The organism is Denitromonas ohlonensis, from assembly GCF_007625205.1.
Classification (GTDB): domain Bacteria; phylum Pseudomonadota; class Gammaproteobacteria; order Burkholderiales; family Rhodocyclaceae; genus Nitrogeniibacter; species Nitrogeniibacter ohlonensis.
This window is the reverse complement of record NZ_VMNI01000005.1, coordinates 1-57,671: the sequence shown is the minus strand read 5'-3', so window position 1 is coordinate 57,671 and position 57,671 is coordinate 1. Positions and strand designations below refer to the sequence as shown.

General features: G+C 64.6%; 46 protein-coding genes and 1 tRNA gene (1 of these 47 running past the window's edge). 21 read left to right on the top strand and 26 right to left on the bottom strand.

Annotated elements, in window-relative coordinates:
* Positions 1-215, bottom strand: partial view of a methyl-accepting chemotaxis protein gene (locus FHP89_RS04995; RefSeq protein ID WP_144179484.1) — the 5' portion only. It extends 1,411 nt beyond the left edge of the window; the window shows 215 of its 1,626 coding nt (coding positions 1-215); the start codon lies at positions 213-215; its stop codon lies beyond the left edge, outside the window.
* On the opposite strand from FHP89_RS04995, the gene FHP89_RS20905 reads away from it, so the two are divergent.
* Positions 157-297 carry a hypothetical protein gene (locus FHP89_RS20905; RefSeq protein ID WP_186300401.1) on the top strand — a complete coding sequence of 47 codons (141 nt, stop codon included), beginning with the start codon at positions 157-159 and terminating at the stop codon, positions 295-297. The two genes, FHP89_RS04995 and FHP89_RS20905, sit on opposite strands and share 59 nt — an antisense overlap.
* 74 nt (positions 298-371) lie before the next feature.
* On the opposite strand, the gene FHP89_RS04990 is transcribed toward FHP89_RS20905, so the two are convergent.
* Positions 372-3,356: an EAL domain-containing protein gene (locus FHP89_RS04990; RefSeq protein ID WP_222105316.1), complete on the bottom strand. Its 2,985-nt coding sequence runs from the start codon at positions 3,354-3,356 to the stop codon at positions 372-374.
* A 389-nt stretch (positions 3,357-3,745) separates the two neighbouring features.
* On the opposite strand from FHP89_RS04990, the gene FHP89_RS04980 reads away from it, so the two are divergent.
* Complete coding sequence (locus FHP89_RS04980) at positions 3,746-3,937, top strand: YgaP family membrane protein (protein WP_144179481.1); 192 nt, start codon at positions 3,746-3,748, stop codon at positions 3,935-3,937.
* A 50-nt stretch (positions 3,938-3,987) separates the two neighbouring features.
* On the opposite strand, the gene rsmA is transcribed toward FHP89_RS04980, so the two are convergent.
* From rsmA to FHP89_RS04960, 4 genes are read right to left on the bottom strand one after another with little or no spacing between them, the layout of a single operon-like run.
* On the bottom strand, positions 3,988-4,767 hold the full coding sequence (gene rsmA, locus FHP89_RS04975; protein ID WP_144179480.1) for a 16S rRNA (adenine(1518)-N(6)/adenine(1519)-N(6))-dimethyltransferase RsmA: 780 nt from the start codon (positions 4,765-4,767) through the stop codon (positions 3,988-3,990).
* Positions 4,764-5,756 carry a 4-hydroxythreonine-4-phosphate dehydrogenase PdxA gene (gene pdxA, locus FHP89_RS04970; protein WP_144179479.1) on the bottom strand — a complete coding sequence of 331 codons (993 nt, stop codon included), beginning with the start codon at positions 5,754-5,756 and terminating at the stop codon, positions 4,764-4,766. The genes rsmA and pdxA overlap by 4 nt, the downstream gene beginning before the upstream one ends.
* Before the next feature lie 10 nt (positions 5,757-5,766).
* Positions 5,767-7,080: a peptidylprolyl isomerase gene (locus tag FHP89_RS04965; protein WP_144179478.1), complete on the bottom strand. Its 1,314-nt coding sequence runs from the start codon at positions 7,078-7,080 to the stop codon at positions 5,767-5,769.
* Between the two features lie 34 nt (positions 7,081-7,114).
* Positions 7,115-9,532: an LPS-assembly protein LptD gene (locus tag FHP89_RS04960; RefSeq protein ID WP_260851477.1), complete on the bottom strand. Its 2,418-nt coding sequence runs from the start codon at positions 9,530-9,532 to the stop codon at positions 7,115-7,117.
* Between the two features lie 109 nt (positions 9,533-9,641).
* Between FHP89_RS04960 and FHP89_RS04955 the strand changes: the two genes are divergently transcribed.
* From FHP89_RS04955 to hemF, 9 genes are all read left to right on the top strand, one after another.
* Positions 9,642-10,640, top strand: a complete 999-nt coding sequence (locus FHP89_RS04955; protein WP_144179477.1) for an aminoglycoside phosphotransferase family protein — start codon at positions 9,642-9,644, stop codon at positions 10,638-10,640.
* Positions 10,641-10,657: 17 nt separating this feature from the next.
* Positions 10,658-11,347, top strand: coding sequence for an N-acetylmuramate alpha-1-phosphate uridylyltransferase MurU (murU, locus tag FHP89_RS04950; RefSeq protein WP_144179584.1), 690 nt, complete (start codon positions 10,658-10,660; stop codon positions 11,345-11,347).
* A gap of 25 nt (positions 11,348-11,372) precedes the next feature.
* Complete coding sequence (locus tag FHP89_RS04945) at positions 11,373-12,695, top strand: aminopeptidase P N-terminal domain-containing protein (protein ID WP_144179476.1); 1,323 nt, start codon at positions 11,373-11,375, stop codon at positions 12,693-12,695.
* Complete coding sequence (locus FHP89_RS04940; RefSeq protein WP_144179475.1) at positions 12,692-13,831, top strand: FAD-dependent monooxygenase; 1,140 nt, start codon at positions 12,692-12,694, stop codon at positions 13,829-13,831. Before FHP89_RS04945 ends, FHP89_RS04940 begins: the two co-directional genes overlap by 4 nt.
* Positions 13,832-14,643: 812 nt before the next feature.
* On the top strand, positions 14,644-15,666 hold the full coding sequence (gene dusB / locus FHP89_RS04935; RefSeq protein ID WP_144179474.1) for a tRNA dihydrouridine synthase DusB: 1,023 nt from the start codon (positions 14,644-14,646) through the stop codon (positions 15,664-15,666).
* The gene (locus FHP89_RS04930) at positions 15,663-15,899 is read left to right on the top strand and encodes a helix-turn-helix domain-containing protein (RefSeq protein WP_144179473.1); all 237 of its coding nucleotides are present in this window, start codon (positions 15,663-15,665) and stop codon (positions 15,897-15,899) included. Before dusB ends, FHP89_RS04930 begins: the two co-directional genes overlap by 4 nt.
* 30 nt (positions 15,900-15,929) lie before the next feature.
* Positions 15,930-17,510: a bifunctional phosphoribosylaminoimidazolecarboxamide formyltransferase/IMP cyclohydrolase gene (gene purH, locus FHP89_RS04925; RefSeq protein WP_144179472.1), complete on the top strand. Its 1,581-nt coding sequence runs from the start codon at positions 15,930-15,932 to the stop codon at positions 17,508-17,510.
* Between the two features lie 58 nt (positions 17,511-17,568).
* The gene (gene purD / locus FHP89_RS04920) at positions 17,569-18,837 is read left to right on the top strand and encodes a phosphoribosylamine--glycine ligase (protein ID WP_144179471.1); all 1,269 of its coding nucleotides are present in this window, start codon (positions 17,569-17,571) and stop codon (positions 18,835-18,837) included.
* Complete coding sequence (gene hemF, locus FHP89_RS04915; protein WP_144179470.1) at positions 18,834-19,733, top strand: oxygen-dependent coproporphyrinogen oxidase; 900 nt, start codon at positions 18,834-18,836, stop codon at positions 19,731-19,733. Before purD ends, hemF begins: the two co-directional genes overlap by 4 nt.
* 53 nt (positions 19,734-19,786) lie before the next feature.
* Here hemF and FHP89_RS04910 read toward each other — a convergent pair whose 3' ends face one another.
* Genes FHP89_RS04910 through hemC form a run of 4 tightly spaced genes read right to left on the bottom strand, consistent with a single transcriptional unit; the run spans position 19,787 to position 24,036 of the window.
* Positions 19,787-21,001 carry a heme biosynthesis HemY N-terminal domain-containing protein gene (locus FHP89_RS04910; RefSeq protein ID WP_144179469.1) on the bottom strand — a complete coding sequence of 405 codons (1,215 nt, stop codon included), beginning with the start codon at positions 20,999-21,001 and terminating at the stop codon, positions 19,787-19,789.
* Positions 21,002-21,006: 5 nt separating this feature from the next.
* Complete coding sequence (locus FHP89_RS04905; RefSeq protein ID WP_144179468.1) at positions 21,007-22,275, bottom strand: uroporphyrinogen-III C-methyltransferase; 1,269 nt, start codon at positions 22,273-22,275, stop codon at positions 21,007-21,009.
* Positions 22,276-22,290: 15 nt separating this feature from the next.
* Positions 22,291-23,082: a uroporphyrinogen-III synthase gene (locus tag FHP89_RS04900; RefSeq protein WP_144179467.1), complete on the bottom strand. Its 792-nt coding sequence runs from the start codon at positions 23,080-23,082 to the stop codon at positions 22,291-22,293.
* Between the two features lie 9 nt (positions 23,083-23,091).
* Positions 23,092-24,036, bottom strand: a complete 945-nt coding sequence (gene hemC / locus FHP89_RS04895) for a hydroxymethylbilane synthase (RefSeq protein ID WP_246116362.1) — start codon at positions 24,034-24,036, stop codon at positions 23,092-23,094.
* A 185-nt stretch (positions 24,037-24,221) separates the two neighbouring features.
* Here hemC and ppc point away from each other — a divergent pair, with 185 nt between their 5' ends.
* Entirely contained in the window at positions 24,222-26,969 is a 2,748-nt protein-coding gene (gene ppc / locus FHP89_RS04890) for a phosphoenolpyruvate carboxylase (RefSeq protein ID WP_144179466.1), read from the top strand.
* Positions 26,970-27,203: 234 nt separating this feature from the next.
* Entirely contained in the window at positions 27,204-27,599 is a 396-nt protein-coding gene (locus tag FHP89_RS04885) for a hypothetical protein (protein WP_144179465.1), read from the top strand.
* 11 nt (positions 27,600-27,610) lie between these two features.
* Here FHP89_RS04885 and FHP89_RS04880 read toward each other — a convergent pair whose 3' ends face one another.
* Together FHP89_RS04880 and FHP89_RS04875 are read right to left on the bottom strand one after the other, a co-directional pair.
* The gene (locus FHP89_RS04880; protein WP_144179464.1) at positions 27,611-28,354 is read right to left on the bottom strand and encodes a LytR/AlgR family response regulator transcription factor; all 744 of its coding nucleotides are present in this window, start codon (positions 28,352-28,354) and stop codon (positions 27,611-27,613) included.
* Positions 28,351-29,391, bottom strand: a complete 1,041-nt coding sequence (locus tag FHP89_RS04875; protein WP_186300386.1) for a sensor histidine kinase — start codon at positions 29,389-29,391, stop codon at positions 28,351-28,353. The genes FHP89_RS04880 and FHP89_RS04875 overlap by 4 nt, the downstream gene beginning before the upstream one ends.
* Positions 29,392-29,485: 94 nt before the next feature.
* Between FHP89_RS04875 and argH the strand changes: the two genes are divergently transcribed.
* The 5 genes from argH (at position 29,486) to FHP89_RS04850 (ending at position 35,444) form a co-directional block, all read left to right on the top strand.
* On the top strand, positions 29,486-30,889 hold the full coding sequence (gene argH / locus FHP89_RS04870; protein ID WP_144179463.1) for an argininosuccinate lyase: 1,404 nt from the start codon (positions 29,486-29,488) through the stop codon (positions 30,887-30,889).
* 13 nt (positions 30,890-30,902) lie between these two features.
* Complete coding sequence (locus FHP89_RS04865; RefSeq protein ID WP_144179462.1) at positions 30,903-32,183, top strand: serine/threonine-protein kinase; 1,281 nt, start codon at positions 30,903-30,905, stop codon at positions 32,181-32,183.
* A gap of 283 nt (positions 32,184-32,466) precedes the next feature.
* On the top strand, positions 32,467-33,168 hold the full coding sequence (locus FHP89_RS04860) for a hypothetical protein (protein ID WP_144179461.1): 702 nt from the start codon (positions 32,467-32,469) through the stop codon (positions 33,166-33,168).
* Positions 33,169-33,485: 317 nt separating this feature from the next.
* A complete protein-coding gene (locus tag FHP89_RS04855) occupies positions 33,486-34,346 on the top strand; it encodes an HprK-related kinase A (protein ID WP_144179460.1) in 861 nt (286 codons plus the stop codon).
* 3 nt (positions 34,347-34,349) lie between these two features.
* Positions 34,350-35,444 (top strand): nucleotidyltransferase domain-containing protein, encoded by a 1,095-nt coding sequence (locus FHP89_RS04850; protein WP_144179459.1) that lies wholly within the window; start codon positions 34,350-34,352, stop codon positions 35,442-35,444.
* Between the two features lie 35 nt (positions 35,445-35,479).
* Here the strand turns inward: FHP89_RS04850 and grxD are convergent, their stop codons facing one another.
* The 10 genes from grxD to FHP89_RS04800 all read right to left on the bottom strand — a co-directional run bounded on the left by grxD (position 35,480) and on the right by FHP89_RS04800 (position 44,441).
* On the bottom strand, positions 35,480-35,794 hold the full coding sequence (gene grxD / locus FHP89_RS04845; protein WP_144179458.1) for a Grx4 family monothiol glutaredoxin: 315 nt from the start codon (positions 35,792-35,794) through the stop codon (positions 35,480-35,482).
* Between the two features lie 39 nt (positions 35,795-35,833).
* Positions 35,834-36,679, bottom strand: coding sequence for a peptide chain release factor N(5)-glutamine methyltransferase (gene prmC, locus FHP89_RS04840; protein ID WP_144179457.1), 846 nt, complete (start codon positions 36,677-36,679; stop codon positions 35,834-35,836).
* On the bottom strand, positions 36,666-37,751 hold the full coding sequence (gene prfA, locus FHP89_RS04835; RefSeq protein WP_144179456.1) for a peptide chain release factor 1: 1,086 nt from the start codon (positions 37,749-37,751) through the stop codon (positions 36,666-36,668). Before prfA ends, prmC begins: the two co-directional genes overlap by 14 nt.
* Before the next feature lie 44 nt (positions 37,752-37,795).
* The gene (hemA, locus tag FHP89_RS04830; RefSeq protein ID WP_144179455.1) at positions 37,796-39,052 is read right to left on the bottom strand and encodes a glutamyl-tRNA reductase; all 1,257 of its coding nucleotides are present in this window, start codon (positions 39,050-39,052) and stop codon (positions 37,796-37,798) included.
* Positions 39,053-39,222: 170 nt separating this feature from the next.
* Positions 39,223-39,298: transfer RNA gene (locus tag FHP89_RS04825), tRNA-Phe, on the bottom strand.
* Positions 39,299-39,376: 78 nt separating this feature from the next.
* On the bottom strand, positions 39,377-40,831 hold the full coding sequence (locus tag FHP89_RS04820) for a sensor histidine kinase (protein WP_144179581.1): 1,455 nt from the start codon (positions 40,829-40,831) through the stop codon (positions 39,377-39,379).
* A gap of 73 nt (positions 40,832-40,904) precedes the next feature.
* A complete protein-coding gene (locus FHP89_RS04815) occupies positions 40,905-41,579 on the bottom strand; it encodes a response regulator transcription factor (RefSeq protein ID WP_144179454.1) in 675 nt (224 codons plus the stop codon).
* 305 nt (positions 41,580-41,884) lie between these two features.
* Positions 41,885-43,531 (bottom strand): chaperonin GroEL, encoded by a 1,647-nt coding sequence (gene groL, locus FHP89_RS04810; RefSeq protein WP_144179453.1) that lies wholly within the window; start codon positions 43,529-43,531, stop codon positions 41,885-41,887.
* A gap of 55 nt (positions 43,532-43,586) precedes the next feature.
* On the bottom strand, positions 43,587-43,877 hold the full coding sequence (gene groES / locus FHP89_RS04805) for a co-chaperone GroES (protein WP_144179452.1): 291 nt from the start codon (positions 43,875-43,877) through the stop codon (positions 43,587-43,589).
* Positions 43,878-44,138: 261 nt separating this feature from the next.
* Complete coding sequence (locus tag FHP89_RS04800) at positions 44,139-44,441, bottom strand: hypothetical protein (protein WP_144179451.1); 303 nt, start codon at positions 44,439-44,441, stop codon at positions 44,139-44,141.
* A 145-nt stretch (positions 44,442-44,586) separates the two neighbouring features.
* Here FHP89_RS04800 and FHP89_RS04795 point away from each other — a divergent pair, with 145 nt between their 5' ends.
* Positions 44,587-45,849 carry a peptidase U32 family protein gene (locus FHP89_RS04795; protein WP_144179450.1) on the top strand — a complete coding sequence of 421 codons (1,263 nt, stop codon included), beginning with the start codon at positions 44,587-44,589 and terminating at the stop codon, positions 45,847-45,849.
* Positions 45,850-45,858: 9 nt separating this feature from the next.
* On the opposite strand, the gene fumC is transcribed toward FHP89_RS04795, so the two are convergent.
* Positions 45,859-47,235 carry a class II fumarate hydratase gene (fumC, locus tag FHP89_RS04790; protein WP_144179449.1) on the bottom strand — a complete coding sequence of 459 codons (1,377 nt, stop codon included), beginning with the start codon at positions 47,233-47,235 and terminating at the stop codon, positions 45,859-45,861.
* Positions 47,236-47,352: 117 nt separating this feature from the next.
* On the bottom strand, positions 47,353-49,137 hold the full coding sequence (locus tag FHP89_RS04785) for a TolC family outer membrane protein (RefSeq protein ID WP_144179448.1): 1,785 nt from the start codon (positions 49,135-49,137) through the stop codon (positions 47,353-47,355).
* A 199-nt stretch (positions 49,138-49,336) separates the two neighbouring features.
* Between FHP89_RS04785 and FHP89_RS04780 the strand changes: the two genes are divergently transcribed.
* Together FHP89_RS04780 and FHP89_RS04775 are read left to right on the top strand one after the other, a co-directional pair.
* Positions 49,337-50,044, top strand: a complete 708-nt coding sequence (locus tag FHP89_RS04780) for a transglutaminase-like cysteine peptidase (protein WP_222105315.1) — start codon at positions 49,337-49,339, stop codon at positions 50,042-50,044.
* Positions 50,045-50,072: 28 nt separating this feature from the next.
* On the top strand, positions 50,073-52,019 hold the full coding sequence (locus FHP89_RS04775) for a bifunctional diguanylate cyclase/phosphodiesterase (RefSeq protein WP_144179447.1): 1,947 nt from the start codon (positions 50,073-50,075) through the stop codon (positions 52,017-52,019).
* Between the two features lie 69 nt (positions 52,020-52,088).
* On the opposite strand, the gene FHP89_RS04770 is transcribed toward FHP89_RS04775, so the two are convergent.
* Together FHP89_RS04770 and FHP89_RS04765 are read right to left on the bottom strand one after the other, a co-directional pair.
* Positions 52,089-52,409: a hypothetical protein gene (locus tag FHP89_RS04770; protein ID WP_144179446.1), complete on the bottom strand. Its 321-nt coding sequence runs from the start codon at positions 52,407-52,409 to the stop codon at positions 52,089-52,091.
* Between the two features lie 48 nt (positions 52,410-52,457).
* On the bottom strand, positions 52,458-57,647 hold the full coding sequence (locus tag FHP89_RS04765; protein WP_222105314.1) for an Ig-like domain-containing protein: 5,190 nt from the start codon (positions 57,645-57,647) through the stop codon (positions 52,458-52,460).
* Between the last annotated feature and the right edge of the window lie 24 nt (positions 57,648-57,671).

Below are 57,671 nucleotides of genomic sequence, written 5' to 3'. Positions count from 1 at the left end.
TCGCGCTGTCCGACCGTACCGGTGATCATCATCCCCGTCAGGCTCGCCATGGTCATGTCGTGGACGGACAGGGCGAAGGCACGCGCCTGGTCGACGGCGGTCTCCCGGTTCACCTGTGTTTCCCAGGCAATCAAGCCGCCGAAAGCAAACATCAGCATGACCCAGATCACGGCGGTCAACCGCAGCCAGATCGGGGTGTCGGACAAACTGCGCATGGCGGCTCCCTCATCGTTGTTATCAACGCAGATCAACGGCACCAACGCGCTGTGCTTTATTGCAAAAGCACAATTTTTTTGATCAAGGCGAGGAACGCCCCTCTGGATGCGCCGCAACAGCTTGGCGCACCGCAACACGCCGGGGTTTTATCCGTCTCAGTTCAGCTCGTCGGTGCGCACACGCGAGACAAAGGCCGCAAATTCATCAGCCGGCAGGCCGGGGCTAACCAGGAAGCCCTGGCAGGCGCTGCAGCCGAGTCCGATCAGAAAATCGAGCTGCCGCTGTGTCTCGACGCCTTCGGCCACCACGCGCAGCTTGAGGTTGCGCGCCATGGCGATGATGGTGGCGACGATCTCGGCATCGCTGGCGTCATCGGGGGTTTCGCGCACAAAGCCGCGATCGATCTTCATTTCATCGATCGGAAAGCGCTTGAGATACGCCAGGGAAGAGTAGCCGGTGCCAAAATCGTCAATCGACAGGCTCACGCCGAGCGCCTTGAGCGCGCGCAGCAAGGCGATGGCCTCTTCACCGTGGTCCATGATCATGCTTTCGGTCAGCTCGAGCTTGAGCCGATCGGCCGGCAAACCGGTGCGCTCAAGCACCTCAGCCACCACCGACACCAGATCGCGCTGTTGCAGCTGACGGCCCGACAGATTGACCGCAATCACCAGATCGGCCACCCCCGCCGCACGCCAGGCTTGCGCTTGGGCGCAGGCGGTTTCGAGCACCCAACGCCCCAGCGGCACAATCAGCCCGGTGTCTTCGGCCAGGGGGATGAAACTGGCGGGCGGAACCAGACTGCCGTCCGGATCCTGCCAACGTACCAGGGCCTCGCAGCCAACAATCTCGCCCGTGGCGGCGATGAACTGGGGCTGATAGTGGACAACGAATTCACCCGCCAGCAAGGCGCGCCGCAAGCGCCCCTCCATGGCCAGACGCTGATCAGCCGCCTCGGTGAGCGCGGCGGTATAGAAGCGAAATGTGTTGCGCCCCTGACTCTTGGCCTGATACATGGCGGCGTCCGCCTGGCGAATCAGCTCGGTGGTGGTGTCGCCATCATTCGGATACAGGCTGATGCCGATGCTGACCCCGACATACACCTCGTGACCGCTTGGCAGACGAATGGGGGCGTCCTGCAGACGGATCAAGCCCTGCGCCACCTCGGCCGCGTCTTCGGGGCGGTGGATGTCTTCAAGCACCACCAGAAACTCATCGCCGCCTAGGCGGGCGAGCGTGTCCGACTCGCGCAAGCGCGAGCGCATGCGCTGGGCGATCGCCACCAGCAATTCGTCACCCACCGGATGACCCAGGCTGTCGTTCACATCCTTGAAGCGGTCCAGATCGATGAACATGACCGCCAGCAGGCCGCCTTCGCGCTGCGCCGTTTCGAGCGCATGGTCCAGGCGGGACTGCACCAGCAAGCGATTGGGCAAATCGGTGAGCGGGTCGTAGTGCGCCAGATGTGCCAGCTGGGCTTCGGAGCGCCGAAGCCGGCTCAGATCGGTCAGCAAGGCCACATACTGCGACGGCAGCCCTGCGGCATCGCGTACGGTGCTGACGGTCAGCAACTCGGGGAAGAGCTCGCCGTTCTTGCGCCGATTCAAGACCTCGCCCTGCCAATGCCCCAGCGCATGAATGCTCGCCCACATGCTCTGGTAGAGCTCCTCACTCTCGTGCCCCGACTGCAAAATCGCCGGCGACTTGCCCAGCACCTCCTCAGCGGCATAACCCGTGATATCGGTAAACGCGGGGTTGACCGCCAGAATCCGGCGGTTCAGATCGGTGATGATGATGCCTTCGCGCGTGCTCTCGAACACCGCTGCGGCTTGCCGGCGGGCCTCCGCCGATCGACGTCGTTCAGAAATGTCCTCGACGACCGAGATGAAATAGTCTGGCACGCCCTCAGCACGCCGCACCAGAGAGACCGTCAGGTTGATCCAGATGACATGGCCGTCGCGATGAAAATAGCGCTTCTCCATGGTGTAGCCGGAGATCTCACCGGCCAGGGTGCGCTGGAGTTGCTGAAGGTCCGCATCAAGGTCGTCGGGATGCGTGATGTCCTGAAAGGTTTTGGTGAGCAACACCTCCGGCGAGTAGCCGACAATCTCACTCAGCCGCCGATTCACCCGAATCCAGCGGCCATCCGGCGCCACATGCGCTATGCCGACCGCCGCCTGATCGAAGGTGGCCCGGAATCGCACTTCGCTCTCGGTCCAGGCGGCTTCGCGTCGTGCCAGCTCATACTGCAATCGGCGATTCATCAGCACCATCGCCAGTGCGCCAAGCAGTGCGAGCGCGCCAGCGCCGAAAATCCACGGAAAGTAACGCTTCAGCAAAGGCGCGTAGTCAATCACCAGCACACGCTCGGCGGACACCGAAATCCACGGCCGGAAGATATCCGCGCGCGCTTGCGCACCGATGCGGCCAAGCACCCTGTCGATCAGATTCGCCAGTACGGCCCAATCACTGCGCACCGCGAAACGCTGGCCGTTGTTGTGCATGTCAAAGGCGGCATTGACCTTGAGATTCGACATGCCGTGCTGTTCGGCGAGATAGGTATTGACGCCCAGCACACCCACATAGGCGTCCACCTCGCCCGCCGACAGTGCGCGCAACCCATCGAGCGGCGTCTCGACGTAGGACGGCTTCAGCGATGAGTAGCGGCTCATCACCTGCTTGCTCGACGAATACTCTCTGACCAGCGCCAGGCGCAGCTCGGCCAGCGCGTTGACCGACTCCAGCTGGGGGGCACTGTGCTGCGTCATGACCACCAGTGGGGTCGGCAGATAGATCTCGGTGAAGGCGGCATAGGCCTCACGCTCGGGCAAGCGCACCATCGTGGCAATTGCATCGATGCGGCGCGCCTTGAGCGCCTCGACCAGTTCCGGCCAGCTCAGATGGACGACCGGTTCAAATCGCACCCCCAGCGCATCGGAAATCCGCGCGGAAAACACCGCCGCGACGCCCGAAAACTCGCCGTTGGCATCCACAAAGGAATACGGCGCGTAGCCGGGGTCGATACCCACCCGAATCACCGGGTGCTCAGCCAGCCAGGCTTTCTCGGCGCGACTGAGTTGCAATGGTGCTGGCGCGTTTTCGGCCTGCGCGTCAGGTACACCGCTGAGCGCGAAGACGCTCAAGGCGAATAACGCGCAGACACTCAGCCGACAAAGGAAGGCGCGAATCCGCATGCATCCTCACGCTGCGCGCAGCGGCGCAGAATCCCGAAAACTCAAGTCAACTATCGACCGCGCACGCCCACACTTGAGCCGCGAAAATGAATGAGGCATGACGACCGCCATGACCAGCGCCGTCACGAACCAGCTCGCCGCGCCCGACGCCCCCGGCAGTCGCGCTGCCGGCCCTGCCATTTCGGTCGCCGACACCGCCCCCGGCCGGGACAGCCCGCCGCTTGCGCTACCCGCCCAAACCTTACCCACGATCACTGTGTAACCAAGGTTACAGACGCGCCACATCGCGGCGCAGTCTAATAGGCCCACTTTCGCAATTCTGGAACAAGGAGCTGGCCATGAAACTGAACGTTGGTGGAATCGACAAAGTCCTGCGCATCGTCGCAGGGATCGGACTCATTGCCTGGGCGCTGATGGGTGGGCCGGTGTGGGCCTGGATTGGCGTTGTGCCGCTGGCCACTGGCGCGCTGGGCTGGTGCCCGGCCTACACGCTGCTGGGCATGAACACCTGCCCGATGAAGAAGAGCTGAACGCAGACCGCTCAAAAGCAACACGCCGGGCTTGCCCGGCGTGTTGCTTTTTATGCCGCCCGCTTCGCGTAGCAGGCGTTGGTGATGGCGACATAGTCCGCCACCGAGAGCCGCTCGGCGCGTTTCCCGGGATCGATGCCCAGTGCACTCAAGCCCGCCTCGTCGATAAAATCGCGCAGCGTATTGCGCAGGGTCTTGCGCCGCTGCCCGAAGGCGGCGGTGACAATCTTGCGCAGCAAGGCGTCGTCCTTGGCCTCCAGCGATTCCGTGGGGCGCGGCACCAGCCGCACGATGCTCGACATCACCTTGGGCGCCGGACGGAACGCGCCCGGCGGCACATCAAACAAGCGCCCCATGCGGAAACGGTACTGCAGCATCACTGACAAACGGCCGTATTCACTCGAGCCCGGATCGGCCACCATGCGCATCACGACCTCTTTTTGCAGCATGAAGGTCATGTCGCGCACTTGGTCCGCAAAGTCCGCCAGATGGAACAGGATGGGCGTCGAGATGTTGTAGGGAAGATTGCCAACGATGCGCAGATCCGGCCCCAGCGCGCCGAAATCGAACTTGAGCGCATCGCCTTCATGGATGGTCAGCGCGTCCGGACTGTAGCGTTCCTTGAGCAGCGCGATCAGGTCGCGGTCGATCTCGACCACCGCCATTTTGCCCAGGCGTTCGAGCAAGGGATCGGTCATGGCCGCCAGGCCGGGGCCGATCTCGACCATGCGCTGCCCGGCTTGCGGGGCGATACTGTCGACGATCTTGCGAATGATGTTGGGGTCGGACAGAAAGTTCTGGCCGAAGCGTTTGCGCGCCTGATGGATCATGACCGGGCGCCCCCGGCGGCCATGTCGAAGGCCAGTTTCACGGCAGCAAACAGGCTGCCGGGGTCGGCACGGCCGGTGCCGGCCAGATCCAGTGCCGTGCCGTGGTCGACCGAGGTACGGATGATCGGCAGCCCGAGCGTGACGTTCACGCCGCCGCCAAAGCTGGCGTGTTTGAGCACCGGCAGTCCTTGATCGTGGTACATCGCGAGCACGGCATCGCCTTGCTCGAGGGTATGAGGAACAAACAGCGTATCGGCGGGCAATGGGCCGATCAATTGCATGCCGGTCGAGCGCAAGCGATCGAGCACCGGCGCGATGACGTCGATTTCTTCGCGCCCCATGTGGCCGCCCTCGCCCGCATGCGGATTGAGCCCGGCCACCAGAATGCGCGGCGATGCGAGCCCGAAGCGGGTTCGCAAATCCTGATCGAGAATCGCCAGCGTTTCGGCCAGGGCCGCCGGCGTGATGGCGCCCGGCACGGCCGACAGCGGCAGATGGGTGGTGACCAACGCGACCCGCAAGCCGCCACCGACCAGCATCATCACCACCCGGCCGGTGGCCGTGGCCTCGGCGAGATATTCGGTATGCCCGGAGAAGGGCACGCCCGCATCGCAGATGATGCCTTTGTGCACCGGCGCGGTGACCATGGCCGCAAACTCGCCACTCACGCAGCCTTCAATCGCCCGGTCGAGCATGCTCAGCACGGGGCGGGCATTGGCCGGGTCGAGCTGCCCGGCGACCGCGGGCACCGACAAGGGCACATCGAGCACTTCGAGTGCGCCGGGCGGCGGCGCGATATCGCGCTGGTAGGGATGGAGCGTCAGCGTCTGGCCCGTTGCACCGAGTCGCTCGGCCAACAGATCGGCATCGGCCAGCACGACCACCCGCCCCGGCCAGGGCTGCGCGGCCAACTGCAGGCACAGCTCCGGCCCGACGCCGGCAGGCTCGCCACTGGTTACCGCCAGCACCGGCGTGGAGGATGCACTCATCAGCGGCAGATCAGTTCAGATCGTCGAGGCGATAGTCGACAAAGGTCGCATCGCGCAACTGGCGAAGCCAGTCTTCGTAGGCTTCGTCGGCCTTGCGCTGACGCAGGGTGTTGCGTGCCACGGCGCGTTTGCGCTCTTCGGACACGTCCTGGGTACGACGCTCTTCGACGCGAATCAGGTGCCAGCCAAAGGGTGACTTCACCGGTGCGCTCAGCTCACCGACGCTCAGGGCATCCATGGCGCGTTCGAACTCGGGCACCGTGTCACCGGGATAGACCCAGCCAATTTCACCGCCTTTGGTGGCCGACAGGTCGGCGCTGTTGGCGCGCGCCAAGGCCGCAAAATCTTCGCCGTTGAGCACCCGCGTGCGCAGGGTTTCCAGGCGCAGGCGCGCATCGGTGTCCGAGATCAGTTCGGTGGGTTTCACCAGAATATGGCTGACCCGGGTCTGCTGCACCGCCACCACATCGGTCGCCTTCGCGCCGCGCACGTCATTTACCTTCACCAGATGAAAGCCGGCGGGGCTGCGCATGACCGGCGACACCTCGCCCGGCTTCAGGCCCTGCAGCGCCTCGATGAACAGCGCAGGCACGCTGCTGGACGGCCGCCAGCCAAGTGCGCCCCCTTGCAAGGCATCAGGCGCATTCGAGAACTCGGCCGCCAGCTTGGCGAAATCTTCCCCCGCCAGCACGCGGGCGCGAATGCCCTCGGCCTTCTGGCCCAGCGCATTGAGCTGCTCCGGGCTCGGTCCCTCCGGGGCGCGCAGCAAGATGTGCGACAGATCGTATTCACGACTGTCGGCCGCATCGGGCGAATTTTTGAGGAAGTTGTCGATCTCGGCGTCGGTCACCACCACGCGGGCGTCGACTTCACGCTCACGCAGACGGGCGATCAGCATCTCCTGACGGATGTTCTCGCGAAACTCTGTCCAGTCGATACCGTCCTTTTCCAGCGCAGCACGAAACTGGGCGGCGCTCAACTTGTTGGAGGACGCGATCCGGTCAATCGCGCCGCCCAGGGCATTGTCGTCAATACGCAGTCCGGTCTCGCCGGCCAGCTGGAGTTGGGCCCGCTCGACCACCAGGCGCTCAAGCACCTGTTTGCGCAAGACGTCGTCGGGCGGCAGCTGCCCACCCTGTCGGCCGAACTGCCGTTTGATCTGCTCAGTGCGCTCCGAGAGGCTCGACTCGGTGATGGCGTCGTTGTTAACCACCGCGACGATGCGATCGACGAGGACCGTGCGGGCCGCACTGGAAACCGCCGGTGAAACCGCCAGCGCAGAGAAGATCAGCGTGGAAAGGAGTCGGGAAAGCGCCGTTTTCATAGATATCCTGTTGCAATAATTGGCTGCCGCAGCATTACTCTCGGCCAAACACCGGATCTGCCATGGGTTGATTGATGGTGCCATAACCGCCCACCGTTCGGCGCAGTAGATCCAGCGGACTGGAGCCAACACTGGCCAGGCCGTTGAGCTCGAGCTGCAGGAAGATCGCCTGGGTCACGTCTTCGGCGTTGGTCGCAAAGCGATGGAGAACCACTCGGAACACCCAACAGTCGGCGTTGTACTCCAGGCCACCGAGCGCCTCGGTCACGCGGTGGTCACGCAGCGATCGATTGTAGCGGGCCACGCCATACCAGCGCCCGCTGATCGGCCACTGCGCCGATATATCGATATCGCGCAGCACATCGCGCGTGTAGCGATAGCCCAGATTGACCACTTTGGCGAAACCGGGCTGGAAGCGCAAATCGGCACTGAAACGCTCGGTCTGGCTGTCTTCCGGGTTGTACTGCCAGGCCGTGTCAAGCGTGGTGATCTCGCCGATGCGCCCGCCCAGTGCAGCCAGGAAGTCCGAGCGTCGGTTGGTGCGCTCGCCGGCGTCCGACGTCGTGTTCAGGGCGACCCGCTGATCTTCAAAGTAGAAACGCTGGCCGACCGCCATCCGCAAGCGCTCGGCACCGGTTTCGGCATCAATGAAGCGCGAGGTGACCGCCGCGGTCAGCTGATTGGCGTTGGCGATGCGGTCACCGCCGCTGAAGATGTTCTCGGAGAAGATCTGTGCGAAGTTGAAGTCAAACAGGCCGGAGTCGAAGTTCGGGATGTCGGACTGGTCGCGATACGGCACATAGGCGTAGTAAAGCCGCGGCTCCATGGTCTGGATCATGTCGCGTCCACCCCAGGTCGCGTCGCGCTCGAACACCACCGAGCTGTCGAGCGAGAAGGTCGGCACGGCGCGAGTGACGCTCTCCTTGCCGACCGTCAGCGGCGTGCTCAGATCGTAGCGCGTGTAGTGCACCCCGAATTTCGGCGTCAGCGTGTAAGCCGACGTGCCCAAGGGCCACTGAATCGTCGGATTCAGCGTGATCCGGTCGCCTTCAGGCTTGCCCGCATCGGGGTGGGCAAAGCGCACGTATTCGGTATTGAGGTTGAACTCACCGCCCCCCCACACCGAACGATCGCCGCCCAGCGCCAGGCGCGGCAGCCGGCGATAGGGCTCGTCGCCCGAGAGGGTCTGGAAGCTCTGCACCATCGCCGAGGCCGACCACCAGTCGCCCGAGCTGTAACTCAAGACCGCCTGGCGCAACAGGCTGGTCTGCGCCGCGACCGCCAATCGAGAGCTGAGGTCTTCGAAATACTCCTTGTCTGACACGCCATTGAGATCCAGCGAGCCGCTGAAGCCATAACCAAAGGTCTGCTGATGACGGATCGAGCCGGCCGCCCGGTTGGACTGGCCGGTCACGCTGTCGCCATTGAGCCATTCGGCTGACATCGTGCCCTGCATGTCATCCGTCAGATAACGGTACTGGCCGCCCAGCTGCAGACCGCGGCGGCTGATGTAGCGCGGCACCAGCGTCGCATCGTAGTTGGGCGCGATGTTCCAGTAGTAGGGCACGGTCAATTCCACGCCGCTCTTGTTGGAGGTGCCAAAAGTGGGCGGCAAAAAGCCCGACTTGCGCTGCGCCACCAGCGGAAACTCGACCCACGGCATGTAGAAGATCGGCGTGTCCTTGAATACCACCGTGCTGTCGCGCGCCACACCGACTTCGCGGTCGTAATCCAGATCCAGCTCGCCGGCCTTGATGTACCAGTCGGGATCCTGTGGCTGACAGGTGCTCCAGGTCGCGTCTTCAAGGCGGTACTGATTCTCGCCCTCGAAACGGATCACGCTGGCCTGACCGCTGCCGGTCACCGGGCGTTCGATACCGCCCTTGCGCGAAATACGGTGGATTTCATAAGACGGCGTCTGCAGCTCGCCCGTCTGCTCGTCCATGCGCATCCGCACTTTCGGGCCGGACAGGCGGTCCTCGCCACGGCGCAACTCGACATTGCCCTCGGCGTCTACTTCGTCCAGCGCCTCGCGATACGTGATGCGGTCAGCCGTCAGCACGGCCCCGTCGCGACGCAGCACCGCGCCGCCCTCGGCCACCAGCTCGACATCCTGCTGGCCAACGATGCGATCGGCATCGATGGTGGTAACGCCCAGCACGGGAGAGGGGTCCGCCGTCTCGGCCGCCCGCGGCGCGGCCGGCCTGCTCATGACGGGCGCCGCCTGTGGCGTACGCGCAGCGCCGCGGTTCTGCGGTGCGCTGGTACGCCGTACCGGCTCGGTCGCCGAAGGTGCGGCGGGCTTGGGCTTGGGTTTGGGCGCCGCCACAGGCGCGCCCATCAGATCGGCGGGGATCACCAATGCCGGCAAGCCGGCAGCGGTCCCGGCGGCCGGCAAAGCGGCCAGCAGCAAGGGGATGGCCCGCAAGGTCCAACGCTTGGCAGTCGGCAATGCGTGTCTCCGTTTGAATAGCGGCGGATCGGCTGCACACCGGCAAACAGCGTTCCGGCTGCGGTCTTTGATAAAATTCGCGATTTTACACGAACATCGGACGGCACCCGTGGAAAGACTCGCGCAACTCAAGCACTGGCTGGGCACCCGATATCCGGGCCGCCAGATCGATCTGGCACCCGCGTCGGCCGACGCCAGCTTCCGCCGTTACTTCCGGGTGCATGTCGAGGGCGAACCCACGTCCTTCATCGCCATGGACGCCCCGCCGGAAAAAGAAGACACCGCGCCCTTCATCCGCATCGCCAAGCTCTTCGGCGACAGCGGCGCGCAGGTGCCGACGGTACTCGACGCCGACACCGAGGCCGGCTTTTTGCTGCTCACCGACCTGGGCGACACCACCTATCTGAGCGCGCTCGACGCCGACAGCGCCCATGCGCTCTACGCCGACGCCCTCGGTGCGCTGATCTGCATCCAGAAGGCCAGCGTGCCCGACGTGCTGCCCAACTACGACCGCGAGCGCCTGCTGGCCGAGATGCAGCTGTTTCCCGACTGGTATCTGGCGCGCCACAAACACATCACGCTCGACGACGCCGAGCGCAAGATGCTCGACACTGTGTTCGAGCGCCTGCTCGACGCGCATCTGGCCGAACCCAAAGTCTTCGTGCACCGCGACTTCCACAGCCGCAACCTGATGGTCACCGAGCACGGCGCCGGCGTGCTCGACTTCCAGGACGCCGTGTACGGCCCGATCACTTACGATCTGGCCTCGCTGTTCAAAGACGCGTACATCGACTGGGACGAAGCCTTCGTGCTCGACATGCTCGCCCGCTACTGGGAAGCCGCGCGACAGATCGGCCTGCCGGTGCACGCCGATTTCGCCGAGTTCCACCGCGACTTCGAATGGATGGGCGTGCAGCGCCACCTCAAGGTGCTCGGCATCTTCGCCCGACTGTGCCACCGCGATGGCAAGGCCGGCTACCTCGACGACATGCCGCGCGTCTCCAGCTACCTGCGCAAGGCCTGCCAGCGCTACAGCGAACTGCGGCCGCTGATCCGCATCCTCAACCGCAGTGATCCGGTCGACGAAACCGTCGGCTACACCTTCTGAGAGACGCCATGCGCGCCATGATCCTGGCCGCCGGGCGCGGCGAACGCATGCGCCCGCTCACCGACACCTGCCCCAAGCCGCTGCTGGCGGCGGGCGGGGTGCCGCTGATCGTCCATCATCTGCGCCGGCTGGCGGCCGCCGGCATCACGCACATCGTCATCAACCACGCGCACCTCGGCCAGATGATCGAAGCCGCACTGGGCGACGGCAGCGCCTTCGGCGTACACATCCAATACTCGCCCGAGCCCACCGCGCTGGAGACCGCCGGCGGTATTCGCCAGGCGCTGTCGCTGCTCGGCGACACCCCCTTTCTGGTGGTCAATGGCGACGTCTTCTGCGACCTCGACTTCGCCGCACTCACCCATCGCGCCGCCCAACCGGGCGCCGATCTCGCCCATCTCATCCTCATCCCGAATCCGCCCCACCATCCCGCGGGCGACTTTCACCTGCAGGGCGATCGCGCCAGTCTGAGCAATGGCGAGCGGCTGACATTTTCTGGCATTGGGCTCTATCATCCCGACATGTTTACGCCCTTGATCTCAGGCCAGCCCGCGCCACTCGGCCCGCTGCTACGCCAGGCCATCGCCGCCGGACGCGTCAGCGCCGAGCGCTTCGACGGCCTGTGGATGGACATCGGCACCCCCGAACGCCTCGCCGAGCTGAACACACAACTCGACCCGAACCATCGGGCAGACTCACCGTCTTAACGACACACCCAACAGGAACGTCGCCTTGAACCCCCTCTTCGCGCCCTTTCATGCCCGCCGCCAGCGCCTGCTCGACACCCTCACCGCCCGCGGTGGTGGCGTCGCCATCATTCCGACGGCGGCCGAAGTCACACGCAATCGCGACACCCACTACCCCTTCCGCCCGGACAGCTACTTCCACTACCTGAGCGGCTTTCCCGAGCCCGAGGCCGTGCTGGTGCTGGTCGCCGGCGACACGCCACGCAGCCTGCTGTTCTGTCGCGACAAAAGCATCGAACGCGAAATCTGGGACGGTTTCCGCTACGGCCCCGACGCCGCCGCCGACGAATTCGGCTTTGACGACGCTTTCCCTGTCGGCGAACTCGACGCGCAACTAACCACCCTGCTGGCCAACCAGCCCGCGGTGTACTTCGCCCTCGGCCACGACACCGCCTGGGACAAACGCCTGGTCGACACCCTCAACCGGGTGCGCGAGCAAGTGCGCACCGGCATCACCGCCCCCGCCAGCGTTCAGGATCTGCACGCCGTACTCGACGAGATGCGCCTGATCAAGGATGCGCACGAGGTGCTGACCATGCGCCGCGCCGCCGCCATCTCCGATGTCGGCCACCGCCGCGCCATGCAGGTCACTCGCCCCGGCCTGCATGAATACGAAGTCGAAGCCGAACTGCTGCACGCGTTCCGCCAAGGCGGCGCCCAATCGCCCGCCTACCCCTCCATCGTCGCCGGCGGCGCCAACGCCTGCGTGCTGCACTATGTCAGCAACGCCGGCTGTCTGGCCGACGGCGACCTGCTGCTGATCGACGCCGGCTGCGAGCTCGACGGCTACGCCTCGGACATCACCCGCACGTTTCCGGTCAATGGCCGCTTCAGCGGGCCGCAGCGCGACGTCTATCAACTCGTGCTCGCCGCCCAGCAAGCCGCCATCGACGCCACCGCGCCCGGCGTGAGCTGGAACATCCCGCATGACGTCGCCGTCGCCGTCCTCGCCCAGGGCATGCTCGACCTCGGCCTGCTCACCGGCACGCTCGACGGCGTGCTCGAAGCCGGCGACTACCGCCGCTTCTACATGCACCGCACCGGTCACTGGCTGGGCCTCGACGTGCACGACGCCGGCGACTACAAGCGCGACGGCGACTGGCGGCCGCTGCGCGAAGGCATGACGCTCACCGTCGAACCCGGCTGCTACATCCGAGCCGCCGACGACGTCCCCGACGCCTTCTGGAACATCGGTATCCGCATCGAAGACGACGCGCTGATCACCGCCGACGGCTGCGACATCCTCACCGCCGCCACGCCAAAAACCATCGACGACATCGAAGCCCTGATGCGGGACGCCCGCCCATGAAAACGCCCGACATCGCCATCATCGGCGCCGGCCCGGTCGGCATGGCGCTGGCGCTCGCGCTGCACGGCGGGCCGCACACCGTCACGCTCATCGACGCCCGCGGCCGCGGCGCCTCGCGCAAAGACCCGCGCGTGCTCGCCCTGGCCCACGGCACCCGGCTCACGCTCGAACGGCTCGGCGTGTGGGATCACCTCCCCACCACCCCCATCCGTCACATCCACATCTCGCAGCAAGGCGGTTTCGGCCGCACCCAACTCAACGAGTCCGACTACGCCCTCGACGGCCTCGGTCATGTCGTGCGTGCCGGCGATCTCGCCGCCGCGCTCGACGACGCCATCACCGCCGCCAACATCCCGGTCATCGACCACAGCGACGCCGACGTCGACCCCGAACTGCACGGCCGCGTGCAGCTGCGCCGCGCCGACGCCACCGACACCCTCGACTGCCAGCTGGTGGTTTGCGCCGAAGGCGGCATGCGCGCCGACGACCCCGCCATCCGCGTGCGCGACTACGGCCAGCACGCCGTCATCTGCATGGCCACGCCCGCCGAGGCCCATGGCAACACCGCCTACGAACGCTTCACCCCCAACGGCCCGGTCGCCCTGCTGCCCTGCGGCACCGACTTCGCCGTCGTGCACACCGCCGCCCCCGAGCAAGCCGAGGCCTGGCTGGCGCTCGACGACACCGCCTACCTCGCCGAGCTGCAGCAAGCCTTCGGTCAGCGCGTCAAACTCATTGGCGTGAGTCCCCGAGAACGCTTTCCGCTCCAGCTTCGCGTCCGCCACACCCCCGTCGCCAAGCGCCAGGTCTGGCTCGGCAACGCCGCACAGACGCTGCACCCCGTCGCCGGCCAAGGTCTCAACCTCGCCCTGCGCGACGTCTGGGCCCTGGCGCGACGCCTCAATGCCGCCACCGACCCCGGTGACGCGCAGGTGCTCTCCACCTACCTGCGCGACCGCCGCCTCGACCGCGCCAGCACCGTCGGCTTCACCGACACCCTGGTCCGCCTGTTCAGCAACGACCTGCCCCCCCTGCGCGGCCTGCGCGGCCTCGGCCTGCTGGCGCTTGATCTCGCACCGCCGCTGCGCCACTTTGTGGCCAAGCGGATGATGTTCGGGGCGCGAGCCTGGCCATAGGAAGGGTTGCGCGTTCGCGCTGTTCTTCTCTAACCCGGCCGGTGTTTTCGGGCAGCTTTCCTAAGCTGGCGTGGGCATTGGCCGGGTCTCGCCCCGGCAGGCGACTTACTTTCTTGCTTGTGCAAGAAAGATAAGCAAAGAAGCACAGCCCGCTTTCGCGCCCCTTCGGGGTGCCCGCCCTACGGCGATGTCGGGCGGGGTGCTTCGCAAACTCGCCCTGCGGGCTCAAACAGCGAAGCCCCTTTTTCCGCCCGCCACCGCCTCCGGTTGGCGCGGCAGAGGGCGGATCGGTTGTGCCCGAATCGGCCAGCCGTACTGGTTTTGTAGGGTGGGTGGCTTGCCACCCACCAGGCAGCGTTTGTCGTCCGGCACAATGGTGGGCGGCAAGCCGCCCACCCTACGGCGTAGCACCGCGGCCGCTCAGAGAGGCGATGGCGAAGCCGAGCCCGCGAGCCTCATCCCCTTCTGTACCGCCGAACGAAGCCCGGGGACGGCGGGAATTGTCGTGTCGCTTGTCCGAGCCCGAAGGGCGAGTTTGCGACACGACCCGCCGGCCCCGGGTTTCGTTCGGGCACCGGCGAAGCCGGCGGTACAGCGGGGGCGTTTCCTTGGTGACTTCTTTGTCGCGACAAAGAAGTGACTCGCCCGCCGGGGCGAAACCCGGCCAACGTACCTCCACCGGAGCCACCAAAGAAACCGGCCAAGCGGTGCCGAAACCGCCCCCTCTTTCCGATGGGCGTTACGTTTTTTGGCTTCGCCGAGCCCCCCCCATCGGTTAGAATGGCGGCTTTGTCGCTTGCCCACGCCCCCCCATGCAGTTCGCCGGTTTTTCCCTTCCGAATAATCTGTTCGTTGCACCCATGGCGGGCGTGACGGACCGGCCTTTCCGTCAGTTGTGCAAGCGACTGGGCGCGGGGCTGGCGGTGTCGGAAATGGTGTCGTCGAACACGCTGTTGTACGCCACCGACAAAACCCGGCGGCGCACTGATCACGCTGGCGAAACCGAGCCCATTTCGGTCCAGATCGCCGGCGCCGACCCCGAGCTGATGGCGCAGGCCGCGCGATTCAACGCCGACAACGGCGCGCAGATCATCGACATCAACATGGGCTGTCCGGCCAAAAAGGTGTGCAACAAGGCCGCCGGCTCGGCGCTGATGCGTGACGAAGCGCTGGTGGCGCAGATTCTCGCCGCCGTGGTCGCCGCCGTGCCGGACACTCCGGTAACGCTCAAGATGCGCACCGGCTGGGATCGCGACAATCGCAACGCACCGCGGCTCGCCCGCGTCGCGGAAGACTGCGGCATCCGCGCGCTGGCCATCCATGGCCGCACCCGCGAAGACAAATACATGGGCAATGCCGAATACGACACCATTGCCGCCATCAAGGCGGCGGTGGGCATTCCGGTGATTGCCAATGGCGACATCGATTCGCCCGAAAAAGCGGCCGCCGTGCTGCGCCACACAGGGGCCGACGGCGTAATGATCGGCCGGGCGGCGCAGGGCCGGCCGTGGATATTTCGTGAAATTGCACACTATCTGGCGACCGGGCAAACCCTGGCACCGCCGCCGGTGGCCGAGATCCGCGACATATGCCGCAGCCATCTTGACGATTTGTACGCATTCTATGGCGAGTGGTCAGGCGTACGCATCGCACGCAAGCACATCGCCTGGTACACCAAAGGCCTGGCCGGCGCCCATGTGTTCCGCCAAGCCATGAACACCGAAGACAGCGTGACCGGGCAACTGGCCGCCGTCGATCACTTCTTTACACAGCTCAGTCATCAGGGTGTCACCGTGCACTATCAGGCATCCTGTTTCGAGGAACTGGCCGCATGAGCCAACATAACGAAATCGCCAGCGCCGTCACGCGCACGCTCGACCAATACTTCAAGGACCTGGACGGCGAATCGCCGGTCGCCCTGCACGATCTGGTGATCCGCAGCGCCGAGCGCCCGATGCTGGAATTTGTGCTGCGCCAGACCGACGGCAACCAGACCGTCGCCGCCCAGTTGCTCGGCATCAATCGCAATACCCTGCGACGCAAGCTGACCGAATACGATCTTCTCTAAACCAATCGCCGCAAGGCGCGCCCCCCAACCATGCAAATTTCCACTGCCCTGATCAGCGTCTCCGACAAGACCGGCGTCAAAGCCTTCGCCCGCGAGCTGCACCAGCTTGGCGTCAAGCTGCTGTCCACTGGCGGCACCGCCAAGCTACTGCGCGAGGCCGGCCTGCCGGTCACCGACGTGTCGGACCACACCGGCTTCCCCGAAATGCTCGATGGCCGGGTCAAGACGCTGCATCCGACGGTGCACGGCGGCATCCTTGCCCGCCGCGATCTGGCCGAGCACATGGACACCATCGCCGGCGCCGGTATCGAGCGCATCGACCTGGTGGTGGTCAATCTCTACCCCTTCGCCCAGACCATCGCCAAGCCCGACTGCTCGCTCGAAGACGCCATCGAAAACATCGACATCGGTGGCCCGACCATGGTCCGCGCGGCGGCCAAGAACCATGGCAACGAAGCCGGCGGTGTCGGCGTGCTGACCGATGCCGAGGACTACGCCCCGGTGCTGGCCGAGATCAAGGCCAACGGCGCGCTGTCAGCCAAAACCCGCTTCGCCCTGGCCGTCAAAGCCTTCACCCACACCGCCCGCTACGACAGCGCCATCTCCAACTACCTGACTGCGCTGGCCGACGACGGCAGCCGCATGGCCTACCCCGATCGCCTGCAACTGGCCTTCAACAAGGTGCAAGACCTGCGCTACGGCGAGAACCCGCATCAGAGCGCCGCGTTCTACCGCGAGCCCAATGCGGCCGAAGGCGGCGTGGCCGGCTACACCCAGTTGCAAGGCAAGGAGCTGTCCTACAACAACATCGCCGACGCCGATGCGGCCTGGGAGTGTGTCAAAGCTTTCGACAGCGGTCACGGAACTTCGGCCTGCGTCATCGTCAAGCACGCCAACCCCTGTGGCGTGGCCCTCGGCCTGTCGCCGCTCGAAGCCTATAAAAAGGCCCTCTCCACCGACCCGACCTCCGCCTTCGGCGGCATCATCGCCTTCAACAGCGTGGTCGACGCCGCCGCGGCCGAAGCCGTCAGCGCCCAGTTCCTCGAAGTGCTGATCGCCCCGGCCTACACCGACGAAGCCCTCGCCCTGCTCGCCGCCAAGAAAAACGTGCGCGTGCTGACCTGTCCGATGGGTGCAAATGAAGGCGCGCTCGACTACAAACGCGTGAGCGGCGGCCTGCTGGTGCAGTCGGCCGACATCGCCCGCATCACCGAGAACGACCTGAAACTGGTCACCGCCCGCGCGCCGTCGCCTGAAGAAATGGGCGATCTGCTCTTCGCCTGGCGCGTCGCCAAGTACGTCAAGTCCAACGCCATCGTCTACTGCAAGGGCGGCATGACCGTCGGCGTAGGCGCGGGCCAGATGAGCCGGGTCGACTCGGCCCGCATCGCCAAGATCAAGGCCGAAAACGCCGGTCTGTCCATCACCGGCAGCGTGGTCGCCTCCGACGCCTTCTTCCCCTTCCGCGATGGTCTCGACGTGCTGGCCGAAGCCGGCGCCACGGCGGTCATCCAGCCGGGCGGCTCGATGCGCGACGAAGAGGTGATCGCCGCCGCCAACGAACACGGCATCGCCATGGTCCTGACCGGCTTCCGCCATTTCCGTCACTAACTCACTTTTTTAGCCGGCGCGCACACTCCGCGCCGGCGCTTAGGCAACGGCAATACACATGAAAGTACTCGTCATCGGATCGGGCGGACGCGAACACGCGCTGGCCTGGAAAATCGCCCAGTCCCCGCGGATCACCAAGGTCTTCGTCGCCCCCGGCAACCCTGGCACGGCCAACGAACCCATGGTCGACAACGTCGCCATCACCGCCATCGACGATCTGCTGGCCTTCGCCCGCAATGAAGACATCGGCCTGACGGTGGTTGGCCCCGAGGCGCCGCTGGCGGCCGGCGTGGTCGACGCCTTCCGCGCTGCCGGGCTGCCGATTTTCGGCCCCACCCAGCAAGCCGCCCAGCTCGAAGCGTCCAAGGATTTCTGCAAGCAGTTCCTGATCCGCCACAAGATCCCGACCGCCAAATACCAGACCTTCACCGATGCTGACGCGGCACACGCCTATGTCGCCGCCGAAGGCGCGCCGATCGTCATCAAGGCCGATGGCCTGGCCGCCGGCAAGGGCGTGGTCGTCGCCATGACGCTCGACGAAGCCCACGCCGCCATCGACATGATGCTGCGCGACGCCGGCATGGGCCAGGCTGGCGCCCGGGTGGTGATCGAAGAGTTCATGCAGGGTGAAGAAGCCAGCTTCATCGTCATGGCAGACGGCAAGCACGCGCTCGCGCTGGCCACCAGCCAGGACCACAAGCGCCTCAAGGACAATGACGAAGGCCCCAACACCGGCGGCATGGGCGCCTACTCGCCGGCCCCGGTGGTCACGCCGCAGATCCACGCCAAGGTCATGCGCGAAATCATCCACCCCACCCTCGCCGGCATGACCGCCGAGGGCTCGCCCTACACCGGCTTCCTCTACGCCGGCCTGATGATCGACACCGACGGCAACCCGCGCGTGGTCGAGTTCAACTGCCGCATGGGCGACCCGGAAACCCAGCCCATCCTGATGCGCCTCAAGTCCGACCTGGTCGAACTGTTCGACGCCGCCGTCAAAGGCAAGCTCGACACCGCCGAGGCCGAGTGGGACCGCCGCATCGCGCTCGGCGTGGTGCTCGCCGCCGAAGGCTATCCGGCCAGCCCGCGCAAGGGCGATGTCATCACCGGCCTGCCTGACGAGAGCGACGACGCGCATGTCTTCCATGCCGGCACCATGCTCGATGGCGACAAACTGCTCACCAGCGGCGGCCGCGTGCTGTGCGTCACCGCGCTGAGCGACAACGTACGGACCGCACAAACCCGCGCTTACGACATCGCCGACCGCATCGAATTCGCCGGCAAGCAGTACCGCCGCGACATCGGCCACCGCGCGATCAAGCGATGATCGACACCGCCGCCATCAAGGCCTATTTCACTGGCCTGCAAAGCGATATCGTCGCGCGCCTCGAAGCCCTCGACGGCACGCCGTTCCGCGCAGACGGCTGGACGCGCGAGCAGGGTGGCGGTGGACTCACCCGCGTCCTTGAAGAAGGCCAGGTGTTCGAGCGCGGCGGGGTCAATTTCTCGCATGTGATGGGCGACAGCCTGCCGGCCTCAGCCACCGCCAGCCGGCCCGAACTGGCCGGCCGCAGCTTTGAAGCCATGGGCGTGTCGCTGGTGCTGCACCCGCGCAACCCCTACTGCCCGACCGCGCACATGAATGTGCGCTGCTTCATCGCCAGCAAGCCCGGCGCCGATCCCGTCTGGTGGTTCGGCGGCGGCATGGATCTGACGCCCTACTATCCGTTTGAAGACGATGTGCGCCACTTCCACGGCACCTGCAAGAACGCCCTCACGCCCTTTGGCGCGGACGTGCATGCCGAGTACAAAGCCTGGTGCGACCGCTACTTTCACCTCAAGCATCGCAATGAAGCGCGCGGTGTCGGCGGCGTGTTCTTCGACGACCTGAACACCGGCGGTTTCGATCGCTGCTTTGCGCTCACCCGCGCGGTGGGCGACGCCTTTGTCGACGCCTATGTGCCGCTCGTCGAACGCCATCTCGACATGACCTATGGCGAGCGCGAACGCGACTTCCAGGCCTACCGCCGCGGGCGCTATGTCGAGTTCAACCTGGTGTTCGACCGCGGCACGCTGTTCGGCCTGCAGTCGGGCGGACGCACCGAGTCCATCCTGATGTCGATGCCGCCGCGGGTGCAGTGGCGCTACGACTGGCATCCCGAACCGGGCAGCCCCGAAGCCCGGCTGTACGACGACTTCCTGCCGCCTCGCGACTGGGTCTGACACCACAAACAAAAAGCGCGCCGCGGCGCGCTTTTTGTTGCGTCAGCTCAGGCTCACTCTGGCGCGGGCAGCTGCACCAACGCTGGCCCGGCCTGCGCGGCACCAGTCAATTGCGCCGCGCGACGGAAGTGGGTCTGGGCCTCTGCCGGTCGCTCGAACTGCTCCGACAGCTGCGCCAGGGCCAGGTGCGCCTCCACGGTCGGCGCAGCCGATACCGACGCTTCCAGATAACTCTGCGCCTTGCCCCATAGCTGGGCCGACAGACAGAGCCGCCCCAGGGCATACAGCAAGCCACCATCATCCGGATGCGACTTGAGCCACTTCTCGCCGCGGTTCAGGCAGGCCACGGCATCATTCTCACCGCAATAGCCGTAGAGCCGCGCCAGCTCGCTTTCCCACTGCTCGTCGAGCAGTTTTTCGAGCATTTTACGCACCGTCGCGCCCTCGCCATTGGCGACCAGCAGGGGCGCGGCTTTCTCGACCAGACGCCGATCCTGCTGCTCGTCGGACGGAATATCCTGCCAGTAGCGGGCAATCGCGTCCTGCTGACCATCGCGCTCACGCAGAGCCGCCAGATGCGCCCGGCGCAGCAACGGCTCGGCCTGCTCTTTGCTCAGGGCCTTGTGCTTGCGTAGCTGGCGGGCAATGCGCACCAGCTCTTCCCATTTTTCGAGCGCATGCGCCGTTTTCAGTGCCAGCCGGAGCGTCGCCACCGGGCGATTGTCGCTGCCCTTGAGGGCGCGAATACGCTCGGCCGCTTCATCGAAGCGGCGGCCTTCGACCGCCATTTCGGCTTCGGTCATGATGCGCGCGGCGCGCAGACGGTCATCGGTGCCCGCCTTGCCCAGCCACTCGCGATAGCGGGTGTCATCGCGCAGGGCATGCGCAGCGCGCGCCGCCATCAGCGCAGCAACGCCGTCTTCGTCGGCCAGGTCGTACGCTTTCTTGGCCTGCTTCAAGGCGTGGGCATAGCGGCCTTCAAGGTGCAACCGGAAGGCCTCGCGCAAGGCGAGTGCCGACTTTTCCTTGCGACGGCGACCGCGGTAGGCCACGACCTGCCCGGGCAGACGCACCGCTCGGGTGACCACGCGCAGCAAAAAGTAACTCGACAAAAACACCGCCGCCAGCGCCAACACCAGCAAATTCAGCGAAATCTGCACGCGGTAGGGCGACAGCACCAGGAGCGCGTAACCATCGTTGGCCCGGGCCAGCATGGCCACACCGACGGCCGCGGCGAACAGGGCGATCAGCCAGAGCAATCCTCGCATGGCGCTTACTCCGGCGCTTTGGCAGGCGCGACGGCCGGCACTTCGGCGTCGGACTTGCCTTCAGGTGCGTCGGCCGGCTTGGCGACCTTGGGTGTCGCTGCCGCTTTCGGTGCCTGGGGCGCCGGCTCGGCGCCGCTGACGCCCGGCTTCCCCTGCAGGGTCTTGAGGACCGCCAGGGTTTCGGTCAGTGCCGGCTGGGTCGGCGCGATCTGCGTTTCGGCCAGGGTTTTGAGCGAAGTGAGGGTTTCGGTGACGCCCTCGTCGCGCTGGTCGAAGTACTTGCCGAGCCACTCGGCGGCCTGACGCATGTCGGCTTCAAAGGTGCGGTGATCGCGGCCAAGCAGTGCCAGACGCGCGGTCAGCAGGCGGATCTTGAGGTTTTCGCGCAGATAGGTCGATTGCGAGGGCGACAGCAGCACCGGCTCGGCGGAGCGATCGAGGCGCTCGACCCGCACCAGCGAGCGAATCTCGGCCCACCAGTCGTGCAGCACGGCCTGGGCAAACCCGAGCGGGTCGTCCATTGGCGAGCCGGTGGCGGTTTTCTCGGGTGCTTCGGCACCAACGGCCTCGCCGGTAAAGGCCAGCGGCAAGCGATCGACGGAGTCGAGCAGGCCTTCGAGGCGCAAGGTGATGCCGGCGATATCGACACGCGGCGCAGCCCGCAGGCGCTCGATGTCGCGCTTGAGACTGCGGCGCAGCGGGCCCAGGCGAGCCTCGTCAAAACCGGACAGCCGGGCATCGGCGGCCTGAAGCGCAATCAGCGCCGCTTCGACATTGCCGGCGAGCTGAAGCTGCTGACCGGCAATGGTGACGGCTTGCTCGATTTCGGCCATGGTCCGCTCGTCGCGGGTACGGGAGAACTCCTGATACAAGGCATCAAGCGCCGCGGCCTGACCGCCGGCCTCTTCTGCCTTGGCTTCGAGCAAACCCACCTTGCCCTGGACGGAGGTCAGGGTATCGATGGACTGGCGTGCGCTGGCGCGCGCCTCGCGGGCCATGTTGTCGCTTTCGCTCAAACGACGGGTCAGCTCTTCCTGAGTCTTTGCCAGCTCACCACGCATGGCCCACCACTGCCAACCGAGGCCGGCGATCGCCAGCAAGCAGATCACCAGCAACACAGGCACGACGATGCCGCGGCGCTTGGGTGGCTCGGATTCGTCCGCCACCGGCGGCGTCTCGTCGGCCACTGCCGCATCGTCACGAATCGGCTCGGTGGTTTCAGGGGCGTCCGTGCCGGGTTGCGCACGGGTAAGGGCAGGAGTGTCTTCGCTCATATCGTCTTGTCTGGATCAAGCGTTGCGGCAACCGCCGAGAAAGTAGCGTGCGAGGCCATCGACCACACCGGCATCGCCGGGCGCGGTCTCCACGACCCGGGCAAAGCCCGCGGCCGTCGCCCGCGCGCAGATGCGCGGATGCGGTGCAAACACCGGGATGCGGGCCAGTCGGCTCATCTGTGCTCCCAACATGGTCATCAGGTTGGAGACGCCCTCGCTACTGGTCAGTATCAGAGCATCCATCCGGTCGGCCTCGGCCAGCAAGCTGGTCGCGCCCTCGGGTGGTACCCGTCGTGCGTAGCATGCGGCATAGCTGACCGCCGCACCTCGCCGTGTGAGTGTATCACCCAGAAGATCGCGTCCGCCGTTGCCACGAAAAATGATGATTCGCTTATCCATCACGGCCTGGGCCGAGAACGCGGGCAGCGCCAGCACGGCTTCGCTGTCGAATCCGGTCTCGGGCGCGATGACCTGTGCAAAACCCAGCGCATGCAATGCGCGCTCACTGCCCTTGCCCACCGTGGCCACGGCGAGGCTGGCGGGCCACGTACGACGGGCGCGCACCGCAGCCACGCCATGCTCGGCGGCGTTGGGGCTGACAAAGAAGGCGAGGTGAAACTGGTCGAGCGTGTCGATCAGCGCGCTGAATTCATCACTGACCGGCACGGCATCGATGCTCATGACCGGAATGCACAGCGCCTCACCCCCCGCAGCGGCAATGGCGTCGCACAAACCGCCGGCCTGCGCCTGCGGCCGGGTCACGACGATGCGCTTCCCGGCCAGGGGCTGGCCTGGCGTTTGACTCATGACCGCGACTCAGAGGCTGGCGAGGATCTCGGCCGCGCCACCAGCGCGCAGCTCGTCGGCCAGGGCCTTGCCCAGGCTCTCGGCCTCGACCAGCGCACCACGGCGCTCGGCGCGCACGATCTCGCTGCCGTCGGGCCGGGCGACGAAACCGCGCAGCCACAGGCCGTCGTTTTCGACCACGGCGTAGGCACCCAGCGGCACTTCGCAGCTGCCGGCCAGCGCACGGGCCACAGCACGTTCAGCGCGCACGCAGGCGGAGGTGTCGATGTCATTGAGCGGCGCCATCCAGGCGGCGACTTCGGGCCGGTCAGACAAGGCTTCGATACCCAGTGCTCCTTGTCCGGCGGCGGGTAGCGACACTTCAGACGCCAGGGTGCCGCGAATGCGCTCGGACAGGCCGAGGCGGGTCAGGCCGGCTGCGGCGAGGATGATCGCGTCGTACTGGCCCTCGTCCAGCTTGCGCAAACGGGTGTCGAGGTTGCCGCGCAGGCTGGTGACGGCCAGCGTCGGGTAGTTGGCGTGCAGCTGCGACTCGCGACGCAGACTGGAGGTGCCGACCACAGCCCCCGGCGGCATGTCGTCGAGGCTGTCGTATTTGTTGGAGACAAAGGCGTCGAGCGGCACTTCGCGCTCGGAGATGGTCACCAACGCAAACTCTTCGCCCATTTCCATCGGCACGTCCTTCATTGAGTGCACGGCGATGTCGGCGCGACGGTCGAGCAAGGCGGTTTCGAGTTCCTTGACGAACAAGCCCTTGCCGCCGATCTTGGCCAGCGGGCGATCCAGAATCTGGTCGCCACGGGTGGTCATGCCCAGCAGTACGACTTCGCAGGCCGGATACAGCGCTTCGAGACGCGCCTTGACATGCTCGGCCTGCCACAGGGCAAGACGGCTTTCACGGGTGGCAATAACGATGCGCTCGGGGGCGGCGACGGCGGGTTGGGTCGGGTTCACGGTGGGCGACTCGCTCGGACAGTGGCTTGAAAAGGGTGGTTGGCGTCGGCGCATATTGCATGGCAGCATGCGGGATGCCCCCGATAGCGCCAGCGCCGGAGGCGATTCTAGCATGAGCCTCGGGCGCTCTTTTTGTGCCACGGCAAGCCACGCTCCCAATACAGATAACAGAGAACGGACACCCCATGGATCAGGATAAAGACCTCCCCTTGCGCGAAGACATCCGCCAACTCGGTCGACTGCTCGGCGACACAGTGCGCGAGCAGCGCGGTGAGCCGGCCTTCGAACTGGTCGAACGCATCCGCCAGCTGTCGGTGCGCTTCCATCGCGATGATGACGAAGCGGCCCGAGTCGGGCTGGAATCAACACTCGACGCCCTGTCACGCGAGGAAACCATTGATGTGGTCCGCGCCTTCAGCTATTTCTCGCATCTGGCCAACATCGCCGAAGACCAGCACCACATCCGGCGTACCCGCGCCCACCTGATCGGCGGCTCGGCACCGCGCGCCGGCAGTCTGGCGCATGCCATCGAGCGGGTGTTCAGCGATGGCGCCAGCGCCGACGACCTCGGCGCCTTCTTCAATTCTGCGCTGGTCAGCCCGGTGCTCACCGCCCACCCCACCGAGGTGCAACGCAAGAGCATCCTCAATTGCCAGACGGCGATCGCCCGCCTGCTCGACGAGCGCGACCGCATGACGCTCACGCCCGACGAAGCCGAGGAATCCGACGCGGCCCTGCGCCGCGCGGTGCTCACCCTGTGGCAGACCCGCATGCTGCGCCCGGCCAAGCTGTCAGTCATCGACGAAATCGCCAATGGCCTGTCCTACTTCGACGCGACCTTCCTGCGCGAGGTGCCGCGCCTGTACGCCAAGGTCGAAGACACCCTGGCCGGGCTGCACGCCCCCTTTGCGGATCAGGACTGGCCGGCCTTCGTGCAGATTGGCAACTGGATCGGCGGCGACCGCGACGGCAACCCCTTTGTCACCGCCGAGGTGCTGGCGCAGGCACAGCTGATGCAATCGACGGTGGCGCTGTCCTTCTATCTGGAAGAGCTGCACACGCTGGGCTCGCAACTGTCGCTGGCCGACGGCCTCGTCACCCCGTCGGATGCGCTGCATCAACTCGCCGAAGCCAGCGTCGACCGCTCCCCCCACCGCGCCGACGAGCCCTATCGCCGCGCCATTGCCGGCATGTACGCCCGCCTGGCGGCCACGCACCAGGCCCTGCTCGGCAAGGCCACCACCCCGCCGCCGGCCGGTGAGGCGCCGGCCTACCCGGATGCCGCCGCGCTGACAGCCGACCTCGACATCCTCCACGACTCGCTGCTCGCCCATGACTCCGCCCCGCTCACCCGCGGCCGGCTACGCCAGCTGCGCCGCGCGGTCAAGGTGTTCGGCTTCCATCTGGCGCCGATCGACCTGCGGCAGAACTCCGATGTGCACGAGCAAGTCGTCGCGGAATTGCTGCAAGCCGCCAACCCGAGCGTCGACTACCTCGCCCTTGATGAAGAGGCGCGCATCGCACTGCTGTTGACCGAGATGGTGTCCACCCGGCCGCTGCGCTCGCCGCACATCGTCTACAGCGCGCTGACGGAGGGCGAACTGGCCATTTTGCGCACCGCCCGCGCGGCGCATCTGCGCTACGGCATGGCCGCCCTGCCCAACTACATCATCTCGAAAACCGACGGGGTCTCCGATCTGCTCGAAGTGGCCGTGCTGCTCAAGGAGGCCGGCATCCTCCGGCCGCATGAGCAGGCGCTGGACATGAACATCATCCCGCTGTTCGAAACCATCGACGACCTGCGCGCCAGCGGCGCGACCATGGACCGGGTCTTTGGTCTGGCGCCGTATCAGCGCCTGCTCGACAGCCGCGGCCGGGCGCAGGAAGTGATGCTCGGCTACTCCGACAGCAACAAGGATGGCGGCTTCCTGACCTCGGGCTGGGAGCTCTACAAGGCCGAGGTCACGCTGGTTGAGGTGTTCCGCCAGCACGACGTGCGGCTGCGCCTGTTTCACGGCCGCGGCGGTTCGGTCGGCCGTGGCGGCGGCCCAAGCTACGAGGCCATCCTGGCGCAGCCGGGCGGCGCGGTGCAGGGCCAGATCCGGCTCACCGAGCAGGGCGAAGTCATTGGCGCCAAATACGGCAACGCCGAGGTCGGCCGACGCAATCTCGAAGTACTGGTCGCCGCCACGCTGCAAGCCAGCCTGCAGGCTGACGCCTCACCCGCGCCGCGCCCGGAATACATGGATGCCATGCAGACGCTGTCCGACTATGCGTTTGAAGCCTATCGCGGCTTGGTGTACGAAACGCCCGGTTTCGAGCAGTACTTCTGGGAATCCACCGTCATCACCGAGATCGCCGCGCTGAACATCGGCTCGCGGCCGGCCTCACGTAAGAAGAGCACCGCCATCGAAGACCTGCGGGCGATTCCCTGGGTGTTCAGCTGGGCGCAATGCCGGCTGATGCTGCCGGGCTGGTACGGCTTCGGCTCGGCCGTGCAACGCTTTCTGGCCGAGCGCCCGGACGACGGGCTGGCGCTGCTGCAAGCCATGTGCCGCGACTGGTCTTTCTTCTCGACCACGCTCTCGAACATGGACATGGTGCTGGCCAAATCCGACACCGCCATCGCCGGTCGCTATGCCGCGCTGGTGTCGGATGCGGCGCTGCGCGACGCGATCTTCCCGCGCATCTGCACCGAGCACACGGCAACGGTCGACGCCCTGCTCACCATCACCGGCCAGCAAGCGCTGCTCGACGGCAATCCGCTGCTCGCCCGCTCGATCCGCAACCGCTTCCCCTACCTCGACCCGCTCAACCATGTGCAGGTCGAGCTGCTGCGCCGCCACCGCAACGGCGCCGAGGATGAACGCATCCGCCGCGGCATTCACATCGCCATCAACGGCATCGCGGCAGGCCTGCGCAACAGCGGCTAAGCCGGTCAAGCGCCCGACCGACCTCCCAAATCTATGTCGAAGGTCAGTCGGGCGCCTTGCAGCACACCGGGCACCCCCTCGCGAAAAACCGCGCCCTGCGCTCATCCCCATCGACGCAGCAGCGCCTCTAACCTTTTGATACAAAATCCCAATGTGCTTTGCCGGCGCAGCCGCTGCACTGCCGCGCAGCAACAGCCATACTGAAAGGAGGGAAACTCACAGCGAGCGAAGCTTATGTCGATCGAATGGTTTGCAATCGTATTGGCCATCATGGCGCTGATCGCCTGGTATGTGATGCGCGGCCGGCCATCAGAAAACGATGATGAGTCCGAGAACACCTCGCACCCTTATCACTGCGTCACCATCAATCCGGGTCAGGGTGCCTGTCGTACGGCTCAGACACTCAAGGGCATCCGCTTTCTATCCGCCGAAGCGCCCCTGCTCCCGCTGGCCAGTTGCGACACCACACGTTGCCGCTGCACCTTCAGTCATTACAAGGATCGGCGGCGAGGTGATCGGCGCAATCCGTATCGGCCGGAAAGCCACTCGCACGTCCATCAGGGCAATGAAGAGCGCCGTGATCGGCGCGGGCGACGCACGACGGACGGCATGCATCTGGCTGACATCTAGGCGCGCAGCCCTCAAATATCGAGGATCGCCTTGACGCTGGGCCACTGACGACGACTGATCGGCAACTGCTCGTCCAGCCCCGCCAGCACCACCAGCCAGCGCCCCTCGCCCTCGCCGGCTTCGCGCTCGATGCCGGCGATCGCCTTGCGCGCCACCAGACAGTTGCGATGAATGCGCAGGAAGCGGCCCGGGTAGCTCTCCTCCAGGTGCACCAGTGAATCATCGAGGAGATACTCGCGCTCGACGGTGCGCGCGGTGACGTATTTCTGCTCGGCCCGCAGATACAACACACGGCCGATGTCGACCAGCAGGATGCGGCCGCGCTCGGTCACGCTCAGGGGCTTTTCGTCTTCGGACCGCGCCTCGGCGCCCTGACGAAGCTTGCGCGCCTTTTCGAGTGCCTCGACCAGTCGCGACGCCCGCACCGGTTTGAGCAGGTAGTCCGCCACCGCCAGATCGAAAGCCTGCACCGCGTACTGATCGTAAGCCGTGGTGAAAATCACCACCGGCGGATCGGTGCGGCCATTCAGGTGCTGCGCCAGCGACACGCCATCCATGCCGGGCATGCGAATATCGGCAAGCACCACGTCGACCGCTTCGGCATCAATCAGTCTCAGCGCCTCTTCCCCATTGGCCGCAAAGCCCACCACCCGCGTGGGCTGCTCCTGCCTGACGTCGCCCAGCACATCGCGCAAACGGGCCCGTGCGGGCGCTTCGTCATCAACGATGAGGACACGGAGTTCGGCTTGCGTCATGTATTGAGCCTCCGGTAGGGCAAGCGGATCCGCACACTGTAACGGCCCCCGCTGCGGTCAATTCGCATGTCTGCCTCAAGATCAAAAAACAGGGCCAGACGTTCACGGATGTTGGCTTGGGCAATCTGGTTGCCTTTCTGGGCGCGCGGGGTGTCGACGATCGGATTGCTCACTTCGATCAGTACCTCACTGCTGCGCCGTGCGACCCGCACGGCAATATCACCAGGCTGCTGCGATGGTTCGATACCGTGGTAGACGGCATTTTCCAGCAAAGGTTGAAGCAAGAGCGGCGGCACCAGCGCCTGGGCCGGCTTGCAGCTCAAGTCCCAGTTCACCACCAGTCGCTCCCCCAAGCGCAAACGTTCGAGATCGAGATAGCGCTCGCACAGGCTGATCTCGCTATCGAGCGCCACCAGCTCCTTGTGCTCCTTCATCAGCACCCGAAACATGTCCGCCAATTCTTCCAGCGCCACCTCGGCCCGCCGCGGGTCTTCACGCATCACGCCAAGCACCGCATTCAGGCTATTAAACAAAAAATGCGGCCGAATCCGCGCCGTCAATGCATGCAGACGCGCCTCGGTCAGGGCCGGCGAATACAGACGCCCTCGATAATCAAAGTAGCCCATCACGGCGCATGACGCCAAGATACTCCACCCCATCCAGCGCCAGAAGGCCACGCCCGACGGTGCGCCAAATGGCGGATAGGCGAATACGGCCACCAAGGCAATGACCGCCATCACGGCCGGCCAGAAGCGCCCCGGCGCGAGGCGCGCCAGCACGGGCTGAATCACGTAGAGCAGCAATATGGTGATGAACAGCGGCAACTCCAGCCACCCCGCCCAGGCCACGCCAGCGGGGACGATTTCAGCCCCGGCACGGCTGTGCAGCACCACGGTGGCCGTCGCCAGGGCGTTGACGAGCAGAATCACGCGGAGCATCACGCCGATGTTGCGAAAGTCCGGCAAGGCGCCGTGAATGGCAAGCGCCTTGGGCTTTTGACTTATACTTTGCGTCTTTCCGGGGGACACCACGGCCATGCGCTCTCATGTGAGACAAGGGGCCGGCAGGGTCGCCGCCGAACCGGCGGGCAACATCCCATCGAACCACTTTTCATAAAGTATTCTGGGCATTATGGCAGATCAGCAATCCAATCGGGATGACGCCAGCAAGGCGTGGTCCGGCCGATTTTCCGAACCGGTATCGGCACTGGTGATGCGGTACACCGCATCCGTCTTCTTCGATCAGCGCATGGCGGCGCAAGACATCCGCGGCTCGCTGGCGCATGCCAAGATGCTGGCGCGTCAGGGCATCATCGGCACCGACGACCTCGCCGACATCGAGCGCGGGCTGGGCCAGGTTCGCGACGAGATCGAGCGCGGCGAGTTCGCCTGGTCGCTGCAGGATGAAGACGTCCACCTCAATATCGAAAAACGCCTCACCGCCCTGATCGGCGATGCCGGCAAGCGCCTGCACACGGGCCGCAGCCGCAACGACCAGGTCGCCACCGACATCCGCCTGTGGCTGCGCGACGCGATCGACCAGATCCTCGCCCTGCTCACCGACTATCAGCGCGCCCTGCTCGATCTGGCCGAAACCCATGCCGCTACGCCGCTGCCGGGCTTCACCCACCTGCAGGTGGCCCAGCCGGTGACTTTCGGCCACCATCTGATGGCCTATTACGAAATGAGCCGCCGCGACGCCGAGCGCTTTGCCGACTGCCGCAAGCGCGTCAATCGCCTGCCGCTGGGCGCCGCCGCGCTGGCCGGCACCTCCTACCCCATCGACCGCGAATTCGTCGCCCGCGAGCTGGAATTCGACGGCGTGTGCGAAAACTCGCTCGATGCCGTGTCCGATCGCGACTTCGCCATCGAGTTCTGCGCCAACGCCGCCCTGCTGATGGTCCACCTGTCGCGCTTCTCCGAAGAGCTGATCCTGTGGATGAGCCCGCGCGTGGGCTTTATCGACCTGGCCGATCGCTTCTGCACCGGCAGCTCGATCATGCCGCAGAAGAAAAACCCCGACGTGCCCGAACTCGTGCGCGGCAAGACCGGCCGCGTCAATGGCAGCCTGATCAGCCTGCTGACCCTGATGAAAGGCCAGCCCCTGGCCTACAACAAGGACAACCAGGAAGACAAAGAGCCCCTGTTCGACACCGCCGACACGCTCATCGACACCCTGCGCATCTATGCCGACATGATCACCGGCATCCGGGTCAAGGCCGACGCCATGCGCGATGCCCTCACCCAAGGCTTCGCCACCGCCACCGACCTCGCAGACTACCTCGTCAAGAAAGGCCTGCCCTTCCGCGATGCCCACGAAGTCGTCGCCCGAGCGGTACGCTCGGCCGAAGAGCGCGGCTGCGACCTGCCCGACCTGCCGCTGCCCGACCTGCGCAACTTCTCCGACCTGATCGACGAGGACATCTACCAGGTCCTCACCGTCGAAGGCGCACTCGATAGCCGCAACCACATCGGCGGCACCGCGCCCGCCCAGGTGCGTGCCGCCATCGCACGCGCCCGCGCCGCGCTCGGCTGACCCGCGGCCGATCATGGACCGCATTGGCAAGTACGAACTCCGGCAACTGCTGGGAGAAGGTGCCACCAGTGCGGTCTATCTGGCCTACGACGCCTTCACCCAGCGCGACGTCGCCGTCAAGCAACTCTACCCCGAAGTCCTCAAAGACCCGGAGCGCGGCCGCCTCTACCGCCACCTGCTGATCAACGAAGCCTCACTCGCCGGCCGGCTGTTTCACCCCCACATCGCGCAAATCTACGACGCCACCATTGAGGGTGATCACGGCTATGTGGTGATGGAATACGTGCCCGGCGGCACGCTTGAGCCCTTTTGCCGGCCCGACCGTCTACTGCCTTTCGATCGCGTCATCGAGATCATCTTCAAGGCCACCCGCGCCCTCGACTACGCCTACCACCAGGGCATCACCCACCGCGACATCAAACCCGCCAACATCCTGCTCGAAGACCCCGACGGCCAGGACATCAAACTCTCCGACTTCGGCGCCGCGCTGCTCAACGCCGCCGACACCACCCAAATCTCTGGCGTCGGCTCGCCCGCCTACATGTCGCCACAGCAAGTGCGCGAGATGCCGCTCAACCACCAGACTGACATCTACTCGCTCGGCGTGGTGATGTACCAACTGCTGACCGGCCGGCTGCCCTTCGAAGCCACCAACAACTACAGCCTGCTCTATCGCATCGCCCACGAAACGCCGCCCTCACCGATCGCCCTGCGCGCCGACGTGCCCGCCGAACTCGACGCCATCGTGCGGCGTGCGATGCAAAAATCGCTCGACGACCGCTACCAGAACTGGGTCGAGTTCTCTCACGATCTGGCCCACGCCTTTCGCAACATCGGACTAGGCAACCGAAAACGCGCCGTCTCCGACACACAGAAATTCCAAACCCTGCGTCGCCTGTCCTTCTTTCGCGAATTCACCGACGTCGAACTCTGGGAAATCGTGCGTTTCTCCGAATGGCGCTTTGCCGAACCCGGTACCACGCTGCTCAAGGAAGGCGAGCCCGGCGACCACTTCTGCTTCCTCGCCAATGGCGAAGCCCGCGTCAAAAAGCACGACCGCCTCCTCCACCTGCTCACCCCTGGCGACTGCTTTGGCGAAATGGCCGTCTTCGCCCCGGGCAGCGGCCTGCGCACCGCCTCGGTCGAAGCCACCACCGAGATCGAAGTCATCACCATCCGCGCCCGCGCCCTGCAGCGCGCCTCCGACACCTGCCGGATGCACTTCTACAAGGCCTTTCTTGAGGTGCTCGCCGGGAGGCTGTCGATGACGAGTGCGCGGGTGGCCAATATCTGAGCCCGTCCGGTGCGATTCATCACACCGACACGACAACTCGGTCACAACGCTGGCATCACGATGCTAGGATCAAATCACCGGGCATCAGATCTGAACTGGCATGTCGGCAGTTTTTACACAAATATCGAGCAGGCAGACAAAGAAAACAGAAAAGCCAACTGGATCAACAACCTACGGCAATAAACCGCGCAGGCTCGGATTTTGCTAGATTAAATACAAATCTAATGGTCGCTCTGTTGCATCACTCGTGCTCACAACACGGATGCCACCCAATGGAACCAGCATGAAAAATATTGAGAACACCACCCACGAAGAACACACACCCGATGTCGCACAAACGCCGCAACTGAAGCGACGCCGCATTTTGGGCGCAGCCGCTGGCGGGGTCGGGGTGTTACTGTCGGTCCAGGCAAAGACGGCTCTCGGAACCGGGGTCTGCAAAAGCCCATCAGCAATGATCAGTGGCAACACCAGTCCGCGCCCCGGCGGCCCCCAAATGTGCTCAGGCGGTCGCTCACCGGGCTTCTGGCGGAATCCGCAGCACTTCTCGGCCTGGAAAAGCGCGAATCCCGCAATACTCAAGGATGTCGACGTCTGCCCGACCGGTCTCGGGAAAATTGGCCCCGAAAATATTGCCGATCAAGGCACCCTTGTACGCAACATATTTCCGAGCGCGCCCGTACCGAGTCATTGGGGGCTTTGGGGCGTTCTGGCATTCCCCAAGGACGCCGGCATTAACGAGGGCGACCTGCTTTGGCACCTGATCGCGGTATATCTGAACTCCCTCGCGTTTAATGACTACGCAATGACGCCCCAGCAAGTTATCGACATCGGAGACACACTCCTTACCGGCGGCGTGTATTGCCCCTCCGGAATGAGTTGCGGAAGCAATGCAATGCTCCCCGCTGACTTTGTTGCCTACGTCAGTCAAATGTATGACATCAACGCTGATGTCGAATTGCAGATGTGTAAAAAGAACCCGTAGTCGATGACCGCCTCGGCGAATGACGACTATGTATCATTGGCCCGCGGGCGAAGCCTTATGCTTTCACCCGTATGGCCCGACGACGACGCCTCAGTCTTGTTCGACAGAAATTCCGGTGACTACTGGGTTGTAACCGCCAGCGCTCGGGCTCTCGTAGGCCGTCTTATCAGCGCAGAGCACCCCATGAGAATGCACCAGCTTGATGTCGATGGCGTCGATGCTGCCACCAAACTTCGGCTCACGGAGGAACTTTCCGCACTTGGCATTTTGGCACTGGGATAGTATCCAATGCCAAATTGGTCCATCCGGAGTCGCGTGTGCTTGATACCACGCTGAGAATTGCCCCGTTCGTCGTCCGGGTTCGCTCTCCCTTTGCGAGCGTGCTCGAACATCTTGAGTTTTTCTACCGCGATTGCGAGAAGCCGCGGGACGCCTTTGTTGACTTCGACATTCGCCTGCTCCCAGGCCGAGGGGCTCACCGGTTTTGGCGACCGCAAGCCCGTTTTCTGGTTGACGACCAAAACCCCTTCCTGCCATTGCCGGTCAACCAGGCCGCCCCCATGTTCGAGTGGGGCCTGAACTGGACGATCGCAAGCCGCTCGCTCGGTTTCGTCGTCTTTCACGCCGCCGTTCTCGAGAAAAATGGCAATGCCATCATTCTCCCCGGGTTTCCCGGCGCGGGCAAAAGCACCTTGTGCGCGGCGCTGTGTCATCTGCGCGGCTGGCGACTGCTATCGGATGAATTGGCCATACTCGATCCAGTCAGCGGCATGCTGATCGCAAACCCGCGCCCCATCAGCCTCAAAAACACATCGATAGACATCGTTGGACAATTTCCGGGCGCACGCATCGGCAAGCGCTATCTGGACACACGGAAGGGCACGGTCGCTCACGCGGCGCCCAAACTCGACGCAATCGAGCACGCCAGCGAGCCAGCGCGACCACGCTGGTTGATCTTCCCTCAGTTCGCCCCCAGGGAGGGCCGCCAGGTGTCGCGCGTTAGCCATGCCGAGGCCTTCGCCCTTATCGGAGAGCAGTCTTTCAACCAAGAGCGCATGGGAGAAATCGGTTTCCGTGCACTTTGCGCCCTGCTCGGCAACGTCGACTGCCATCAGATCGAGTACGGATCAACATCCGATGCGCTCGAACTGGTGGCGCAAGTTACGCAACAGGACTGACGCATGAACCGCGCCTCTCTTCTCGATCTTCTAAAGCATCCACAACGCACCACAGCACTGTCACCACGTGACTGGACCGAATTTATCGCCACGGCCCGCAACGCCAACCTGCTCGGAAAACTGGCACAACGCCTGCATGAAGCGAACGTTTCCGTGCCCTCAGCCCCCTTGCGCCACCTCGAAGGCGCGCGCCTGCTGAGCGAGCGCCAGCACCACTCGGTCGCCTGGGAGGCTCAATGCATCGATGCCTCGCTGGCTCAGACAGACACACCCGTGGTACTGCTCAAAGGCGCTGCATATGTACTTGCAGGGAAAGCCGCCGGGGTCGGACGACTCTTCGGCGACGTCGATGTCCTGGTGCCTCCCGGCAGTCTCGGAACGATCGAGATTCGCCTGATGGCGGGCGGCTGGACTCAGATGAAATCAGAAGAGTATGACCAGCGTTACTACCGAGAATGGATGCATGAACTTCCACCCATGATCCACGTTCGCCGGGGCACGGTCATCGACGTCCATCACACCATTCTGCCGCTGACGGCACGCAACCACCCCGATGCCGAGGCCATCATTGCACACTCGACACCGCTACCCGGGCACCGGTCGCTCAGAATTCCCTGCGACGAGGACCTGATCATCCACAGCATGTGCCACCTGGCCCATGAAGGCGAATTGCACAACGCACTTCGTGACCTCGATGACATCGACTCTCTGCTGCGCGAACATACCGACTCACCAGTTTTCTGGGACCGACTTGGCGACCGCGCCCAGCACCATGATCTCGCCGCGCCGGTGGCCCTCTGCCTGATGCTCGTGCGGCAGTTCTTTGATACACCGGTCCCCGAATCGCTCGTCCTGCGACTTGCAGGCACCGACGCCGCAGCGATTCGACGACTTGCACGGCTCTACGATGCGGCGATCGTCCCGGACCCAGAAGGCCGCCCCCCGCTGCGAAGCCTTGCCGCACAATTGCTTATCTACATTCGCTCACATTGGCTACGCATGCCACCGCGACTTCTGGTGCAGCATCTGTCACGCAAGGCTTGGCAACGTCTGACCCTTGCGTCGGGTACAAGCCCGAAAAACGAACAGGGGGCCTGAGCCCCCTATTTGTACAGATCAGTGACTTCAACGTTCTATTTCACTGACTTCAACATTTCCTGCAGCTCGCCGTTTTCGTACATCTCACGCAGGATGTCGCAACCACCAACGAATTCGCCGTTGATGTAGAGCTGCGGGATGGTCGGCCAGTTGGCGTATTCCTTGATGCCCTGACGGATTTGCTCATCGGCCAGCACGTTCACCGACGCGTACTCTTGCAGACCACAGAGCTTGAGGATCTGCGCCACGGTCGCGGAAAAGCCGCACTGCGGGAACTGCGGCGTGCCCTTCATGTACAGGACTACCGGGTTGGAGGTGACTTGCTCGCGGATCTGGTCTTGGACGCTCATGGGGATACTCGAATAGTTGAGTTAATAAGTCGGGAAATTTTAGGCCTCGTCTGCCGAAGCGTCAAGCCAGCCCCCGGTGACGCGAGGAATCCCCGCCAGGTCCGGCCAGCTCTGGACGCGCTGAAGGCCTGACCGACGCAGAATGGCACTCACCGCCTCCGCTTGATCGTAGCCGTGCTCGATCAAAAGGCAAGCGTCCGGCGCCAGCCGACGAACCGCCTCGGCCGCGATGCATCGGATGTCATCCAAGCCATCCGGCCCGGCCGCCAGCGCAGATGCGGGCTCAAAACGCACATCGCCTTCGGCCAGATGCGGGTCGCCCGCGGCCACGTAAGGCGGATTGGACACGATCAGATCAAAGCGCATGGCTGCCGGCACCGCCGAGAACCAGTCGCTTTGGGCAAAGCGGACCCGGGCGCCCAGTTGATGTGCGTTGCGCGTCGCCACGGCCAAGGCCTCGGCGGAGCGGTCCACCGCCATCACCTCGGTGTCGGGCCACAGCAAGGCCAGCGTGATGGCAATCGCGCCGCTGCCGGTGCCCAGGTCGAGCACCGCCCTCGGCGCCGTCGGGAAAGCGTCCTTCGCCAGCTCCACCAGCCCCTCAGTTTCGGGCCGCGGGATCAGCACCGCCGGCGAGACCTCAAAACGCCGCCCGTAGAATTCTCGCGAGCCCACCAGATAGGCGACCGGCTCGCCCTGTTCGCGCCGCGCCACCCAATCGACGAAGCGGTGCTGCTGCTCAGCGGTTAGCGGCGCTTCCGGGTAGGCCACCAGATAACTGGCCGGCCGGCCGAGCACTTCGGCCAGCAGGATGCGGGCATCGACGCGCTCAATCCGGCCACGGCAGGCGGCCAGCGCGCTGCCGATGCTCTCAACGCTCGTCATCGGCCAGGGCGGCGAGCTGGTCGGCCTGATGCTCAGCCGTCAGCGCGTCGATGATTTCGTCCAGCGCGCCTTCGAGGATGGTGTCGAGCTTGTACAACGTAAGATTGATGCGATGGTCGGTGACCCGGCCCTGCGGAAAATTGTAGGTGCGGATGCGCTCGGAGCGATCGCCACTGCCCACCAACGACTTGCGGGTGGCCGCCTCGGACTCATGGCGCGCCCGTTGCTGCACGTCGCGAATCCGCGCGGCGAGCACCGACATGGCCTGCGCCTTGTTGCGGTGCTGCGAGCGGTCATCCTGACACTCGACGACGATGCCGGTCGGCAAGTGGGTGATGCGCACCGCCGAATCGGTCTTGTTGATGTGCTGGCCGCCGGCACCGCTGGCGCGATAAGTGTCGATCCGCAGGTCGGCCGGGTTCAGCGCCACCTCTTCGATTTCATCGGCTTCGGGCATCACCGCCACGGTGCACGCCGAGGTGTGAATCCGCCCCTGAGTTTCGGTCGCCGGCACGCGCTGCACGCGATGACCGCCCGACTCGAACTTGAGCCGCGCATAGGCGCCATCGCCCAAAATGCGGACCACCGCTTCCTTGACCCCCCCCAGCTCCGACTCGGACAGCGAGACGGTCTCGACCTTCCAGCGCCGCGACTCGGCATAGCGCAGATACATGCGCAGCAAGTCGTTGGCAAACAGCGCCGCCTCTTCGCCGCCCGTGCCGGCGCGCACTTCGAGAAACAGATTGCGATCATCGTCAGGGTCTTTAGGCAGCAGCGCCGCCTGCAGCGATTTCTCCAGCGCCTCAAGACGCGCCTCGCAGGCATCAATCTCTTCGCGCGCCAACGCGGCCATCTCGGGGTCGGACAGCATCTCGCGCGCCGCCTCGGCGTCCTGCTCGGCCTGGCGAAAATCGGCGTAGGCCTGCACCGCCGGCTCAAGTTCGGCGCGCTCCTGGCCGAGCCGGCGCAAGGTGGCGCCATCGAGCGGCACCGACCCGTCCGACATCTGGCGATCCAGCTCTTCAAGGCGCACCGCCAACTGCTCGAGTTTGTCGCGAATGGATAGCTTCATAGGGGTCCGGTGCGCCGTCGCCGGCGCACCTCAATAGAGTTCAGCTAGTGACGATCGTCGCGATCGAGCTGGAACAAGGTGCTGACCACGCGTCCGGCTTCGGCCAGCGCGTCGCCCTCGGCCTGATTGAGATAGCGCGACGGGCCGTGAATCAGCTTGTTGGTGATGCCCTGGCTCAAGGCCTCGAGCACCTTTTGCGGGTCGTCGCCCTTGGCCAGGCGCTTGGCCGCACGCATCAGCTCCTGCTGACGCACCCGCTCGGCCTCTTCGCGCAGCGCCCGGATCACCGGGACCGCGTCGCGCCCTTCGAGCCACGAAAAGAATCCGCGCACGCGCTCATCGATGATGACTTCGGCCTCGACCACGGCCGACTGACGCGTCTCCTTGCCGGAGGCCACGAGCTGGGCCAGGTCATCAACGGTGTAGAGAAACACGTCGTCCAGATCACCGATCTCGCGTTCGATGTCGCGCGGCACCGCCAGATCGACCATCACCATCGGCCGATGGCGACGCGCCTTGAGCGCACGCTCGACCATGCCGAGGCCAATGATCGGCAAGGGCGCAGCCGTACAGGACACGATCACGTCGTACTGGGCCATCACGTCGCCGATCAGGTCGAGGCGCAAGGTGTCGCCGCCAAAGCGATCGGCCAGCCCCTGCGCACGCGCTTCGGTGCGGTTGGCAATGGTCAGGCGGCGCGGCTTGGTGCCGGCGAAGTGCGCCGCGCACAGTTCGATCATTTCACCGGCGCCGATGAACAGCACCCGTTGATCCGACATGCGTTCAAAAATGCGCTCGGCCAGATGCACCGACGCCGCCGCCATCGACACCACGTTGGCGCCAATCGCGGTGCTGGAGCGCACCTCTTTGGCAACCGAAAAGGTGCGCTGAAACAGCTGATGCAGCGTGGTGCCCAGCGTGCCTGCCTCTTCGGCGTGGCGGACGGCATCTTTAACCTGACCGAGAATCTGCGGCTCGCCGAGCACCATCGAATCCAGCCCGCTGGCCACCCGGAACACGTGGCGGACCGCGTCGTGCGCGGGATAGGTATACAAATAAGGCGCCATGTCCGCCAGCGGCAGGTCATGGTAGCGCGCCAGCCAGTCGGCGGCGAACTCGGGCGTATCGGTAGAAAAATAAAGCTCGGTCCGGTTACAGGTCGACAGGATGGCTGCCTCCTGCACCTGCACCGAGGTCAGATCCTTCAGCGCCCCCAGAAGACGCTCAGGCTGAAACGACACGCGCTCTCGAATGGCAAGCGGTGCCGTGTGGTGATTCAAGCCAAGCGCGAAAAGAGGCATGCAGCGGATGATCTGGGGCGGACGGAGCGCGAATTATATCACCCGGCCCCACTGCCAAAGCTTGAGCATTGTCAGCCGAGTCGGCCAAGGCGGCGACGCACGCCTTGTTGCGAAAAACGCGCGACCGAAAAGAAAAACGCCGATCCAGCGGATCGGCGTTTTTGGTATTTTGGTGGCCAGTCTCGGAATCGAACCAAGGACACGCGGATTTTCAATCCGCTGCTCTACCAACTGAGCTAACTGGCCCAAAAGAGGGCGCATTATAGCTGAATAATTTGCCGCGTCAAACACCCCCTCACTCTTTTTTGGGGGCGGCGCTCCACATCATGCCATGTCGGCAGTTGAGCGCCGCGTATAGCTGCGCGGAAAGATCACCTGAGCCATCGTACCCGTGCCGGTGGGGCTCGACTTGAGCGTCACGGTGGCCCGATGCAATTCGGCAATTTCGCGCACGATCGGCAAGCCCAGACCGGAGCCATCCTCACCGCTGCCGAGCACCCGGTAAAAGCGCTCGAACACACGCTCACGGTCTTCCTCGGGAATCCCGGCGCCGGTGTCCTCGACCTCGAGAATGGCAAATTCCGTGGCCTGAGTGCGTGCGGTCACCCGCCCCCCCACAGGGGTGTACTTGATGGCGTTGTCCATCAGGTTCATGATCATTTCACGCAACAGAACCGGGTTGCCATCGATCAGCAGCGGCCAGCCCGTGTCTTCCACGCCCAGGTCGATATTCTTGATCTGGGCCCGGGGGTAGAGGTCGAGCGCCACCTCGCGCACCAGCATTTCGAGGTCGACACGATCGACCGCATAGATTTTTTCCGAACTGGATTCCGCCCGAGCGAGCGTGAGCAACTGGTTGATCAGGTGGCTGGCGCGCTGCGTACTGAGCGCGATGCGGGTCAGCGCTTCGTGCAGCATCTCGGGGTCGGACTCGTTCAGCGCCAGCTCGGTCTGCATGCGCAGCCCGGTCAGCGGCGTCCGCATCTGGTGCGCGGCGTCGGCAATGAAGCGTTGCTGCGCCTGCAGGTTTTCTTCAAGGCGCGCCATCATGTCATTGAAGGCGACAATCAGCGGCCGCAATTCTTCGGGCACACCGGCGGTCGAGATCGGCGCCAGATCGGTGGGCCGGCGGCGACGAATCACGCCCTGCAAGCGATTCAGTGGCGAAATGCCCCGTGACAGGCCCACCCACACCAGAATGACCGCCAAAGGAATGATGGCGAACTGCGGCAGCAACACCCCGGTCACCACGCGCGAGGCCAACTCGGCGCGCTTGTTGCGCGTCTCGGCGATTTGCACCAGCACCAGCGGACTGCTGGGTTCAGGATAGGTGCGCATGAACTGATAGGCAACCCGCACCTCTTCGCCCTGAATCACCGCGTCGCGATAGAGCACATCGTCCGGCAACAGCCGGATGGGCGGAGGCACCCAGGGAATCTCCCAATCGCCGGCAACGACTTCGCCCTGATGATCGGCCACCTGGTAATAGACGGTATCGTCGCGGTCGGCACGGAACAACACCCGTGGCGGCGCGGGGAAGTCGACGCGAACCGCTTTGTCGTCCAGCACCACCAGACGCGCCAGCGTACGAACACTCTCCGCCATGGCGCGGTCGTAGGGCTCATTGGCGATGTTGTCGGCGACGTTATGAGTGACGATGATGGAGATCGGCCACAAAAACAGCAGCGGCGCGAGCATCCAGTCGAGAATCTCGCCAAACAGCGAGTTGAACTGCCCGCCCTTGCGCTCTTCTTTGGACGCGGCCTTGTCGGCGCGCATGGCGCGGGCGGCCTTGGAGATCACCGCCCCACCCCGCTGCGGCGACCGCCTCCCAGGCTGCCGGAGGAACCGGTCACGCGGCGTCCTCGGGTTTTTCCAGGCAATAGCCCAGGCCGCGCACCGTCACGATGCGCACGCCGCTGGCTTCGAGTTTTTTGCGCAGGCGGTGCACATACACTTCGATGGCATTGTTCGACACCTCTTCTCCCCACCCGCACAGCTGATCGACGAGCTGATCCTTGCTCACGAGCCGCCCGGCCCGCAGGATGAAAATCTCCAGCAGACCCATTTCGCGCGCCGAAAACTCGACCACCTGCTCGGCGATCTTGACCACCCGGTCCGCCTGGTCGTAGCTCAGAGAGCCGAGCTCAATGCAACGCGGCTGGCCGGTGCCCCGACGCGTCAGCGCGCGCACGCGCGCTTCAAGCTCGGGGAGTGCAAAAGGTTTGGTGAGGTAGTCGTCGGCCCCGGCGTCCAGCCCACGGACGCGGTCGTCGACACCGTCCTGGGCGGTGAGAATCAGCACCGGCGTGGCGGACTTCCGACCGCGCAAGCGCTTGAGCACCTCAATGCCCGGCAGCTTCGGCAGCCCGAGATCAAGAATGACAAGGTCGTAGGACTGCCCCAACAGGGCGGTGTCCGCCTCCGATCCGGCCGACACATGATCGACGGCATAGCCCGCGCGCTTGAGCGCCCTGATCAGGCCATCGGCGATAACCGGATCGTCTTCCGCTAGAAGTATTCGCATGCTGGATAGACTGTAAGTTTGACGTAAGCGGAAATCGATAAGTTGGATCCCGCTGTTCTCCTTTACTCGGTCTTCGGGAGCCAGAAATCTTCCGGATTTCTCGCTCCAGGGAGCTGCCGCGAATAAGCATCGGTTCGCTCCCTGCCGCTTTTTTCCGCTCAATTATCCCACGCTTGCGCCCCCCCCGGGCGGTTCGTCTTCGCACGCGCACGCTTTGATGCCGCTCGACGCTTTTACGACAGCGCGGCGGTCCACGAAAAAGCCCCGCCGAAGCGGGGCTTTTGAGGCAAATGGCGCCTGGGCAATTACATGCCCATGCCGCCCATTCCACCCATACCGCCCATGCCGCCCATGTCGGGCATCGAGGGCTTGTCTTCCGGCAGCTCACCGACCATGCAGTCGGTGGTCAGCATCAGACCGGCCACCGAAGCGGCGTTCTGCAGTGCAGTGCGGGTCACCTTGGTCGGGTCCAGCACGCCCATCTCGACCAGATCACCGTACTCACCGGTACCGGCGTTGTAACCAAAGTTGCCCGAACCTTCAGCAACCTTGTTCACAACGACAGACGGCTCGTCACCGGCGTTGGCCACGATCTGGCGCAGCGGCTCTTCCATGGCGCGCAGCACGATGGTGATACCCGCGTCCTGGTCATGGTTGTCGCCTTTCATGCCGGCCAGGTTAGCGCGGGCACGCAGCAGGGCCACGCCACCGCCGGCCACGATGCCTTCTTCGACGGCAGCACGGGTGGCGTGCAGTGCGTCTTCAACGCGGGCCTTCTTCTCTTTCATCTCGACTTCGGTCGCGGCGCCAACCTTGATGACGGCCACGCCGCCAGCCAGCTTGGCCACACGCTCCTGCAGCTTCTCGCGGTCGTAGTCAGACGAAGCTTCTTCGATCTGAACACGGATCTGCTTGACGCGCGCTTCGATGGCTTCGGTGTTGCCGGCGCCGTCGATCAGGATGGTGTTTTCTTTGCCGATTTCGATGCGCTTGGCCTGACCCAGATCTTCCAGGGTGGCTTTTTCGAGCGACAGGCCGACTTCTTCAGCGATCACCTGACCACCGGTCAGGATGGCGATGTCTTCGAGCATGGCCTTGCGACGGTCACCAAAGCCCGGGGCCTTGACGGCGCAGGTCTTGAGGATGCCGCGCATGTTGTTCACCACCAGGGTGGCCAGGGCTTCGCCCTCGACATCTTCGGCAACGATCAGCAGCGGACGGCTGGACTTGGCGACTTGCTCGAGCACCGGCAGCAGATCGCGGATGTTGGAGATCTTCTTGTCGAACAGCAGGATGAACGGATCTTCCAGAACAGCGACTTGCTTGTCCGGGTTGTTGATGAAGTAGGGGCTCAGGTAGCCGCGGTCGAACTGCATGCCTTCGACAACGTCGAGCTCATTCTGCAGGGACTTGCCGTCTTCAACGGTGATCACGCCTTCCTTGCCGACTTTTTCCATGGCGGTGGCGATGATCTCGCCGATGTCGCCGTCGGAGTTTGCCGAGATCGAACCGACCTGAGCAATTTCCTTGGTGGTCGAGCAGGGCTTGGACAGGTTCTTCAGCTCTTCGAGCGTGGCCAGCACGGCCTTGTCGATACCGCGCTTGAGGTCCATCGGGTTCATGCCGGCGGCAACGAACTTCATGCCTTCGCGCACGATGGCCTGAGCCAGCACGGTCGCCGTCGTGGTGCCGTCACCGGCCACGTCGGAGGTCTTGGAAGCGACTTCCTTGACCATCTGGGCACCCATGTTTTCGAACTTGTCCTTCAGTTCGATTTCCTTGGCCACCGACACACCGTCCTTGGTCACGGTGGGGGCGCCGTAGGAGCGCTCGAGTACCACGTTGCGGCCTTTCGGGCCCAGCGTCACTTTGACCGCGTTGGCCAGAATGTTGACGCCTTCGACCATACGGGCACGGGCGGAATCGCCGAATTTAACTTCCTTAGCAGGCATATTTAACTCCTAGCTGAATACTGTGAATTGCGTTGAACGTGGTAGCGGACAGGCCTCAGGCCTCGATCACGCCCATGATGTCTTCTTCGCGCATGACGAGGACTTCCTCGCCTTCAACCTTGACGCCCTGACCGGCATACTTGCCGAACAGCACGCGGTCGCCGACCTTGACGGCCATCGGACGCACTTCGCCGTTGTCCTGGATCTTGCCGTTGCCGACAGCCAGAACTTCGCCCTGATCAGGCTTCTCGCCGGCGGAATCCGGAATCACGATGCCACTGGCCGTGGTGCGCTCGGCTTCAATACGCTTGACGATGACGCGATCATGCAAAGGACGAATTTTCATCGAGTTCTCTCCTTGGAACAAATTCGATTGCTTGCGGCTCAGTGCCGCGCTTAGGGAAAACAGAAAACCAGAGGCTTGCGGCCCCGGTTGTTAGCACTCCCTGCCAACGAGTGCTAATAATAGGGACGGCACAGGGTGATTTCAAGTCGGGGCATGAAAAGAATTTTTCGGCCTTGGTGGCAGCACGGCGCCCGCCTGATCGTACGGGCCCGTCCGATCAGCGACGCGGCAGGTCTGGCATGTCGTGCCGCGCGATACGGCTTAACGCATCAACTCGCCCGGACTGTAGAGCAGGCCACGCTCCGACAGGCTTTTGCGCCGTTGCTGGCAATTGTCGCCGACGCGCCCTTGCGGCACGCCGCCTTCATACCCCCAGACGCCGGAGCGCATGTCGATCCAGTAGCGTCCATCGGGGATGCGCGCACACGCCGCGCGGTCGAGCCGGGCCACGGCCGCCGGGCCAAGCAACTGGCCATTGACCACCACGTAGCGCCCGCGCGCGCTAACGTCCATCGGCAGCGCAAGCACACATACCAGCATCAGGGACAACACACGGCAAGACACGGCACCACTCCCCACGGCGTTGATGCCGCGGCACTTTTAGCTTAGATGCCCGCCGGCCCACCCGCCACCTTCCGCCCGACGGATCGCGACGGAAGGCCGTGGCTGTGCCGGTATAATCGCAGTCCCCCAAAAGGAAGTCCCCCGAATGTCGCTGCGCACGCCCGAACTGCTCGCCCCCGCTGGCTCCCTGACCATGCTCGACACCGCCTTTGCCTACGGCGCAACGGCGATCTACGCGGGCCAGCCGCGCTACTCGCTGCGGGTGCGCAACAATGATTTCGGCGACATCGACGTGCTGGCGCAAGGCATCGCGCGCACTCACGCGCTCGGCCATCGCTTCTTTCTGGTGTCGAATATCTTTCCGCACGGCGCCAAACTGAAGACCTATCTCGACGACATGGCGCCGGCCATCGCCCTCAAGCCAGACGCGATGATCATGTCCGATCCCGGCCTGATCATGCTGGTGCGCGAGACCTGGCCGGAGATGGAGATCCACCTGTCGGTGCAGGCCAACACGGTCAATGCCGCCGCCGTGCGTTTCTGGAAACAGGCCGGGGTGAGCCGGGTGATTCTGTCGCGTGAGCTCTCGCTCGACCAGATCGCCGAGATCCGTCAGGCCTGCCCGGACACCGAACTGGAGGTGTTCGTGCACGGCGCGCTGTGCATCGCCTACTCGGGCCGCTGCCTGCTGTCGGGCTACTTCAACCATCGCGACCCCAACCAGGGCTCGTGCACCAACTCCTGCCGCTGGGACTTCAACGTCAAGCCGGCGGCCGAAGACGCCAGCGGTGATGTGTATGTGATTGAAGAGCGCGAGAAACGCCAGGGCAGCTACATGCCCATCGAAGAAGACGAGCACGGCACCTACATCCTCAACTCCAAGGACCTGCGCGCCATCGAGCATGTGCAGCGACTGGTCGAGATCGGCATCGACTCACTCAAGATCGAGGGGCGCACCAAGAGCCCTTATTACGTGGCGCGCACCTGCCAGACCTACCGCCAGGCCATCGACGACGCCGCCGCCGGACGCGGCCTCGATCCCGCCCTGCTCGGCCAGCTCGAAGGCCTCGCCAACCGCGGCTACACCGACGGCTTCTACCAGCGCCACACCCCGGCCGACACGCAGAACTACCTGCGCGGGCATTCAGAATCGGACCGCAGCCAGTACGTCGGCGATGTGGTCGCCTACGACGCCGCGCGCGGCCTGGTCGAGATCAACGTCAAGAACAAGTTCGGCGTGGGTGATCGCATCGAGCTGATCCTGCCCAGCGGCAACCGGGATATCCAGATCACCCAGATGGAGAACGCCACGGGCGACGCGGTCGAAGTCGCGCCCGGCAGCGGCCATCGCGTGTGGCTGCCGCTGCCCGCCGAGAGCGTTGGTGCCTTTGTGGCGCGCTACGTTTAAGCCCGCGCGCTAGACCATATCGGCCGGCCGCACCCAGCGATCGAAGTCCTCGCCGCTGAGTGCGCCAGAGCGCAGCGCCGCCTCGCGCAGGCTCAAGCCCTCGGCATGTGCCAGCTTGGCAATGGCCGCCGCCGCGTCGTAACCAATATGCGGGGTGAGCGCGGTCACCAGCATCAAGGAGCGCGCCAGCAGATCATCAATGCGCTCGCGCTGGGCCGTCAGCCCCGCCACGCAGTGCTGCTCAAAGCTGCGCATGCTGTCGGCCAACAGCTCCAGGCTCTCAAGCACCGCCTGCGCAATCACCGGCTTGAAGACATTCAGCTCGAAGTTGCCGGCCGCGCCGGCCATGCCCACCGTGACGTCATTGCCGAAGACACGGGTGCACACCATGGTCAGCGCCTCACACTGGGTCGGGTTCACCTTGCCGGGCATGATCGAGCTGCCCGGCTCATTCGCCGGCAAACTCAACTCCCCGATACCGCAGCGCGGGCCACTGGCCAACCAGCGCAAATCATTCGCAATCTTGTAGAGCGCTGCGGCCAAGGTCTTCAGCGCGCCATGCAAGGCCACCAGCGGCTCGTGCCCGGCCAGCGCGGCGAAGCGATTGTCGGCGCACACAAAGGCGAGTCCGCTCACCTCCGCCAGCCGCGTCGCCACCGCCGGGCCGAAGGCCTTCGGCGTGTTCAGCCCGGTGCCCACCGCGGTACCGCCGATCGCCAGCGCGAGCACCGCGGGCTGCGCCTGCGCAATCGCCAGCGCCGCCAGATCCAGCTGCGCCACGTAGCCGGAAAACACCTGGCCCAACGTCAGCGGCGTGGCGTCCTGCAAGTGCGTACGGCCAATCTTGACGATGTCGGCAAACTCAACCACCCGGCTCGCCAGCGACACCCGCAACTGCGCCAGCGCGGGCAGCAGCGCCTCGGACACCGCCACCGACACCGCCACATGCATGGCGGTCGGAAACACATCATTCGATGACTGCCCCAGATTCACATGGTCGTTCGGATGCACCCGGCGCTCCGCCCCACGCGCGCCGCCAAGCAGTTCCGAAGCCCGGTTGGCCAGCACCTCGTTCATGTTCATATGGGTCTGGGTGCCCGAGCCGGTCTGCCACACCGGCAGCGGAAAATGCGCGTCATGCTGGCCGTCGATCACCTCTTCCGCCGCCGAGACGATCGCCGCGGCCAGCGAGACCTCAAGCCGGCCAAGCTCGGCGTTGGCGCCCGCCGCCGCCGCTTTAACGTGGGCCAGCGCGCGAATCAAGGCCAAGGGCATGCGCGCATGGCCAATCTGAAAGTGCGCCCGCGCCCGCTCGGTCTGGGCGCCCCACAAGGCCGTATCGGCCACCTCGACCGGGCCGAGGCTGTCGTGTTCGGTGCGTGCCATCACGTTCTCCCGTGTTTCTTGTAGAAGCTTGGAGGCGCGAAACAAGACTTCGTTCGAGTCGGCACAAAAACAAAGCGGGCCCCGAAGGGCCCGCTGGTGATGATGGTTTGCTTTGGCTTATTCAGCGATTTCGCGCTGGATCGTCCACTTGCCATCGACTCGCGCCCACTCCAGACGCTTGGCGACCACGTCCTGATAGTCATTGGCGCGGTAGGTCTGACGGAAAACCGTCGCGGCCACATCCGGGCCGAGCTTCTCGACACGCAGTTCAGCCACGCCGACCGAGATGTTGCCTTGCTTGGCCAGACGCACCCGGCGTTGCTTCTCCCAGGCCGCGATCGACTGTCCTTCAGCCGGCACAAAGCCTTTGCCATAGAAGGCGCGATACGCATCGTAGTCTTTGGCGGCCCACGCGGCGGCCCACTTGGCAGTCGCATCGGCCAGATCGCTGGCCACGCTCTCGGCCTTCGGCTCGGGCGCCACGACGGCGGCCGGCTTGGCTTGACCCAGCAGTTTCAGCACGGCGCTGGGCTCGGGCGCTTCGGCCGGGCACGCGGCAGACGGTGTGACAGCTTCGCGGTCCTTGGCCAGATCGCTCAATGCAGGCAGGTCTTCACGCGCCACCTGCAGACTGGGCAGGAGCTTGCCCATGCCGCCCAGCGTGCGGGCCTCGGCCACTTTGTGGTCGTAGTCGCCATTCACATAGGCGCGGCGCGCCTGAAAGTATTCGTTTTCGGTATCGAGCAAGTCGAGCAGCGTCCGCTGGCCAATGTCGAACTGCTTGCGATAGGCCTCGCGCGCCTTGGAGATCGACAGCTGATGCTGGTTGAGATACTTGAGCTGCTCGGCGAGGCGCTGCACATCGTTATAGGCAATCGACAAGGTCTGGCGAATGTCACGGCAGGACTTGTCGCGCAGATCCTTGGCCTGATTCAGGCGTTGCGCAAACTGACGCACCGCGGCGCGATCGGAGCCGCCATTGAACAGGTTGAAGTTCATCACCAGCTCGACCACGCTGTCGCCATGCCGGCCGACGTCGCCATCGGTGTTGTAGTCCACGCTCTGACGGGCGCGCAGATCGACGCGCGGCTGGTAGGCGGCCTCTTTGCCCTTGGCCTCTTCGGTGGCCGCACGCACGCTCTCGACCGCCGCATGAAACGCCGGATGACCTTCGTAGGCCAGACGCAGCGCGTCCGCCACCGACGGCGGGAGCTGTTCGGCCAGACGACCGATCGGCTGAAGCGCATCGCCCGGCAACTCGCCGACAAGGCGCTGGTAGCGGGAGCTCACATCGTGCAGGTTGGAGGCTTCGGTCAGCAGATTGGACTCTGCCAGGGCCAGACGACCGCCGGCTTGTTCGAGGTCGACGCGACGGCCCACGCCAGCGCTGGCGCGCTCTTCAATCTGATCGAACACTTCCTTGTGGCGCAGGAAGTTCTCTTGCGCCAGTTGCACCAGGTCGCGATAGCGCAGCACGTCTGCATAAGCGCGGACGGTCTCGCCAGCCACGGACTCGGAGGCATCGAGGATTTCAAAATAGCGGGTGAGCTTGGCGTGCCCCAGCCGGGCGACTTCACTCTGCGTGGCAAAACCGTCATAGACCATCTGGTTCAGCGAGAGCGTCGCACCGCGCCGGGTGTAGTTGCGATCGGCAATCCCCGGGTCGCTCTGGCGCTCGCGGCCAATGCCGGCCGTCAGGTCAACCCGCGGGAAATAACCACCGCGTGCCACATCCTGCTCCTCTTCGGCGGCCAGATAGGCATGCCAGCGCGCCTGAACTTCGGGGTTGCTGACCACCGCACGTTGCACGGCTTCGCGGAGTGATTCGGCGGGCACGGCCTGCAAGGTCAGGGGCAACAAGGCGAGCGCAGCGACGGCAGACAGGTGGGATATTTTTTTCATAGTCTTAAAAATGGCGTCGGCAGTCCGTTAAACAACGGATTGGAGGAAAGCGATAGCGGCCGATGTTAGCCCAACCAATTCATGAGTACCGTAATAAAGTTGTGATTCGGCAGACACTAATCGTTGAAACTTCGCGTTAATTCACCTTTATTTTCATTTGCTGCGCCCGACCCCCCCGTTATGACAAAGCGTTTCTGACGTGACCGACCCGGCCGCAGGCTTCAGCCTTCGCCCGCGGACCCGCAAGCTGGCGCGGGGGCTTTGTCACGCGCTGGCGGGCGTGGCGGTGTGCCTGCTGGCGAGCGCAAATCCCGGGCTCGACAAGGTCGAGCAGACCGCCCGCCAGCGCTATGACGACCAGGTTGTCGGCCGCGTTCAACACTGGCGCGCCTCAATGGCGCAGATGCAGGACAAGCCCGAAGCCGAGCAGTTGCGCGAGACCAACGATTTCTTCAACCGCCAGGTTCAGTTCCTCGATGACGTCGTGGTCTGGCAGCAAAAAGACTACTGGGCGACGCCACTCGAAACCCTCGCCAAACGCGCCGGTGACTGCGAAGACTTCGTGATTGCAAAGTATCTGTCGCTGCGTCTGCTCGGCGTGCCCGATGAAAAATTGCGTCTGATCTATGTCCGCGCCAAAATCGGCGGCGAACGCAGTTCGCTGACCCAGGCGCACATGGTGCTGGGCTACTTCGACACGCCGACCAGCGAACCGCTGGTGCTCGACAACCTGGTCGGCGACATTCAGCCGGCCTCTCGCCGCACCGATCTGTTCCCGGTGTTCAGTTTCAACAGCAGTGGTCTGTGGGTGGCGGGTTCAAGCACCGCGGCCGCCCGCCCCTCAGAGCGCCTGTCGCGCTGGCGCGACCTGATCGCCCGCTTGCGCGACGAAGGATTCGAACAATGATGTACGCACCTTGCAGAAGGACCCGGTCATGTCTTTGATCAAACAACTGTGGCTCGCCATTGTGGTGGTGATGCTCACCGCGCTCGGCGTCAGCTTTGTCGTCAGCACCTTGTCGGCGCGCGACTACCTCCAGCAGGAGTTGCACCGCAAGAACCTCGACAACGCCAACGCGCTGGCGCTGGCCATGACCCAGCTACCCAAAGATCCAACCACGCTGGAGTTGCTGCTGGCGGCGCAGTTCGACAACAGCCACTACGAATTCATCCGCCTGGTCGAGCCCGCCAATCAGACCGTGATCATGGAGCGCAGCATCGACACCGCGGCCATCGCCAGCGCCGCGCCCGGCTCAGCCGACGCGCAGGCGCCCGCATGGTTCCGGGCATTGGTGCCGATTCGCTCGGAACCGGCCAGGAGCCTGGTCAGCGATGGCTGGACGCCCTTCGCCACCTTGACGCTCAAGAGCGATCCGGCCTTTGCCTACAGCAGTCTGTGGCAGGGCACGCTGCAACTGCTGACCTGGTTCGTCGCCGGCGCGCTGCTGATCGGCGCGCTGGGCAGTGTGTTGCTGCGCGCCCTGCTCCGTCCGCTGGGCCGCGTGGTTGATCAGGCACGCGCCATCGGCGAGCGCCGCTTCATCAGCACCGACACGCCCGACACACCGGAATTTGCCGCGGTGGTCACCGCCATGAACACCCTCAGCAACCGCGTGCGCACCATGCTCGAAGAGGAGTCCGCCCGGCTCGAAGGACTGCGCCAAGCGGTTCAGCACGATGCGGTGAGCGGCTTGCTCAACCGCGAGCACTTCCTGGCCCAGGTGGCGCACACGCTCGAGAGCGACACCGCCCCCCGCCACGGCGCCTTGGTGATCGTGCGCCTGACGCACCTCATCCAGCTCAACGAATCACTCGGCCGGGCGACCACCGACGCGCTGCTGCGCAAGCTTGCCGACAGCCTCAAAGCGATGCTCCCCGACGACGGCACCTGGCTCATCGGACGCCTCAACGGGACTGACTTCGCCATCCTCGCGCCGGCACTCGACACGCCAGACGCGCTCGCCAGCACGCTCACCGAGCAGCTCGAACTGGCCGTCAGTAATAGCCTGCCGGACGCGTACCGGGCCCTGCCCGTCGGCATCGCGTGCTATCAACGCGGCGACGCACTGCCGCAACTGCTCGCTCACGCCGACGTCGCGCTCGACCGCTCCGAACTACTGCCCGACACGCAGCCGCAGATCGAACACGTTAATCCGGCGACCCGCCCGGCCACGGATCTGGCCGGCTGGCGTGCGCTGATCGCGCAAGCGCTGGACACCGGTCGCTTCCACCTGGCGCAGTTCCCGGTCATGAACCGCCACCGCGAGCTCCTTCACATCGAAACCCCGGTGCGCATGCAGCACCCGACCGATGACGTGGAGCTCACCGCGGGCGACGTCCTGCCCTGGGCCACGCGTTGCGGCCTGCTCTCGCGCATCGACGAAACCGTGGCCGAACAGGCGCTGGCGCTGATCGCCAAACAAGGCACTGGGGTGTGCATCAACCTGTCGGCCGCATCCATGTGCCACGCGCCGACCATCAGCCGGATCGCCGAGTTGCTGAGCGCCCAACCTGCAGCGGCGCAGCAACTGTGGATCGACCTGCCCGAAGGCGCGGCCTTCCGCCACGGCGTCGAGTTCCGCGCGCTGTGCCGGCGACTCAAGCCACTCGGTTGTCACATCGGTCTGGAGCATGTCAGCCAGCAGGTGTGCCGCATCGGCGAGTTGCACGACGTCGGCCTCGACTACCTCAAGATCAGCGCGGCGGTCATCCGTGGCATTGACCAGAACCCCGGCAACCAGACCTTCCTTCGCGGCCTGGCGACCATCGCCCACACCATGGGCATGCAGGTCATCGCCGAGGGCGTCACCAGCCACACCGAGGCGGAGCAACTGGACGCGCTCGGCTTCGACGGGCTCACCGGGCCGGGCATTCGACACTGAACGCAGCGCCCAAAAAGAAACACCCCCGTCGCGACGGGGGTGTTTCTTTTTATCGGCTCGGTCTGTACTTCAGACGAAATCATCGCCCCCCAGCAAATCCAGACCACCGCGCGACTGACGCATTGACCGGCGCTCCATGAGCTTGGACTGTGCCGCCTGCGGCAGGTCGGTAAAGCGGATCACGTCGCGACTGATCAGCAGATCAATCACGTCCTCCAGCACCCGCACCAGACGCATGTCCGAGTCGGCCAACGGATCTTCGCCCATCAGGGCGCGGGCAAAGCCGGCCACAGCCGGATCGCTCGCATCGGCCAACTCGGGATGCGCTGCATCCTGCGTCAGGCTCGCCGACACGATGTGCCCTTCTGCATCACGTTTGACAAAAACCATGGTGGCTCCTTGGCGGCGGCAGCCCGGCACCCGCCGGGCTGCGCCCTATCAGTCGGTAATCAGCTTGCCCTTCGACAGCAGATCCTGAATCACTTGCTGGTCGGAGCTCAAGCCGCCGCTGAACAGGTTGACCCCGTCGAGCGTGATGGTCACATCTTCCTTGCCGGCGCTGTAGCCACCGGTAAAGCCGCCGTTGCTGCTCACATGCACGATGGTGTTTCCACCGCTTTGCGAGAAGTGCAGGTAGTTGAGCAGCGAGCCTGCGTCGTTGCCAAGGTGTTGCTCGCCCTGCAGCAGGTCACGCAGATCCAGCGCGTCGCCCCCAGAGGCCACCGATGCGGTATCGAAGTCAGTCACACGATCGACTGACGGCGTACCCGACACGCCGCGTGCAGCCAGCGTCCACTCGAACACATCGGCGCCGAGTCCGCCGGTCAGCACGTCGCTGCCCTCGCCGCCCGACAACACATCGTTGCCGGCGCCGCCGACCAGCGTGTCGCTGCCCGTACCACCGCGCAACACGTCATTGCCATCGCCGCCATTGAGCGTGTCATTTCCCGCGCCCCCCTCGAGAACGTCATGGCCTGCGCCACCGTTGACGACGTCGTTGCCGGCGCCGGCGACGATACGATCGTTGCCCGTGGTGCCCGTCAGGGTGTCGTTGATGTCATCGCCAAAGATGCTGTTGGAGATGATGCGGGTCGTCAGCACCGCGCTGCTGGTGTCGCCGTCCGTATCGGTCAGCGTGTAGCCGATCTCGACCGGGGCGACGGCCGCGGCAACGTTGGGCTGCACTGACTCGAAGCTGACGCTGGTGATCCGGGCCTCGGCTGCACTATTAGCCTCGATCTCGACCCACCCGATATTGCTGTACTCGGACGGCAGCGTCACGACGCCTTCGTTGGTGCTGTAGAAACGGCCCAGCAGGTTGCCGGCCACATCGAACACGCTGTAGGTCAGCGCGCGCACCGTGCCGCTCGTCGAGCCCAGGTTACTGGCATTGGTCGCCACCACAAAGCTCACATCCTGAACACCTTGCGTATGGATGCCCTGATTGAAGCGCACCACCAAGGTCTCGAGGTTGTCGAGACGGCTGCTCGAGTCGCCACCATTGACGCCGACACCGTCGTTGCTAGTGCCGCTCGAGTTGTTGTAACTCAGCGCTTGCGCAGCGCCCGTGCGGCTGACCCCCGACAACAGCACACCATTGGCCGTGGCGTTGCTCGAGGTATTGAACAAGGTCGTCACGGCCGCGCTGGTCGGCGTGACCGGCACATCGGCCGTCGGGGGCGTGTAGTCGTAGAAGCCCGTCTTGCTGAACACCAAAGACGAACCACCGCTGGTCGCGGTCCAGTTCAGCTGACCGTTGTTGACCGTCCAGGTAAAGCCCGCACCGCTGCCGGAGGCATTGGTGGTCAGATCGTAGGTTGCGCCCTGGAAGGTCACCGAGGTGACTTCTGCGCCATCGACGGCTTTGTCGACGCCGCCGCCCGCGGCCGAGAAACTGGCCACTTGTTGCCCTTGCGGCAGGCCACCGTCAGTGCCAAGCCCGGAGATCACGTTGCCTTCGAAATGCGTCTGGTTGGCCAGCAGCGTGTCCGAGTCCGGCCGCGCAATCGGCTGACCGTCGGCGACTTCAACGCGCAACAGCGTCGATGGCGAAACATCGCCGTCGTTGTCGCGCGCCACAAAGTGCAGCTCAAAACTGTCGCCTTCGGTTGCCGAGCCATTGGTAAAGAAGGTGTAGTCGCCCGTCTTGAAGTTGAAAGTCAGCGTCCCCATGCCAAAGCCCTGGCCCGCGGCCAAGGTCACCAGGTCGCCCGCCACCGGGTAACCCGTCAGGAAGCTGCTGTTCTGCGAGACCTGGTTCAACCCCGAGTCGTAGGTAAAGGTGACCAGCTGATCCGGCGTACCGTCATTGTTGCTGTCGAGCATGATCTCGATGGTCTGGATGTAGCCGCCGTCGGCGCCGAGCACGTTACCCACGTTGGCGTTGCTCACCACGTTGCCGCCGTAAGCGGTCGGCACGGTGGACAACAGCGCGGAGTCCAGATCGTTGAGGTCGGGCACGATGATCGCGGGGTCGACCACGCCGTCGCCATCGGCGTCGACGTTGTGGATCGAGTTCAGCGGGCCGGTGTTGGCGATACCGGTACCGATACCGACCGCATAGGCATCCACCGCGTTGTTGGCAATCCAGGTGGTATAGCCCGACGCACCGGCCGGATCGGTGAGGTTGCCCACGGAGGGCTCACCATCCGAGATGAAGTACAGCGTGTTCTTCAGGCTCGTATCAATGGTGCCAAAGGCGGTCTGCACCGCGCCCAGCGCGCTCTCGTAGTTGGTGCCCCCCGAGCCGTCCAGGCCATCAATTGCCGCCAGCGTCGCGTTCTTGTCAGTCAGCGGCGCACCCGGGTTGACGATGGTCGCCGAGCTATCGAAGGTAATCAGCGTCACCGACACGCTCTGCGCCTGGTTGTAGTACTCGGCCACCAGTTCCTTCATGGCGTCCTTGGCCATCTGCAGACGGGTGGTGATGGTGATGGTGCCGTCGGCATTCAACTGGCGCACTTCACCGGCCGCCGACTCGATGTCCATCGAGCCGGACACGTCGAGCACCAGCACCAGGTTGTAGCTGGGCACCTGGTCTTCGGAGACCTGCACCGTGCGGTCGAACGATAGCGGCACATCGTCAATCACGTTGATGCGCAGCGCGGCCGAGGTGGCGTTGGAGGTGTAGTTGAACACCTCGGTCACGCTCAGGTCGTTGGCCGCCGCGCTGTTGTCAGCGCGGTCGAGCAACGTGTAGGTGTAGTCGCCCGCATTTGCCCCCGCCGTATCGACGATCAGATTGCCGATCGCGGTATCGATGGAAATATAGCCAGCGCGCGAGTCCATATCGCCCGCACCGCCATCTGTCACACCACCAATACTGAGCAGCGAGGTGCCGCCACCGTCGTTGGCAAACAGGTTGCCCGACACGATGGTGGCACCGCCGCCCGAACCCGCCGCCAAGCCGCTTTCATACACGGTGGCAAGGTCATCGCGCGCGCTCACCACGGTCAGATTCACCGTGGCGGTGCTGGTCTGGCCATCATCGTCGGTCAGCGTGTAGGTGAAGCTGGCCGGGCCGGCAGTCGGCGACACATAGGTCCAGGTGCCGTTACCGTTGTCGGTCAGCGTACCGCTGCTCACCGAGCTGACGCTGGTGATGGTGGCGTGGTCACGCAACACGTCGTTGGCCAGCAACTGGCCTGCGGTGATGATGATCGGCGTATTCGCGGTGGTCATGAAGGCATCGTTGGCCGCCAGCGGCGCGCCGTCGTCCACCGGCGTCACGTTGACCGTCACGGTGTTCGGCGCCGGATCAAACAAGCCGGAGCTATCGCGCACACTGAAGTCGAAATTGGCGTAGTTGTTGCCGTTCGCCTGCGGTGCCGGCGTAAAGACCAACTGGCCCGCGCTGATGTTCGCGCCGCTCAGCACCTGGCCAACGGTCACTGCCACCCCATTGAGTGTCAGCGAACCATCCGCCGGCAGAGAATCAATCCGCACCGAGGTCGGGTTGCTCGGGTTGCCATCCTCCGCATCGTTCATCTGGAAGTTGGCCAGCGAGAACACGTAAGCCACGTCCTCGGCCGTCGTCACCGTCTCGTCACGACCCAGCGGCACATCCTCGGCACCCGTAATGGTGATGGTCAGCGTCGTCTGGGCGAAGCCACCGTTGCCATCGCTGATGCGATAAGTAAAGACGTCATTCGCCGTCTGACCGGCCGACAAGGCCTGCGCGCCCGCGCCCGGCACATAGGTGTAGCTGCCGTCGCCATTGATGGTGACCGCACCATAGGTACCTGCGACCGACGCCCCCACGCTGCCCGACGGCGGCGTGCCCGGCGTACCCGCCGCTACACCAACCACCGTCAGCACGTCACCATCGACGTCGCGGTCTTGCGTCGGCGTGCCCGGCGTGACATCGCCCGACACGCTCGCGGCATCTTCGCTGACCGTATTGGTATCCGCGACGGCGATCGGTCCGTCGTTCACCGAAACCACATTGACCGTCACGGTCGCCGTATCAAAACCGCCGTTGCCATCCGTGATGGTGTAGGTGAAGGTGTCAGCGCCGAAGAAATTGGGGTTCGGCGTGTAAATCGGATTCCCCGTGGCGCCGTCAATCACCACCGTCCCGTTGGTTCCTTGAGTCACCGCAGTGACGGTCAGCGGATCACCATTGGGGTCGGTATCGTTGCCACGAACCGCAATCACGACCGGCACATCTTCATTGGTGCTGATCACGTCATTAACTGCATCCGGATCATTGTCGAGGATCTGCGTCGTCCTGCTGCCCGTGCCGATCACCAGATTCTCGAAGCCCCCCCCCGGCACGCCAGGCAGCGCGATCGAAACACTGTAGCTTTCGCCCGGCTCCTGAATCGCGTCATCAAAGGTGCTCACATCGAAGGTCGCGGTGGTCGCCCCTGCGGCGATCGTCACCGTCGCTGGCACGCTGGTGATGTCGCCCGACACCGTATCGACGTGGGTGAGCGTCACGTTCAGCGTCACGTCCGTCGTCGGTGCCTTGTCGAGGGTGACGGTGTAGGTGGCGTTGCTGCCTTCGGGCACGGTATCCGGACCACTGATCGACACCGTCGCGGTGTCTTCGGCTCCCGGAGGATCGTCGCTGCCCACTTGGTCGACGATGGTCGTGGTCACGCTTGAGGTGCCAACAACCAGATTCTCGTAGCCACCGCCCGAGGTGCTGGCGATGCTGGCGGTGAAGGTCTCGCCGCTGTCGGCGTAGGCGTCATCCAGTGTCGTGACGTTGAAGCTCGCGCTGGTGGCGCCGGCGGCGATGGTGACGGCCGTGGTGACCGGCACCAGGTCGCCGTTGTCGGTGGTGACGTGGCCGGTGACGACGTTGACCGTCAGCGCCGAGGCCGGGGCCTTGTCCACGCTCACGGTGTAGGTGGCAACTTCGCCTTCGACGACCGAGGCCTGACCGGCGATGCTGATCGTCGCGGTGTCTTCGGCTCCCGGAGGATTGTCGCTACCGGTCTGGTCGAGAATGGTCGTGGTCACGCTGCTGGTGCCAACCACGAGATTCTCGTAGCCGCCGCCCGAGGTGCTGGCGATGCTGGCGGTGAAGGTCTCGCCGCTGTCGGCGTAGGCGTCGTCGAGCGTCGACACGTTGAAGCTCGCGCTCGTGGCGCCGGCGGCGATGGTCACCGCCGTGGTCACGGGGACCAGGTCGCCGTTGTCGGT

Excerpts from the sequence above, each read along its gene's own strand:
- FHP89_RS20905 (WP_186300401.1), top strand. The coding sequence starts at position 157 with ATGACCCAGATCACGGCGGTCAACCGCAGCCAGATCGGGGTGTCGGAC.
- FHP89_RS04980 (WP_144179481.1), top strand. The coding sequence starts at position 3,746 with ATGAAACTGAACGTTGGTGGAATCGACAAAGTCCTGCGCATCGTCGCA.
- rsmA (WP_144179480.1), bottom strand. The coding sequence starts at position 4,767 with ATGATCCATCAGGCGCGCAAACGCTTCGGCCAGAACTTTCTGTCCGAC.
- pdxA (WP_144179479.1), bottom strand. The coding sequence starts at position 5,756 with ATGAGTGCATCCTCCACGCCGGTGCTGGCGGTAACCAGTGGCGAGCCT.
- FHP89_RS04965 (WP_144179478.1), bottom strand. The coding sequence starts at position 7,080 with ATGAAAACGGCGCTTTCCCGACTCCTTTCCACGCTGATCTTCTCTGCG.
- murU (WP_144179584.1), top strand. The coding sequence starts at position 10,658 with ATGATCCTGGCCGCCGGGCGCGGCGAACGCATGCGCCCGCTCACCGAC.
- FHP89_RS04940 (WP_144179475.1), top strand. The coding sequence starts at position 12,692 with ATGAAAACGCCCGACATCGCCATCATCGGCGCCGGCCCGGTCGGCATG.
- dusB (WP_144179474.1), top strand. The coding sequence starts at position 14,644 with ATGCAGTTCGCCGGTTTTTCCCTTCCGAATAATCTGTTCGTTGCACCC.
- FHP89_RS04930 (WP_144179473.1), top strand. The coding sequence starts at position 15,663 with ATGAGCCAACATAACGAAATCGCCAGCGCCGTCACGCGCACGCTCGAC.
- purH (WP_144179472.1), top strand. The coding sequence starts at position 15,930 with ATGCAAATTTCCACTGCCCTGATCAGCGTCTCCGACAAGACCGGCGTC.
- purD (WP_144179471.1), top strand. The coding sequence starts at position 17,569 with ATGAAAGTACTCGTCATCGGATCGGGCGGACGCGAACACGCGCTGGCC.
- hemF (WP_144179470.1), top strand. The coding sequence starts at position 18,834 with ATGATCGACACCGCCGCCATCAAGGCCTATTTCACTGGCCTGCAAAGC.
- FHP89_RS04910 (WP_144179469.1), bottom strand. The coding sequence starts at position 21,001 with ATGCGAGGATTGCTCTGGCTGATCGCCCTGTTCGCCGCGGCCGTCGGT.
- FHP89_RS04905 (WP_144179468.1), bottom strand. The coding sequence starts at position 22,275 with ATGAGCGAAGACACTCCTGCCCTTACCCGTGCGCAACCCGGCACGGAC.
- FHP89_RS04900 (WP_144179467.1), bottom strand. The coding sequence starts at position 23,082 with ATGAGTCAAACGCCAGGCCAGCCCCTGGCCGGGAAGCGCATCGTCGTG.
- ppc (WP_144179466.1), top strand. The coding sequence starts at position 24,222 with ATGGATCAGGATAAAGACCTCCCCTTGCGCGAAGACATCCGCCAACTC.
- FHP89_RS04885 (WP_144179465.1), top strand. The coding sequence starts at position 27,204 with ATGTCGATCGAATGGTTTGCAATCGTATTGGCCATCATGGCGCTGATC.
- FHP89_RS04880 (WP_144179464.1), bottom strand. The coding sequence starts at position 28,354 with ATGACGCAAGCCGAACTCCGTGTCCTCATCGTTGATGACGAAGCGCCC.
- FHP89_RS04875 (WP_186300386.1), bottom strand. The coding sequence starts at position 29,391 with ATGGCCGTGGTGTCCCCCGGAAAGACGCAAAGTATAAGTCAAAAGCCC.
- argH (WP_144179463.1), top strand. The coding sequence starts at position 29,486 with ATGGCAGATCAGCAATCCAATCGGGATGACGCCAGCAAGGCGTGGTCC.
- FHP89_RS04865 (WP_144179462.1), top strand. The coding sequence starts at position 30,903 with ATGGACCGCATTGGCAAGTACGAACTCCGGCAACTGCTGGGAGAAGGT.
- FHP89_RS04860 (WP_144179461.1), top strand. The coding sequence starts at position 32,467 with ATGAAAAATATTGAGAACACCACCCACGAAGAACACACACCCGATGTC.
- FHP89_RS04850 (WP_144179459.1), top strand. The coding sequence starts at position 34,350 with ATGAACCGCGCCTCTCTTCTCGATCTTCTAAAGCATCCACAACGCACC.
- grxD (WP_144179458.1), bottom strand. The coding sequence starts at position 35,794 with ATGAGCGTCCAAGACCAGATCCGCGAGCAAGTCACCTCCAACCCGGTA.
- prmC (WP_144179457.1), bottom strand. The coding sequence starts at position 36,679 with ATGACGAGCGTTGAGAGCATCGGCAGCGCGCTGGCCGCCTGCCGTGGC.
- prfA (WP_144179456.1), bottom strand. The coding sequence starts at position 37,751 with ATGAAGCTATCCATTCGCGACAAACTCGAGCAGTTGGCGGTGCGCCTT.
- hemA (WP_144179455.1), bottom strand. The coding sequence starts at position 39,052 with ATGCCTCTTTTCGCGCTTGGCTTGAATCACCACACGGCACCGCTTGCC.
- FHP89_RS04820 (WP_144179581.1), bottom strand. The coding sequence starts at position 40,831 with ATGCGCGCCGACAAGGCCGCGTCCAAAGAAGAGCGCAAGGGCGGGCAG.
- FHP89_RS04815 (WP_144179454.1), bottom strand. The coding sequence starts at position 41,579 with ATGCGAATACTTCTAGCGGAAGACGATCCGGTTATCGCCGATGGCCTG.
- groL (WP_144179453.1), bottom strand. The coding sequence starts at position 43,531 with ATGCCTGCTAAGGAAGTTAAATTCGGCGATTCCGCCCGTGCCCGTATG.
- groES (WP_144179452.1), bottom strand. The coding sequence starts at position 43,877 with ATGAAAATTCGTCCTTTGCATGATCGCGTCATCGTCAAGCGTATTGAA.
- FHP89_RS04795 (WP_144179450.1), top strand. The coding sequence starts at position 44,587 with ATGTCGCTGCGCACGCCCGAACTGCTCGCCCCCGCTGGCTCCCTGACC.
- fumC (WP_144179449.1), bottom strand. The coding sequence starts at position 47,235 with ATGGCACGCACCGAACACGACAGCCTCGGCCCGGTCGAGGTGGCCGAT.
- FHP89_RS04785 (WP_144179448.1), bottom strand. The coding sequence starts at position 49,137 with ATGAAAAAAATATCCCACCTGTCTGCCGTCGCTGCGCTCGCCTTGTTG.
- FHP89_RS04775 (WP_144179447.1), top strand. The coding sequence starts at position 50,073 with ATGTCTTTGATCAAACAACTGTGGCTCGCCATTGTGGTGGTGATGCTC.
- FHP89_RS04770 (WP_144179446.1), bottom strand. The coding sequence starts at position 52,409 with ATGGTTTTTGTCAAACGTGATGCAGAAGGGCACATCGTGTCGGCGAGC.